We start from the raw sequence: 57,671 nt of genomic DNA, 5'->3' as shown, positions 1-57,671 counted from the left end.
TACAGTCATATCTTCAGTTAATTCTGGCCATTTCAAGCAGGGAAAAGAATAAACTGCTTCCTGATAAGGAAATAATAAAAGATGATTTTAATGAACTGAAATCATTTCAAAACTTAGTGGAAGAACATTTTATTTTAGAAAAAAGTCTGTCTTTTTATGCGGATTTGCTGCATGTAACCTCAAATACCTTAAGCAAGAAAATCAAATCTAAATTTAATAAAACTCCTTCTCAGATTATTCAGGAACGGGTAATTCTGGAAGCTAAAAAACAGATTCATCTTACCCGAAAATCGATTAAAGAAATCGCTGTGGAACTCAATTTTAATGATGAATTTCATTTCAGTAAATATTTCAAAAAATACGTAGGAATTTCACCAACACAGTTCAGAAAAGAAACAGGAATTTCTATCGTGGCAGATTTATACAAATAACTTCCACAATCATCTATTTTATTAGCTATTAGTTCGGCATAACTTTGTCAAAAAATAAATTATGCTGGAACTTTTAGCAAACTCACAGAAAAACTTCATCCACTTTTTAAGAATAAGTATTTTTATTGTAATGGCATGGATCGGAGGTCTCAAAGCTTTTCAATATGAAGCGGAAGGTATTATTCCTTTTGTAGCCAATTCTCCTTTTATGAGCTTTTTTCTTCAAAAAAACGCTTCTGATACCGATAATTACAAACTTCACAAAAATAAAGAAGGCGAAGTAGTTCCTGAAAATATTCAATGGCATAAAACCAACGGTACGTATATTTTTTCTTATGCTCTAGGAAGTGTAATCAGTATCATCGGAATTCTGGTACTTTTAGGAATTTTCTATCCTAAAGTTGGAGTTTTAAGCGGAATTTTAACAGCCGGAATGTCGGTAATCACACTTTCTTTTCTTATTACAACACCAGAAACCTGGGTTCCGGATTTGGGTGGAAATCAGCATGGTTTTCCTTATTTATCCGGCGCGGGAAGACTGGTTATAAAAGATATTATTATGTTGGGTGCAGGTTTGGTGATTGCTTCAGATTCTGCGAAAAGTATTTTGAAAAAAAGGTGATTATATTTTTTTTAGGTTTCGGCGGCACCTTCGGTGCCGCCGAAACCTAAAAAAGCTCCCAAGTTGGGAGCTTTCAATATCATTATTTTCAATTAATTGATATGTTCTACACTAAGGATTTCAATTTTTCTATCTCCCTCCTTAAAAGGCCAGTCAATAACTTCACCTTCTTTATTGCCTACAATTGCCAATGCAATATCAGATAATACAGAATATTTCCCTTTCTTCACTTTTGCCTTGTCATCAGAAACAATCGTGAATTTTTGCTCTTGAGGATGGGAAGAATCTTTTATTTTTACTTCACAGTTGATGGTTACAATATCTTTTGGTAAATCACGGCGCAATACCTGTTTTGCATTTCTCAGTTGCCCAAGAAGTACTTTCTCTTCTTCAGCCGTTGTTTTTTTTCTTCTTAAATGGTCTTTTATTAAATCATATACTCCTGTGGTTAAAATAATCTGTTCTGACATAATTTTATTTTTTAAAAATGAAATTTCCGAATGCCGAATATTTTGACTCAGACATAGCCATAATGCACAAAAATTTGTGATAAGGTATGCAGAATGCACATTCAGAAAAATGAATTGGGTTAAATACTTAACAATGCCCTGCCCTGAGTCTCGACAGGGATATTAAATAAACTCTTTAGAATTTTTTAAAAATTTGTCATCATGCAGATATGACAAAGACAACGAAAGTGTAATCGAGGAATACTTCACCGGAAAAAAGTACTTTGTTGTCATTTAATTGATATTGATACGAAGATACAACTTATAATTGATATTAAAAAGCAGCATCTTCGTTAGGTATTTTCACAATTTTCTTTATTATTTTTTTTGAAACTCGCCCAAAAGATTTTCTATTTGCTGAACGTATTTTCCATAAAAAATTCTGTACCAATATTTTCCCAGCAAGAAAAGACCAAAAAGACCAATAGCAAGTGTAGAAAGAATTGTAGTAGCTACCTTAAAATCACTCATCGGCTTGGGGTGTGGGATAAACTCGATCACGATAATCAGTTCACAGACTAAAAATGGTACAAATGACAGCATAAATGAAAGGTAATACTGCTTATTAAGGTCAAACTGGTACATTAAATCTTTCAAAGAATCGTAAGTACTCATCATTGGGCTGCTTATATTATTGTATAATTTAAAAAACTTACTGAAGAAAAATGACACTACAATTACCATTGAGAACAGCAAAACTGTCAAATAAAATTTAAACTTAAATGGAGCTTCCGGAACAGGAATCCAGACAACAGCAAAGCCAAAAAGTAATATTCCTACGGTAGACCAAAATTCCATTCGCATATTTTTTCTGATTTTTTCTAGCGGAAGATTGATTTTATTTTTCTGTTCAATACTGATTTCGGGTGTTTCATCAGAAACATCGTCATTCCATGCATTTTTTAGGTCATCTATATTCATTGTTTTTGATTTAAAAAGTTGATAATTATTTTGAGCTTAATATATCTTTCAGTTTATTTTTGGCGCGATTCATTTTTACTCTTACGTTTCCTTCAGAAATCCCCATTTGATCGGCAATTTGTTTTCCCGAAAAATCTTCTAGGTAGTAGAAAATAAATGCTTTGTCGATAGGATTTAGCTGATTGATGGCTTTATACATTTCTGCAAGCTTCTCTTCTTTTTCATGGTCGTATTCATCCTCAATAATTTTATAATTCGAAAAATCTTCATTGGCTATAAAACTTCTTTTCTTTTCAGATTTTAAGAAAATAATTGCGGTGTTGAGCGCAATTCTGTACAGCCAGGTTGAAAATTCACTTTCTCCTTTAAATTTTGGATATGCTTTCCAGACCTGATACGTAATCTCCTGAAAAAGATCATCGCGGTCATCTTTATCATCCATATACATTTTAGAAATCTTAAAAATGATCCCTTTATGCTTTTCGATTTTGGTAATAAATTCCTGTTGTGAGGTCATGGTTTCTTTACTCTCTGTAGAGTTAGTAGATCATTAAAATAATTGTTACAGTTTTTATGCAAAAAAAAATAATATTTGAAATTTAATCAAAAAATAAATACCACATTTTAAGCACGAAATCTTTCGTGGCGCAAAATTTGTGCTTTATGCTTTACATCACAAAAAAATATTAACATGCCTTACCTTACAAAACAAGACAGCAAAAATTTTGAACTTTACTACGAAGATTTCGGTTCAGGACAACCGATTATTTTAATTCACGGATGGCCTTTAAGCGGAAAATCATGGGAACTTCAGGTTCCTGTACTTTTAGACTTAGGATATCGTGTCATCACCTACGACAGAAAAGGTTTCGGAAAATCTTCTCCAACATTCGAGGGTTATGATTATGATAACTTGGCTTCAGATCTACATGAACTTATCACTCAATTAGAATTAAAAAACGTTATCCTCTTCGGGTTCTCAATGGGCGGCGGCGAAGTTGTACGCTATTTAACCAATTACGGTTCAGAAAATGTAGATAAAATAGCCTTGATCTCATCTATTATTCCTTTGGTAAAACAGAAAGAAGACAATCCACATGGAGTTTCCGAAGAAGAATTGTATGGAATTTTAACCAGCCTTAAAACTGACAGAGTTACTTTTCTCGAAAGTTTCCACAAAAACTTTTATAATTACGGATTGCTTTCTCAAAAAGTCAGTCAAAAACAGCTGGATTATGACTGGAGCATCGCATCTTGTGCCTCTCCAATCGCAACGATAAAATGTGCCGAAAGCTGGGCAAATACAGACTTCCGACCAGAACTAGTGAATGTAAATGTAAAAACCCTGATCGTACATGGTGATGACGACCAGATTGTACCAATAGAAACAGCAGGAAGACAGGCTGCAGAAGGAATTGCTGATAATGATTTTGTCATTATTGAAGGCGGACCACATGGCTTAAATGTTACACATGCAGAACTTTTAAACGAAACATTAACTAAGTTTCTAACTAACAACTAAGTTTTAAGTTTCAATATATTTGATCTTTAATGATCAAAAAACCGCAATAGAATGTATTGCGGTTTTTTTGTATCAAAGTTTTAAACTTAAATCCTTAAAAAATATAATCTGTACTCAAAAAATTAGAATCATGGTCTCTCACGATAGTATTCAACAATTCTTTATTTGAATCTGTGATTTTTGCAGCAACTAAAGAACGAATAGAAAATGAGCGAAGCGCATCAAAAACAGAAAGCGTACCTTCCGCACTGTCTTTTCGTCCGGTAAAAGGAAAAACATCTGGTCCGCGTTGAGCTTGGCAATTGATATTCACTCGACTCACTAGGTTTACAAAAGAGTCGATTAATTTCGAAACTTCCAGAGCATCTTCACTGAAAATACTCACCTGCATTCCGTGGTCTGCATTCACCTGATAATCGATGGGTTCTTCAATATCGTCAAAAGGAACCACCGGAATTACCGGACCAAACTGCTCCTCATGATATAATTTCATCTCATTATTCACAGGATAAACAACTGCTGGAAAAACAAAAGATTCTTCGGTAAATCCACCATTTTCATTGAGAACGTTTGCTCCTTTTGCTAAAGCATCATCAATGCATTCTTTTAAATAAGAAGGTTTATTGACTTCCGGAAGCGGAGTAATTTTCACTTCTTTTTCCCAAGGAAGTCCGGGCTTCATTTTAGAAACAGCTTCCGTTAATTTTTGTGTAAATTCTTCAGCAACATCTTTTTGGACAAAAATTAACTTCAAAGCGGTACATCTTTGTCCGTTAAAGGAAAGTGCACCTAATATACATTCGCTTACTGCAACATCAAGGTTTGCATTTTTTGTAACAATTGCTGCATTTTTTGCATCTAAACTTAAAATTGCTCTTAAACGGTTTACTTTCGGGTGTAATTTTTTCAAACCGTTGGCTACTTTGCTCGAACCGATAAAAGCTAAAACATTTACTTTTCCGCTTTCCATGATCGGAGTGATAATTTCTGAACCTTTTCCGTATAATGTATTGACCGTTCCTTTTGGAAAAGCTTCTTTAAATGCTTTTAATAAAGGATAATGTGCTAAAACACCATGCTTAGGAAGTTTAAACAAAATCGTATTCCCCATAATTAAAGCAGGAATCAAAGTGGTAAAAATCTCGTTTAAAGGGTAATTAAAAGGTCCCATACTTAGAACTACGCCAAGAGGTGCTCTTCTGATTTGGGCAATTGTTCCTTCGGCTTGTTGAAAACGTGAAGATTCTCTGTCTAAATCTTTTAATGCATCGATTGTCTGGTTGATATAATCAACCGTTCTATCGAATTCTTTGGTAGAATCGGGCAACGTTTTTCCGATTTCCCACATCAATAATTTGATAATTAAATCACGCTCTCTTATCATCAAATACACAAATTTCTGCATGCATTTTATTCTTCCTTCCACAGACATCGTCGGCCATTCTCCCAATCCGTTATCATAAGCTTTTACCGAAGCTTCCAAAACTTCCATCGCTTCTTTTGGGCTTATATTCGGAATGCTTCCTAATTTTTTTCGTTCTAAACCGTTCTCTGTTTTAATACAGACCGGCGAATAAATATCCGTGACATCTCCCTTCCATTCTATCAATTCTCCGTTAAGGAGATATTCTCGTTGGTGAATTTCGGGAACTTTATATTCTTCTGGAATTTCATTTTCTGATTTAAAAAGGTCACTGAATGACGCTTGATTATTTAAACTCATAAATTGTATATTTTTAATAATTTGGAAATTTGAATGAATAAAGTTAGCCGTAAAAATTCGTTTTAAAAAGAGACAATTAATAGATTTACTCTATTTGACGGTATTTTAATAAGAATTAATACTCAACAAAAAAACTCAGCTTTGTCGCTGAGTTTAATGTTATTTCCCTGTTGATTTTAACGCCCAGAAAACGAGTAATGGCTGCATAAATAGTCGGGCTAATCTTTTTCTATCGGTATTTAAGCCGAAACTGTTTCGATCGTTTTTATATTGCGCAATATTTCCCGGAAAAACGGCAGTAAAAAAAGTTCCTGCAATTTTACCCACAATAGATTCATATTTTTTGGGAGTGGCGATAATAGCTGTTCCTAAAGCAATCTCTGCAATTCCTGAATAAACAACGGTATCATCTTTTTCCAGCGGAACCCAATTGGGAACCTGCGCCTGAAATTCTTTTCTTGCAAATGTGAGGTGACCGATTCCTGCGGTAATCAACATGGCTCCGAGACCATATTTTGCGATGGTTTTGATGGTGTCTGATTTCATAATGTATATTTTGTGATACAATAATGAAGTCAAGAATGATTCCAATCTTATATTTATTTTTGTTAAAAAATCACAGCTTGAATTAATTTTTCTTTCTAAAACTTTTTTTCGTGGAAATAATGACCACTCCATTGCTTGCTTTACTTCCATAGATCGCTGTTGCCTCAGCTCCCTTGATTATTTTCATGCTCTTAATTTTCTTAGAATCAAAATCACGGATGCTTTTTGCTTCAACAATTTTATGATCAATCACCCATAAAGATTCGCCATTTGTGTAAATAGATGAAGGCATGCCTCTAGTTGATGGGATAACCATGTTTGGAGAATTAGGTGAAACACAACCCAATATTCCTTGAAGATTTGCAATAGCTGAATTTTTTATCGAATCATTTTCCTGAGCATTTACAGAAACAATTCCACCGGTTGTTAAGATAAAACCAATGGCAAACTTTGAAAAAAGTGAGTTGATTATTGAATACTGCATATTTCGGTTAAGCTGTGATTCGTAAAAGTTCCCACAGGTATTTTGAGATGAAGAATCAGAAAAATAGTCTAAAATTTCATCATCAGAATCATTCGTAAAATCTCTGACGGTTTTTGAACAGACAGCACAGAATCTCCCTTTTTCTTGTGGAGTCATACTTTCCCATTTTTCACGACAAGGCTTTGGTATCGTAATTTTCATAGTCTCTTTTTTATTAAAGATGCAGTATTGAATAAAAAGGTTGGAAAACAAAATTGAAGATTATCTTAATAATAGATTTAAAATTGACAATCATTATTCAATGTTTATTATAACTCCAATAAATACCTTATTTTCAATTGATTGCAAATATTAAAGTTCGATTATTTTTTATAATTTTAAAACTATGAAAAAACAGAATTTACTTAGAATGGACAATGTCGGAATCGTTGTAGAATCTCTCGATGAAACGATTTCTTTTTTTCTTGAACTTGGTCTGGAGCTTGAAGGAAGAGCAATGGTTGAAGGCGAATGGGCGGGTCGTGTAACAGGGCTTGGTAATCAATCGGTAGAAATTGCCATGATGGTTACCCCAGACGGAAACAGCAGACTGGAACTTTCGAGATTCATTAATCCGAAAGTAATCGAAGATCATCGCAACGCTCCGGTAAATGCCTTAGGTTATTTACGAGTTATGTTTGCCGTTGCAGACTTAGACGATACGCTCAACAGACTTTATAAACATGGCGCCCAACTTGTGGAAGAAGTCGTTGATTACCAAAATATTTATAAACTTTGTTACATTCGTGGTCCTGAAGGGATTCTTATCGGACTGGCAGAAAAAATTGATAACAAATGAACAATGAAATTTATTTAAACAAATTTGAAAATGCTGTAAAGGTAATTGACACAAAAGCACTTGAAAAAAGTGGATTGGAAATTCAAATAGGAATTTGGCTAAACTCAGTTGTTTTACGATTACAAAAAAAGCATTGGGCAAATAATCCTGATGAACAACCTCATTCAGGTTCTGCCATTTTTATGGGAATCTGGATAGATCAAGAAGCTTTTTCGAAAAAAATACTTAAGTACAATATTCATGCTCTGAAACTAAGGGAGCTCAATGGATATACCTTACAAAGCCGTGCTTTTGCAGATTCTTTTAGAGTGAAGTTTAAAGAATTTGAACAAAAGTGGGAAAATGTAAGCATTCAGTTTGGTCCACAGACTTTGATGGAAGGCTGGATACCGCTTAATGATGAAAGAATTCATGAAGATATTTTAAATCTTATCAACAGTTTTATAGAAATAGTACCTTTAATCGATGAAACGCTTTTAGAATTTCAGAAGAAAGCAAAGGAACTAAATCAAGATTAAAAGTATAAATCTGCAACAGCTGCCTTTTCATTATCATTCTTTTTTACGTTTTTTTTATCTTTGAAAAATATAGCACATTAAAAATACAATTTAAATGAAAGAAGAAAATATCAACAGACTTAATTCCTTATTCTCAAATTTAAAATCGGAAGAACAAAAACTCAAAGAAAGTCTGGAGAAACAAAAAAGCGAAGACGATTTATTTATTGAAGGCTTTAAAACGCTGTGCAAGAACTTCATCGATCCCAAAATGCAGGAATTCAGAAGAATGTTGAGACAAAACGGATTTGGCTGCAAGATTTCATTTAATGAAGAAATTAAAAATGGTTTAGGGATTAATTCACAAACCAATATCAAACTTCAGATCTCAAGAAACGTAGATTCTAATTTTTATGCCAACGATAAGTTTCCGCATATCATGTTTGTTGCTGATAAAAATTTAAAAAGAATTGTTGTACATCAGGATACAATTTTCCAAAACGGTATTGGAATCGCAGCTTTGAAAGAACAAAATTACACGCTGAAAACACTTGATGAAGAAAGTGTTGAAAAAGAAATTCTGGAATCTATTGAAAATATTTTAGTGAATAAATAAAAAAAATAAAACCTGTGCTACTGCAGGTTTTTGTTGTTAATCTCCATCACCACCAATACTATTAATGTGTTTACTATGAATATTTTCTTTCATTTTAATCAATAAAAATTATTTCTTTTGAAATTCCTGATTAGAAACCAACACAGAATCATTAAGGGTTGCTAAAAAAGCCAGCAAATCTTCTTTTTCCTGAGTATTAAAAATGATAGGTTTTTGCAATTCTTTCGCTAAAGTCGGGCTTTTGACCATTCCTTTTTCATAATGTTCCAAAACCTCATATAGCGTTTTAAATCTGCCGTCATGCATGTAAGGAAAAGTGTAAGTAAGATTTCTTAAACTTGGAATTTTAAACATCAATTTGTCTACAGGTTCAAAAGTTTTGTTCCACTTTCCATTGTCATTGAGTTCAGGATTAAAAGGAAGTCCGTTATTGCTAAATTCATAGGTTGAAAAAAGAGGTTCAGAATGACATGAGCTACAATTTTGTTTAAATAACTGATAGCCTTTATTTTCGGAAGAAGTAAACTTTGCTTTTCCCTGTTTTACTTTATCATATTTCGCATTAGCCGAAACAATCGTTAACTGAAACTGTGAAAGCGCTTTCATCAATCGTTCAGATGTCGCTAAACTGTCACCAAAACTTTTGTAGAAAAGCGTTTTGTATTCTTTTGACTGATTGAGTTTGCGAACAGCAACATTAATATCTTCACCCATTTCTTTTGGATGATTAATCGGAGCTAAAGCCTGCACATCGATATTTGCAACCGAGCCATCCCACATAAATGTTTTCTGCCAAGCCAAATTGAAAATCGCAGGAGAATTCCGGTCACCAATTCCGTCTTCAATCCCTTTGCTTAAATGATTTCCGGCATGCGAAAAAGCCTGATTCGACAAATGACACGAAGAACATGAGATCGTATGATCTCTCGATAAAATGGGATCGTAAAACAATTTTCTTCCCAAGTCGACAGTAGATCGTTTTAAAGGATTTTTCTTAAAATCATAAACTGGTTTCGGGAAATAATCAGGATAAATCAATTGAATATCCTGAAGACCGTAAAATGCCATCAGAATGAACAGGGAAAGAAAACCGAGCGGTTTAAATTTAGAATACACGAGAAGGTTTATTAAAATAATTAATCTTCATTTTGAAATGATTATTGAGTATTTCTTTAGGCTACAGTAATTATTTCCAAAACAATTCTACACATGAAAATATCTCGGGTCAGGATATTGAAATTCAAAATCCACCTCTGACATTAATTTTGACGGCGATATTGTTCTTCCTGTTGTCGTTCGATCTCCCGAATATGGCAGATCTTTCTGAGCATTAATCACCTCTTCTTTATTCGGATGAATCGGCGCAACAACATTATACACTTTAGATTGAGATTGATTGTCCAGCATTTTTTCTACCACCGAGCAAATATCTGCATAATGAATATGATTCACTAATAGATCTAAATTTGAAATATTGTAATTCTTCAAAAGTCTCTGATCTCCCATCAATCCAGCCAATCTTAAAATATTAGTCTGTGGAAATTTATCTAAAATAAAACTTTCACTTTCTACTTCTTGTGCAGGTTTATCGTCTTCTGTAAAATCTTTTTCAGTTTCAGGATAAACGCCCGTCGAACTTGTCAAAAACAATTGACCTTTAAAATTTCCAAGAAAATTCAGCAAGTTTTCACGTTTATCATTCATAGGAATTTGAGCACCTCTGATCCCCGAAAACGGAACACTGATGATAATAGCGTCCAGTTTTTTTACTGCATCCCATTCTTTCATCTCTGGATTCAATTCATTAGGAAAACTGACTAAAGTGGTGTGATATCCTTTAGATTGTAGATGTTCAATCTTTGATTCTGTAGTCGTGGTTGCAAAGATTTCATATTGGTTTGATAATCGTTCTGCAATGTGATTTCCGAGCCAGCCACAGCCGATGATGCCTATTTTTTTCATGTTTAGTTTTTGAGTATTATTTCAGTGATTCGTAATTGTTATCAGGATCTTGGAAGTTTTGAAGGATTTTAATAATCTTTAAAACATTATTTTCAATAGTATAGATGAGAGTATTGTGTTTTGTAATTAAAATCTTGTGATAATCTGTATTCTCATATTTTTGAAAAACCACATTTCCCGCAGAAATTATTTCGATGATTTCTGCGAATTTTGTTAGAAAATCATCATAAATTTTGTCATTCCATTTTTCAAGAAGATATTCTTCAATATTTCTTAAATCTGCAAGTGATTCATCAGAGAAGTTTATTTTCATTTCTGTATTTTTCTAAACGTAATCTTGTAGCTTCCATAACATCTTTGTAATCATGAACTCTCCCGTTTTTAAAATCTTTTTCAGAGCGTTTCAAAGACTCCAAAATTTCTTCTTTGGTTTCGTTGCGCCATTGTTTTAGCTCTATGGTTTTTGAAATTACTAAAAGTTCTTCCGGTGTGAATCTTTTTTCTTTTAGCTTTTTGAAAAAAGTAGGTTTCTTAATTCCTGATTTCTCAATAATATAAGACATTTTGAAAGGAGAATTTTTCAGAATCTCATCAATATTATTTTGAATCTCGATGTATTTTTCTATTTCTGCGATCATAATTTTATATTTTTAAGTATCATTTATTGATACAAATATAATCAATTATGAAATTATAAGAAGTATTTTAAAACTTTTAAATACTTCTTATTTTAAAAAAGGAATATTTTAATTTTCTTGTTATGAAAAATTTTTAATACAATTTTGCTTATTTTTGAAATCATAATTTGGATTAACCAAGACATTACTTAAAATGTTAGTAAAAGAAATATGAGAGCACTTTACATCAATATTTTATTTTTAATTTCAATCGCTATTTCAGCACAAAAAGGTAAAACCTATTATTCAATAAATGAAATTGAAAAAAGTCCTGATTTAGTATATGCTATAAATTTATCCAATCAAAATCTAAGTACATTTCCAGAGATAATTTTAAAATGTAAAAACTTAGAAATACTAGATTTAAAACAAAACAATATAAAGGAAATCCCTGAAAAAATTGGTAATCTTAAAAACATTTACGAACTGTGGTTAGTAGACAATCAAATTGAAAAACTACCTGAATCTATTTCTAAACTAACAAATCTAGAGAATCTTATTATTGCTTTTAATAAAATTGAGTATTTTCCAAAAAACTTTCACAAGCTTTCAAACCTACGAAAATTGGTTGCTAACAATAATAAATTAAAAGCATTACCCGAAAATATTTCGGAACTAAAATATTTAAAATTCCTGCATTTAGGTAGAAATGAAATAAATAAAATAACTGAGGATATTTTCAATATGGAAAGTCTTTTTTTATTAGATTTTAATCGAAATAAAATTGAAGTTTTACCAACATTACATAAAAACAACAAGGCTTTACAAGTGTTGTACTTAAGAGCCAATATGATCAATGAAATTCCTGAAAGTTTTCAAAATCTTAATGAACTTACTGAATTGTATATTATGGAAACGGAAATTAAAAACATTCCAAATGAAATAATTACAAACCCCAATTTAAGGTTAATAGGCTATTCTCCACAGCAACTAAATACGAAACAAATTGAAAATTATAAACTTTTAAATTCAAAATGTAAATTTGATGATACGATAGTTTATATAGAACCTGAGGATTAATAAACGGCACCTTTGACAGTTATTGATGGTATACTCACTCATACTGTTTATAAAATGGTTGGGCATTTCTACCCTCAAAAAAATAAAACAAAAACCTGCCTCACAGCAGGTTTTTCCATACTTTCTAAGGTTTTTTGAACATGAATATTTCTGCGTTATACTTCGCTGCCGCGAGCTTCAAGCTCGTGTCTTAAACTAAATTGAGTGAGTATGAGCAAGATGTTCGCACCAATGGGAGAGACATACTCCATTTAATTATGACCGGAGTTGTCTAGTGATTATATGTTGTGTTGTTAATTCGGATTGAACTGAATATTGAAATTCTTTAAATAATCCTCTATTGGTTCCAATCCCATTTCTTTTCTTCTTTCGTTCACAGTTTTAGGATTTTCTAATTTATACAATTTACCATTTTCTATTTGTGAACCATATATTTGGGGGGTTCCTTCGTCCATTAATATCCTATCTTTCATCAATGCGTATTGTTGTTTAGATAAGTCTCCATTTTTTACCGCTTTCTCTATTTGTGGAAAATACTTTTTTCTGATTTCTTCAGTACTATGTTGCAGTCCCAACCATATTGCATCCATTCGTTTTTGACCCACCTCCTTTAATGTTGGCATACCACACTTTTCAATAATGCTAATGACTAATTCTTGATTCCTATGATCTTCTTTAGCGTATTTGATGGGTTCATTTGCTTTTCTAATCCTTTGGTCACTTTCTAAAACTTCGCTCAAGATTTGAAGTTTTTTGCTACAATCGACTTCAATAATATCTACTGAACCTACATAAACAAATTTATCCCTATTCATATAAAGGAATATTGATATAATTAAAACAAGAGCGGTTAATATGCTAAATACTATTTTTTTTATTTTCATTTCTATTTTTTGTGTCATATCCCAAAATAGGTTGACCATTTTTTGTTAAAAATTAATTGCTCCCAAAAGTAGGAATTATTTTTAAGTGTCGGAATAAAGTATGGATAATTTTTTCCCGATCTCGCGGATTTGCAATCTGTGAGCAAGAATAAAGCACGGATTAAAGATCCGCGCTATCATAAAAAGAAAAACCTGCTGTGAGGCAGGTTTTTCTTTTTCAATACAATAACTTCTCGATACGCTTTTTTTAAAAGCTACTCGAAGTGACGGATTGCTTTATCATTTTCAAATTAACTCATTTTCAAATTCTAAAATTAAAAAAGACTCTCATCTACAAAATTCGGCAACGTCACCTTCAAATTCGGCTCAGCTTCCATAGCTCTTTTAATCGCAAAAACAGCACCTTCATTTCTTGCCCAGCTTCGTCTTGAAATTCCGTTGTTGACGTCCCAGAAAAGCATAGATTTTAATCTTCTGTCGGCATCATCGCTTCCATCCAATAACATTCCGAAACCACCGTTGATCACTTCACCCCAACCAACACCACCTCCATTGTGAATAGAAACCCAAGTCGCCCCACGGAAACTATCGCCAATCACATTGTGAATTGCCATGTCTGCCGTAAATCTCGAACCGTCATAAATATTGGAAGTCTCTCTGTACGGCGAATCTGTCCCCGAAACATCGTGATGATCTCTACCCAAAACTACCGCTCCGATCTCTCCATTTTTAATGGCTTTGTTGAAGGCTTCAGCGATCTTCATTCTTCCTTCCGCATCGGCATACAAAATTCTCGCCTGTGAACCAACCACCAATTTATTTTCCTGTGCCCCTTTGATCCACTGAATATTATCCTTCATTTGCTGTTGAATCTCTTCAGGAGAATTTTGAATCATTTCCTCTAAAACTTGGCAAGCAATTTCATCTGTTTTCTGTAAATCTTCAGGATTTCCGCTTGTACAAACCCAACGGAACGGTCCAAAACCATAATCGAAACACATCGGTCCCATAATATCCTGAACATAAGAAGGCCATTTAAACTCTCTTCCCAACGTCGGATTCTCAGACATTACATCGGCTCCAGCTCTTGAAGCTTCCAATAAAAATGCGTTTCCGTAATCGAAGAAATAGGTTCCTTTTTCGGTATGTTTATTGATGGCCGCAGCGTGTCTTCTCAAAGTTTCCTGAACTTTTTCTTTGAATAATTCAGGGTTTTCTGCCATCATCGTGTTTGATTCCTCAAAACTTTGTCCAACTGGGTAATAACCTCCCGCCCAAGGATTATGAAGTGAGGTCTGGTCTGAACCAATATCAATTCTTAAATTTTCCTGATCAAATTTTTCCCAAACCTCAACAATATTTCCAAGATAAGCCAGAGAAACCACTTCTTGATTTTCCTGCGCTTTTCTCACTCTTGCAACCAATTCATCAAGGTTTTCGTGGATTTCATTCACCCACCCCTGATCATGACGGATTTTGGTAATTTTCGGATTCACTTCTGCAATTACGGTAACACAACCCGCAATATTTCCTGCTTTTGGCTGCGCTCCACTCATTCCACCTAAACCAGAGGTAACGAAAAGTCCGCCTTTTGGTTCTTTATTTATTTTTCTGAAAGCATTCAAAACTGTGATCGTAGTTCCATGAACAATTCCTTGTGGCCCGATGTACATATAAGATCCTGCCGTCATTTGTCCGTACTGCGTCACACCCAATGCATTGAATTTTTCCCAATCATCAGGTTTAGAGTAATTCGGGATCATCATTCCGTTGGTCACCACCACTCTTGGTGCATCTTTATGAGAAGGAAATAATCCCATCGGATGTCCTGAATACATTGTTAAGGTCTGTTCGTCTGTCATTTCAGACAGATATTTCATTGTCAATAAATATTGCGCCCAATTGGAGAATACCGCACCATTTCCACCGTAAGTGATCAATTCGTGTGGATGTTGCGCCACCGCATAATCCAAATTATTTTGAATCATCAGCATAATCGCTTTTGCCTGCTCAGATTTTCCGGGATATTCTGCAATGTCTCTCGCTTTCATCTCGTAATCAGGACGAAAACGATACATATAAATCCTTCCGAACTCATCGAGTTCTTTTTTAAATTCTTGAATTAATTCTGCATGGAATTTTGGGTCGAAATAGCGTAAGGCATTCTTTAATGCTAATTTTTTCTCTTCATCCGTTAAGATCTCTTTACGTTTCGGAGCATGATTGATATTCGTTTCATATGGTTTTGGCTGAGGTAATTGATTAGGAATACCTTGCTGTATCTGTTCTTGGAAAGTCATTATATAGTTTATGGTTTTTTGATGATCGTTGATTGTTTTTTTGTGGTTTTAAAGATATTAAAAATGAAAATTATAAAACAAATTATCGATATAGGGATGAGTATGTAATATTGTGGATTGATAAACAATAAGATAAGATTGATTATGGAGAGTGTAAAATGTATCAATGACAAATATAAATTTGTTGATCTTCTAATTAAGGCAATAATAAAATAACCTAAAATATAAGTAAAATAAGTAATCACAAAAACTGAAAAATTATATAATGAATTCCCTAGGTATTTATCCCAAATATTCCATCCTATTTTTCTGTTAAAACCTATTGTATCTGTTGTATCTTTATTTATAAAAAACAACAGAATTATAAATATCAATATAGGCAGATTAAAAAGAATAAAAAGTTGCTTTTTAAAGAGGGTTTTCATAAAAGGTCGTTACTAATTTGTAAATTTATTATTTTAAACTTAAGTAGGATGTTTAAACTTTTTTTCTTTTGAATTATTGCAACTATATGCATAAAATAGATATAATTACAATCCAGCTTTTATAGTTTTAAATTTTGTGGTTTTAAAGATATTCAAATTAGAAAACTCGTGCAAATCAAATGAGAAAATATACTGTATGATGGAATTCCTTTTCAAACTTTACTCAGAGTTTGTCATTCTGTAGGAATCTAAGCGATATTTTTAAATTATTGTTGAGATTCCTACGGAATGACAAACAAAGTAATTATCTAATCAATATTTCTGCAGAAAGAAACTACCTCATTGAATTTCAATGAGGTAGTTATTCTTATTCAAAAGATTTTAATTATTATTCTTCACAAGTACCCAGCCCGTAAATGTTCTTCCATCCGGAAGTGTAATCACATACCAATAGCTCGAAGTTGGTATTGCTCTTCCCGCGATGGTTCCGTCCCAGACGATTTGGGTATTTGTATTTTGCTCAAAAATCAGATATTGATAACGGTCAAATACTTTTACATTGGTCATTTTGGCTCCGAAAACATGAAGGTTCCTGATGATCCATTTATCATTTTGCCCATCTCCGTTTGGTGTAATTGCATTTTTGATATCTAAAATAACACCATCCTGTTTTACAATACATTTACCTTCCACATATTTTACATAGAATGTTGTAATTCCTGTTGGTAAATTATAGAAAACATTTGTTGCCTGCCAATTAATTCCGTCAATTGAATAGAGGATTGGCTGCGAACCGGTAGCAATTATTGTATAAGTATTACCACTCGCAATCATATTCTGAATAACCGGAACATCATAATATTTTGCTTCAAAAGTCGCAGTGTAAGAACATCCGTTATCTGCAGTTACGGTAACTGAATAGGTTCCAACCAGATTCATATTAACAACCGTATCGGTAGTGGAAACAATTTGCCCCGTAGGATTTGTCCAGACGTAACTTATAATATTAAATCCTTCTACTTTTAAAGTATAGCTGAATGTTGCATCCGGACAGAAATATTGAGTTGGGATCTCAAAAATAGGAACCTTCTTAAGCGATATTTTAATGGTTGCTATTTCAGGGCATAATCCTGGAACACTTACTCTCACATACACAATATCTGACCCTAAATTTTGATTAAAAGGATAACTCGCGGGATTTGCAATGGCATTCGTTCCTGAATTTAAATCAGCTAAAGAAGCATAATAAGTAAAAGAAGCATTAGTCCCTGAGAAAATCTGTGATTCATACTGGGTAAGATTTACATTTTCTATTCCATCATTTAAGGTATCGCAGACATTATTGAGAAGGAATGGACCGGAATTTTGAAGCACGACTTTAGTTCCGATGATAAAATTAATCGTTGCGATATCATCACATCCAGGAATATTCATCACTTTTACCCAAATCTGCTGTGGAAAAGGGTTTTCCGTAAAGCTTTGTGGATTGACAATTGGGTTTGTCCCGTTTTGTGCATCACTTTGAGTAAGATAGAAGGTGAAAGTATTAATTGTATTCGGAATATCTACATAAAGATTGGTATAATTCATCAGATTGACTTCATAAACACCATCAAGATTATCATCACAAACTGTTATCGTTGAATTAATTGCTTTTGGAGGAAAGTATGTATTCAATTCAATAGGCGCTACAGAAAAGCAACCATTTGTTTTCGATTGAAATCTTGCCCAAACCTGAACCGTAGAAACTGTTGTTACAATACTGTTCCCAATCTGAGTAGAAGGAACTCCTGCATTGGCTTGTGCTAAAGTATTGTAATAAGTAATCGTCATATCAGAAAGCGGATACGTATTCTGAGAAGGTAAAAACATTTGAGAAACCGCATCATTCAGCTGGAAGGTCTCATTTAGATTAAAATCTTCATCACACGTATTTAAAACAGCATTCTTTAGCACAATTACTGGTAAAAAGGTCATCTGAATATTCAATTGTGATGCAGAAAAACATTCATTATTATTAAATTTTACTTTCACATAAACCGTTGCGCTTCCCTGAACCGGAAATTGTCCAGGATTGGTAATTGCTCCTGAAAAAGCATGAGTCGCAGAATTATATGAAGTATAATAGGTAAATGTAACATTGGAACCGCTATAAATTTGAGGTTGAGCCAACACAAGGTTATACAACTCTACTCCATCATTATTGTTATCACAAATATTAATAAGGTTAATATTCACAACATTACTTACAGCAGGAGTTGATACCAAACTAATGGTCACCGGATAGATCTGAGTACAATTGTAAGAATTGATCTTCACGAAAAGCTGTCTAGTACCTACAACATTTATACTCGTTACAGGATTGTTTCCGTTCTGAGCATCAGCTTGTGTTAGATAGAAAGTTGTGGTTGCGTTCTGATTTCCGATAATCGCTCCCGAAAACTGAGCTAAGGAAACAACTTCCGCATTATCATTATTAAAATCACACACCGTAAAATTAGAATCTACAATAACCGGATGAACCAAATGAACATTAATCGCTTTAATGGTATAACAGGTTTCACTTTGCTCAAACCGGACATAAAATGTTTTGCTTACAAAGTTTCCGTTTTCTGTAATCGTTTGCGTGGGTGAAATAGGATTTATTCCATCTAAAGCCGCTGAATAATTGTCATAAAATTCTGTAACAGGAACCGTTGACGGAGCAATAAGCATATTTGCAGAAAGGGTCTGAAGATTAACAGTAATATCATCAGTTCCGTTGAAGCAGATATATTCATTTTTATCATTAACCAGAATCTTAGTAAAGGTGATATTTAAGTTAACGGTAACTACAGCAAAGCAACCTCCCGGAATCTGAACTCTGATGTAAACCGTGTACTGCCCTTCTTTAATCGTTCCTATTACCGTTCCGGAATTATTATAGGCTTCCAAAAAAGTTTGATAAACCGTAAAAGTGACTCCTGGCTGTGTCGTAATTAAAGGTCCAATATTTAAAGCAAAATCAAAAGGTTCGTTATTATCTGCATTAATGTCACATATTGTGAACGAAAAATTAATAGGTGAATTGGCATTCACTCCCGGTTGGAAAGTGAAACTTACAGGTCCGAGAATATAAGTACATTCTGCATCCTGTAATCTTATCCAAAGTTTTGCATTCGTTGTAATATTTGCCGTGGTTACGGCATTCGTATTATTTTGAGCATTCGCCTGAGACAAAAAATATGAAAATCCAGATGTTCCTGCAGGAAAAAGCTGACTGTTTAAGAAACTTAAATCATAATTCTGTTCAATTCCATCGTTGTTAGTATCGCAAAGTAAAATACTATCCGTCAAAAGATTTTTGGTAAGGAAATTTAAGGTAAGAACCGACACTCTAAAACATCCGGGAACATTAGGATTCTGAATTCTGACGTACAAAACTTTATTAGCATTCAACGAGTAAGTTGTAGAAATACTATTCTGATTATTTTGCGCATCAGCTAAAGTCTGATAAAAAGTAAAATTAAAATTCGCCGGATTTTGTGAGGTTACATTAGGCTTAAAATCATTTAAATTAAGCTGAATGGGAGCGTTTCCACAAAAATCTTGAGTATAATTTCTTGAAATAGGATAAGAAGGATCAAAATCAAGAGTGAAATCATCAGTTAACGTTAAATTACTATTTCCACAAATATTAAAAACAACATTGGCGGTATAAACTTCATTCTGCGTAGGACACAAAGTAGCCTGAATTCCTGTTCCCACGGTTTGTCCTGCTGAATTGGTCCACGTTACGGTTGGCTGAATTGCACTTCCATTGGGAGTAAACTTCCATGATTCCTGCAAAGCCTGCCAATTTCCGGTATTTCTTGAAGCCGGAGAATATCCTACAGTTCCCGTATCATTTATAATTCCTATCAAAGCATTTTCAAACTTTCTGGTTGGGCAGGGTGTCAATTTTTTATCTACAAAAACTTCCACAATATTGGTGGTTTCATGTAAAACAATTTGTGATGAAGAGCGATCGGTACAACCGGCAACTCTTCCGTCATAATAACTGATGACAAACTTTCTGTAAGGTGCAGTTCCCACTGTAGAATAGTAAATTTCTGATGTGTCTGAAGCAGAAAAAACCATGTCGTGATATACCCCGAAAATAGAATTTTTAGGCAAACTCGGATCAGGATTTTGCCAAAGCACATTGGGATAATTGATATTTCCCTGCTGATTCAGATCAAACGTGACCATTCCGTTTGAACCAATGACGACAGATTCAAAATATTGATTAAAAAAACAAAATTTAAACGGTAAATCTACTTTTGTCGTAAATAAATCGTCAAAATTAGCATTCAGTGCCGTTCCCTGATTCAAAGGGATTGGTGGGTCATACGTTCCCTGCGTAAGCTGGTACGTTGTAGTTTGTTTCAGCTCCGGGTATTCTACATGAAGCGGAATACAGCCATTGGCGTCAAGATCATTGGTACATGTTACATGAAAATTTTCATTCCCAAAAGCGTCTTTTACTTTTACATTGATGGGAGCCTGAGAAAAGGCATAACAACTGATCAACAGTAGGTAAATCTGTAAATATTTTGTCATGGAAATTTGGTGTAAATAAATTATTAATTAATCAAAAATAATTTACTAATAAATATATTTTAAAAATATTAATTTTTAAATACAAAATACTTACCAATTTTTAATTATTTATGAATTATTAAAAATTAATTAATTAATTAATACTATAATAATAATAATCGGATATCATAGCATTATCTTCATTTCAAATTACCACACAAACCCCACAATATTCATTTTTAAATCTTAAGAATACTCTATCTCATAAAAAAAGTGGAAATCTTTTGAATTTCCACTTTTTTATTTTTAAGAATTTAATTTAATTAATCTCCATCTGAAAACATCGAATTGGCAAGTGATGTCACTATAGAAAGCGCAATGCTAAAAATAAACGCCCACCAAAAACCATCTACCATCATACTATCTATAAAATAATCTGCGATAAGAATAATAATAGCATTAATTACCAAAGCAAAAAAGCCCAAAGTAATAATTGTAAGCGGCAAACCAAAAAGACTTAAAACAGGTTTTACAATAAGATTTAAAAGTCCTAAAACAATTGCAAAAATGATTGCCGTTGAAAAACCGTCAAAATGCACACCCGGTAAAATTTTGGTGAGTAAAAAAGCTACAATAGCCGTAATCAATAGTCGAATGATTAAGTTCATAGTATTTAATTTTTATATTATCGGTCTTTATAAACAAAACTTATTCCAATCACATTCAATTAATGATGAATACTAAGTTTTCTTTGCTGTAAATCTATTTAATTTTCATCATTGTCACCAAAGAGGTTGCTACATGACTTTCTGAAGTACGGTTTTCGTCAACCGTATAAATTTCAGTTCTGATGACACTGATTTTAGAACCTCCTTTCACTACATAAGCTTTCGAAACCAGCGCATCTCCCATTGCAGGACGAAGATAATTAACCTTCAACTCTACTGTCACCACATAACAATCTTCTTCGTAATGACTTACCGCGGCATATCCTGAAGAAACATCCACCAAAGAAGCAATCATTGCCCCGTTGAACATTCCCGCAGTTCGGGTCATCATTTCCATTTTTGGGATTTTGATGGATACATAATCGGTTTCCACTTCCAATAATTCGGCTTTATAGAATTTCAACGTTTCAGAACGATTGAAACTGTCGGTCATGAGTTTTCTTTTTTCGGGAGTCATGTTGAGTGTTTGAGTGTTTGAGTGTTTGAGTGTTTGAGTGTTTGAGTGTTTGAGTGTTTGAGTGTTTGAGTGTTTGAGTGTTTATGCAAATTTCTGTAAAATTTATTTAATAATTTCCACAAAAATTCTTTTAACTTACCTTTGCAAAATGGAATTAGAATCTATTTACAAAAAACTGCAGATTCAGGATATGAATCAGATGCAGAAAACTACATATAAAACTACAGAAAACAATACCGATGTTGTTTTACTTTCACCTACAGGATCAGGGAAAACATTGGCCTTTTTGTTTCCTGTTCTTAGAAATCTTAAGAAAGAATCAACGGGAATTCAGACTTTAATTTTGGTTCCGGCAAGAGAATTAGCTCTTCAGATTGAGCAGGTTTTCAAATCGATGGGAACAGATTTTAAGGTCACTGTTTGCTACGGAGGTCACGATAAAAAGATTGAAATAAACAATCTCAAGGAAGCTCCTGCTGTATTGATCGGAACTCCAGGAAGAGTTGCTTATCATATGAGAAACAAAAATCTTGATGTAAAGACCATAAAAAATCTGGTTTTGGATGAGTTTGACAAAGCTTTAGAACTTGGTTTTCATGATGATATGGAATATATTATTGAGAATATGTACAATCTTTACCAGAGAATGCTGACTTCGGCAACATCGATGGATGAAATTCCAAAGTTTACAGGCTTGAAAGACGAAAAAGTAATTGATTTCTTAAAATTAGGAGAGAATAAACCTGATATTCAATTAAGAAAAGTAATGACAATTTCTGAGGAAAAATTAGATACTTTATTTCATTTGATTTGTAAAATTGGAAACAAAAGAACGCTTATTTTCTGTAATCACAGAGAAACTGTTGACCGTATTGCTGATCTGCTTTTAGATAAAGGCATCGCCAGAGAAACCTTCCACGGAGGTATGGAACAAGACGAAAGAGAACGTGCTTTGCTGAAATTCAGAAATGATACAGCCAGAGTTTTAATCACCACAGACTTGGCAGCAAGAGGTTTAGACGTTCCGGAAGTTGAATCGATCGTTCATTATCAATTACCGACCACAGAAGACGCTTTTATTCACAGAAACGGTCGTACCGCAAGAATGAATGCAAAAGGTTCTGCCTATTTGGTGATGACAGAAGATGAAAAGTTTCCGTTTATCAAAAAAGATACGCCGGAAGAATCTGTAAAAGAATATTCTAAAGTTCCTGCAAACCCGCCATTCCAGACGGTTTATATCAGCGCAGGAAAAAAAGACAAGGTCAACAAAGTGGATATCGTTGGATATTTATTGAAAAAAGGAAAATTACAGAAAGAAGATCTAGGTCTGATCGAAGTAAAAGATACAACATCTTATGTGGCTATTTCAAGAACTAAAGTAAGAGATTTACTGAAAAAACTGAGCACTGAAAAGCTGAAAGGCAAGAAAGTGAAAATGGAAGTTGCTTATTAATTTAAGATCGAGGTTGAGGTTTAGACTGAAAGAAATAGTTCTAAACCTCAACCTTAATTTATTTCAATCCTTTTGTTTTTGTCTGCAATGTGTAAACAGATTTTGAAGCGGTAATAAACAGAATATCGTTTTTCTCCCCTCCAAAAGTCACATTTCCCGTCCAGTCTTCAGGAATTTTAATGTGATGTACTTTTTCACCTTTAGCATTAAAAACAGTGACCCCATCTCCTATAATGTAAAGATTTCCATCTTTGTCAAGCGTCATTCCGTCTGAACCCATTTCACAGAAAAGTTTCTTTTCAGATAATTTTCCGTCTCCTAAAATATCGTAAACATACGTTTTTCCGGCATCAATATCTGAGACGTAGAGTTTTTTCAGCTTCACACTTCCAATGATTCCATTAGGCTGTACAAAAGTTTCCAATTTTGAGATTTTACCATCTTTACTTCTGTAATACAGATTTTTTTCAGGAATCTCTACTTTAAAATCTTGCCAGTAATCTCTTTTATACAAAGGGTCAGTGAAATAAATTCCACCATTACCATCTAACCAAAGGTCATTGGGACCATTTAATCTTTTCCCTTCAAAACCTTTAGATAAAACCTCAACCGACTTGTCTTTACCAATCTTCCAGATTTCACCTTCATTGTCTGAACAGGTAATCAAATTATCATTTTTATCGAAATAGGTTCCATTGGCCCGCCCTGTTTTATCTAAAAATAAGGATACTTTATTGGTTTTCCAGTCCCAGACATAAATTTTGTCATTGGGTTGATCTGTAAAATAAACGTTCCCGGCTTTGTCTGCTGCAGGTCCTTCGGTAAATGAAAATTGATTTGATATTAATTTTGGTTCAGTATTTTCCAACATAGCATTGTAATTTGGTGATTTGCAACTGGTAAATGCCAAAACCAAACCAACAAGACCTGCATTCAAAATATTTTTCATTTCTATAAATTTAAGGCTTACAATTTACGATTTGTAAAAAGTATTGCCAATTTTATATGAGTAATTATTTAGTTCAAATATAAACAACAAAATGTCCTTTTTGTCCTATTCTGTAAGTATTTAATATTATTTATTAAACCTTAAAATCAAGAGCTTTGTATCATCTTTTAATGAGGAAATTTAGACTGCATATTATTTCAGAAATGATTTACAAATCATCTAAAAAAGTCCTTTTAATTCAATAAAATTCAAAAGATGAGTATTCAGCAAGGTAATATAAAAATTCCGGGAAGTGATGGTGAGGCTTTCAGAGATTCTGTAGGAACAATGGACGATACAGGAAAACGAAAATGGGTTTTTCCCAGAAAACCAAAAGGTAAGTTTACCAATTACAGAGATTATACAAGTTATGTTTTATTAGCTTTATTTTTCGGAATTCCATTTTTAAAAATCAATAATAATCCATTTCTATTAATTAATCTTATTGATAGAAAATTCTTTATTTTAGGGCAGTCGTTTTACCTTCAGGATTTTTTTATTTTAGCGTTAGGAGCCGTGATTTCTGTCATTTTTGTAATGCTTTTTACCGTAGTTTTCGGAAGAATATTTTGTGGATGGTTGTGTCCGCAAACCATTTTCATGGAAATGGTTTTCCGAAAAATAGAATATTGGATTGAAGGCGACCGTAACAAACAAATGAAACTCGACAGGCAAAGTTGGGATTCCGAAAAAATAAGAAAAAGACTTTTAAAATGGTCTGTTTTCTTTATTATTTCATTGATTATCTCCCACTTTATGTTTATGTACATTGTCGGTTACGAAAATATTTTCAAAATCATTCAGGAAGGTCCGGTAGAACATCCTTTACATTTTACGGCAATGCTGTCTTTTTCACTGGTCTTTTATTTTGTTTTCACTTGGTTGCGCGAGCAAGTCTGTACCTTGATCTGTCCTTATGGAAGACTTCAAGGCGTGTTAATCGACAAGCAGACCATCAATGTATATTATGATACAAAAAGAGGAGAAAACCGTGCTAAATGGAGAAACGGGGAAGACAGAAAATCTTCAGGAAAAGGCGATTGTATTGATTGCGGACAATGTGTAGTCGTTTGCCCAACAGGAATTGATATCAGAAACGGTCAGCAATTAGAATGCGTCAACTGCACTGCTTGTATCGACGCTTGTGATGAGGTAATGGTAAAAGTAGGTTTACCAACCGGATTGGTACGTTATGCCACAGAAGCAGAAATTGAAACCGGAAAAAAACTTGGAATCACTTCAAGAATGATTATTACCACAATTTTTCTGGCGTTATTAATAGGATTTTTAGGATTTTTATTAAACGACAGAGGTTCTATGGAAGCAAAATTTATAAAACCAGCGGGGTCTACATTCTTTGTGAGAGACGGGAAAATCATCAATAATTTTACCTATACTTTTTTAAATAAAACCAATGAGAAAAAAGTAATTACGATAAAAATAACGCATCCCAATCATGCCGAAATTATCTCTTCAGGACCGAGTAAAATCGTTTTAAAAGGCGACCAGATTCTTAAAGGTTCAATTAGCATTGCATTCCCTGAAAATGAAATTAAATCGTCCAAACAAAATATAACATTTGTTGTGTTAGATGAAAAAAATGAAGTTTTAGATACTTTTGAAACAACCTTTGAAGGACCTTTTAAACTTGCATTGTAAAGCATTAGTTTTTATGATTTTTAATAAATTGCGAGGGTGTAATTCCCGTATTTTTACGAAACATCCTCGCAAAATAAGAATACTCTTCATACCCCAATCTGAAAGCAATCTCTACAAGACCTTCATCAAGATAAATAAGCATTCTTTTAGCTTCCAGAATCACTCTTTCAGTAATAATTTCAGAAGCCGTTTTTTGCATAACGGTTTGGGTAATTCTGTTAAGATGCTTTGCTGAAATATTGAGTTGTGAAGCATAAAAAGAAATCGATTTTTGAGAAGTAAAAGACTCTTCCAGCAAGTTTTCGAAATCCTGATAATGTTTAAAATAAGATACACTTGTGGCGGACGTTTTTTCATCACCTTTAGAAAACTCTCTTACCGACTGAATATAAATTTGAGAAATAAGAGAAAGAATAAAGCTCTGCTTCATTACATTCTGAGACTGATGTTCATTTTGAATAGCCTCAAAAAGGCGAATCATAGCTTCCAATTCTGTTGATTGAAGCTGAAGTTTCCTCGGAAAACTCGGAGAATTAAAAAATGGAAAATTTTTCAGCTTTTGATTAACGTAGTGCATCTCATAATAAGGCTGAGAAAAAAAGAAAATATAACCATCGGTATCCGGAGAAAGTTCCCAACTGTGCACCTGTCCCGGAGAAAGAAAAAACAGACTTCCTTCAGAAACATCATATTTTTGAAAATCTATTTCATGAATCCCGGTTCCTTTAGTAAAAATAACAGTGACATAAAAATCATGACGGTGCGGTTTCTCGATATGTTTATGGCTGGAAACCAAATGATTTCTTAACGTATTAAAGTAAAAATCCGGAGCATTTTTCTCTGACTGAAAAAGATTGATGTGCAATACCGAGATAGAATTCATCCTGATTTATTAAGTGTAAAAGAGAACAAAAATACACTTAACCTGAACATTTTACAACGTGTATTTGTAGTAAAGCTTAAAAAATATTTATCTTTGAATTTTCAGGATTTATAATGAAGACAAATTTACCCGACAAACTGTATTATTCGATAGGAGAAGTTGCGAAAGCATTCGATGTAAACGCTTCATTGATAAGATATTGGGAACAAGAATTCCCCATCATCAAACCTAAAAAAAACAAAAAAGGAAACCGTTACTTCACTCCCGAAGATATCAAAAACCTGAAAATCATTTATCATTTGGTAAAAGAAAAAGGATATACGCTTGACGGAGCAAGAATTGCCCTAACAACCAACTCAAAAATTTCTGAAACGGTAACATTAATCGACCGTTTAGAATTCGTAAAAGCAGAATTGCTTAAGCTCAAAGATTCTTTGGTAGAAAAAGATTCTGAATAAAAATGTAATTTCAAATGATTAAAGTAAAACACAGAAAGCATTTAAAAACTCTGGCTGGAGTCTCATTATTTCTTATAATTATCGGAGCTGTTTTTAATGTGAATACTTATTTAATGGCCGCTTTGATTGGAATCTTTGTCGTGTCACTTGTCCAAATTTTCATTCACAAAAAAAGCGATTCTTAAGTTTATTTTTTTTGTTTAAACATATTTATCAAACACACTTTACAATTCACTGTAAAACAATCATTTAATCAATATTTTTTTTTCATTTTTATTTGCTTATGAATTAAATTAATTCATAACTTTATTGTATGCTCATTTCGGTAAATCGAAATAAGCCAAAAACATAAACATATAACGATGAAAAAAAATTACTATCAGAAGATGGCATTTCTTGGAATGCTGTTGTTTACACTAGTTGGATTTCAAAAATACGCCAACAAATCTGATGAAACTTTTCCCGAGGTTACATTTATTTCCGAAAGTTTACCTGTAGAATCATTCTCAGAATTTGATCCAAACGATTTAGATGAAAATCAATGGCAAAAGCTCGGATTTTCCGAAAAACAAACCGCAACAATTTTAAAATACAAGAAAATTGTAGGCGGAAAATTTCTATCAAAAGAACAGTTCAAGAAATGTTATGCGATTTCAGAAGAAAAATATTCCCAACTCAATTCTTTTATCTTATTGCCTGAAACCAATTTGGAAGCAAAATCTGGAAATTCAAATTTTAAAAGTTATGAGAAGAAATCTTTAAACATCACCCGGAAATTTAATCCTGACCAACTTTCACAAACCGATTGGGAAAACATCGGATTTTCTGAGAAACAGGCTGTGGCAATTTTAAAATATAAGAATTATCTAGGAGGAAGTTTTGTGAGTAAAGAAAAATTCAAAGAATGCTTTATCATCAATGAAGAAAATTATGCGAAACTTGAACCTTACTTAATTCTTCCGGCAAAAACTCCTGCCAATTTTAATGCTTATGCCGGAAAATCCAATTCATTCAAATCTAAAACGCTGCAAACTTCTTTTGATCCGAATATATTGGATGTGCAAGGTTGGATGGCTTTAGGATTCTCAGAAAAGCAAGCGAATGTGATTGTTAATTATCGTGACAAAAACTTGAAAGGAAGTTTTAAAAATTTGGAGGATATTAAAAACTGCTTTGTCATTTCCGCAGAAAAGTTCGAAGAATTAAAACCTTTTATCAAATTAAACGTTTCTACAATAGCGAAAACCGTTGAGGATAAAAAGCCCGAATTCAAACAGGAGAAAACTGATTTTTCAAAAACAGATATGAATTCTATTACTTTTAAACAGCTTTTAGAATTTGGTTTGGATGAAAAAAGTGCAGGTTCAATGATCGGTTTTAGAAAAAAACTGGGCGGATTCATGACCAAAGAACAAATTTTGGAGACCTATAATATTGATAAAGAATTGGTTCAAAAACTATTAAGTATTGCTCTACTCGATAATTCAAAAGTTGAGCGACATACTTTGGTCAACGCACCCGAAGAATGGCTGAAAAATCATCCGTATTTCAAATATTCCGCAGACAAAATTATTTATTACAGAATCAGCAATCCCGATGATAAAAAGATTTGGAAGCTATTGAAAACCAAGCCTGAATATGAAGCGAGAATGAGGCTTTATCTGAAATAGTTGATAGTTGATAGTTGATAGTTGATAGTTGATAGTTGATAGTTGATAGTTGATAGTTGATAGTTGATAGTTGCAAAATTACTTTTTACTTGGCTCTTTTTACTTTTCACTTATACTAAAACTGTCACAAATTCAGGTGATAGAGAAACAACTCCTTCCGTTAAACTTTCGGGATGGGTTGTGAAACCTTTTAATTTTGAAGTTTTTCCTTTTAAAACTAAATCCATCAATTGTTTATCGGAAAGTTTTTTGCCAAAAATATCAAACGAAACTTTAAAGCCGCAGTTTTTAAAATCGGAACATCCGACTGCGGTTTTTCCTTTCATCAGGTTGTGTGATTTGCATTTCGGGCATTGTGTTTCTTCCCAAGACTGTAATTCTTTTTTTACAGCCGGTTCACGTTTTTTCTTTTCTTTGACTTCCTCCTTTTCTTCATGCAAGGTGAAAACTTTTGCTTTTCCATCAACCACTTTTTTGGTGAGTTCGGTCACCATTTGTATCAATTCATCTTTGAACTGATTGGCTTCATATTCTCCACTTTCAATTTTCCGCAATTTTAATTCCCACTCCCCTGTTAATTCCGGGCTTTTCAGTAATTCGTCTTCAATGGTATCAATTAACTGAATTCCGGTTTGGGTAGCAATCAGATTTTTTCTTTTCTTCTCAATATACTTTCGCTTGAAAAGTGTTTCGATAATATTTGCTCGCGTTGAAGGTCTTCCAATTCCATTATTTTTGAGCATTTCACGAAGTTCTTCGTCATCTACTTGCTTTCCGGCAGTTTCCATCGCTCGAAGCAAGGTTGCTTCGGTATAAGGTTTTGGTGGCGAAGTTTTTCCCTGATGAATCATCGGGTCATGAGGTCCCGTTTCCCCAACTTTAAATTCAGGAATAGTCTGTTCCTCTTCCTTATCTTTTTCCTTGTCGTTCGGTTCTTCTTTAGCGTCTTTAGCATACACTGCTCTCCAACCCGGTTCGAGAACCTGTCTTCCACTTGTTTTAAATGGAATTGTTCCAACCTGAGCTTCAACCAACGTATTTGAAATTTTACATTCCGGATAAAAAACGGCAATAAAACGCTTCGCAATCAAATCATAAATCATTTTCTCTTCTCTTGTTAAATTTGGAGAAGGCGGAATTTCTGTCGGAATAATTGCGTGGTGATCGGTCACTTTTGCATCATCAAACACCGCTTTCGATTTTGGAATCGGCTGTTCCAGCAAAGGTGAGATCAAATCTTTGTAAATAACCATACTTTGAAGAATCCCTCCAATTTTCGGGTATAAACTTTCTGATAGATACGTCGTATCAACACGCGGATAAGTGACGTGCTTTTTCTCGTAAAGACTCTGAATATATTTTAAAGTGCTGTCTGCAGAATACCCAAACTTTTTATTGGCTTCCACCTGAAGTCCGGTCAAATCAAATAGTCTTGGATTTTTTTCTTTTCCTTCTTTAATTTCAAATGAAAGAATTTCAAAAGGATTAATCTTTAAATACTCCAAACCTTTTTCGGCTCGGTCTAAAGTTTTCAAACGGTCAATTGCAGCGTTGAAAATTACGTCACGGTATTTGGTTTTCAGTTCCCAATATTCTTCGGTTGAGAATGCATCAATTTCTTTCTGACGCTGAACCAACATCGCCAAAGTCGGAGTCTGTACTCTTCCAATGGACAAAACCGCTTTATTTCCGCCAAATTTTTTGGTAAAAAGTCGCGTTGCATTGATACCCAACAACCAGTCTCCTATCGCTCTTGCATTTCCTGCGAGATAAAGATTTTTATAATCTTCGGCTGGTTTTAATTTTTCAAAACCTTCTTTAATTGCTTCTTCTGTCAATGATGAAATCCATAAACGTTGTACAGGTTTGTCGCATTTTGCTTTCTGCAAAACCCATCTTTGAATAAGTTCTCCCTCTTGACCGGCATCCCCGCAATTGATGACCTCATCACATTCGGCTACCAATCTTTCGATTACTTTAAACTGATTTTCAACACCTTTATTCGGAATTAATTTGATTCCGAAACTTTGGGGAATAATCGGTAGCAAAAATAAATTCCAGGATTTGTATTGCGGACCGTAGTCGTGAGGTTCTTTTAGGGTACAAAGATGTCCGAAAGTCCATGTTACACAATAGCCGTTTCCTTCCATATAGCCTTGTTTAGGCATAGTTGCGCCCAATACTTTGGCAATATCTCTGGCAACGCTGGGTTTTTCGGCAATACAAAGTTTCATGAATAGTCGGGATTATTGGGAGGGTTGCAAAAGTCGGGATTTTTTTTGGAATTTACTAATTTGTTTGTAACTGATGACCCATAACAAAAAACAAAATTTCAATCAAAACTCAAAACCTTACTTACTATTCAAATGTCTATTAATTGCTGTAAAAACAACATGTTTTCTTTTGCGTATTTGATTCATAAAATGATCCTCTTCAAATATTGTACAACAGCGCTTTACATAAGAATAGTAATTTGATTCCTTTTTTACACTTGAAGAATAATGTGAAAACTCATAAAAACCTCTTTCATTTTTTACTAACGAATACCGTTTTCTTGTTTGCTTTTTGAGTTCTGAACCTTCTGAATCATTAATTTTCAAAGGCTTATTATAAAGTTTTTTGATTTGATTGATATAAACAGCCTTTTTAGCTTCTGGATTTTTGTCTAATAAAGTTTTAGCTCTTTTACATCGTCTTTTTGTTATGGAAATAATTTTTCTATAATAACGCGATAAGTTAGCTGACTTTATAACGGTTTTATATCCTCTAAATTCAAAACCTAAATATAACAAAGGAGTTTCTTTTTCTTCTTTTGTTATTTTATGTACTTTAAAACATGTTAATCTTTTATTATCATGTTTTGGAGAATATTGAATATTCTTGAATAAAAATTTTTCAGTTTTATTTTTACTTATTTCAACCTTACTTTCTTCTACCAAATCGTAAATATACTTTTCAATAGATTCAGATTGATTAGGTCTACAGATAACAACAATATCATCAGAATACCTTTTGTAATAAACTCCCAGTTCCTGAACAAGGTTATTAACTATTTTTAAATCAAAATCATATAAATATACATTAGCAAGAAGAGCACTAATAGGAAGACCTTGAGGAATTCCTATATTTTTTTTATCTTTTGAAAAAAACGGATTACTATATACTCTAAGTTTTCCTTCTTTTATTGTTTTTCTAAGTTCTTCATTACTTTCAAAAAAACATTTAAATCCTTTTTCTTTTCTAATTTTTGCAAGTTTTGACTCATCAAAACCTAATTTTCTTCCTCCTTTATTTTTTTTCTGAATTCTTAAATCATCAAGAAGAACATATCTAAATTTTGTACAGGCTTTAAAAACATTGTAGTGATCTTTAGGTAATTCATCCACACCTAAAAGCCATTTCCATTTTTGTTTTAAAAATTGATGGTTTAGACTGGGAAAAAAACTTTTTAAATCAAAAGTTAAAACACAAACATCTTGATCAACTCCTCTTTTTTTAATTTCATCAAAAGCTTCTTTTGCAAAATGAATTGTGCTCTTACCTTTTTCATTTTCATCTGAAATAGGAATTTTACGATAAGCATTTACAGATGAGTCTAATAATGGATTTTCATTTAGCTTTTTCTCATACAAATCATTGAGAATTTCCTTGTAATATCCATAAACAAGAGCGTCCATATGACTTGCATAATGTAAAGGACGAAGCTTATGTGTTTTCTCAGGTACATTTGTATCTTTATGAATTTGACAATGTCTTCGACCATCTCCATGCTTATGCTTTTCTGGATCACCTTTCTTATATTTTCGATCTTTTAAAATGGTATGTATAAGAGGATAAAATGCATAATGGGCTACATAATTTTCATTTTTAATATTTTGATAATATTTTCCCCAGTCTTCTCCTATTTTAAGAGAAGGAGAAAGATGTAAATATCCTTTTTCTTTTATCCAATCTGGTCTTTCAATCATAAAAAATGCTTGCAATAAGTTAATATCGTTTAATGATTACATACACTTTCGTCAGATAAGAACCCATTTACTGAGTCATTAAAATTTCCGTAATTAATAGAAATAGCATTAGAGCTTATTCAGCTAATAGTGAAGAACTGTACAAATAATATTAAACCCCATCAAGAAGATGAAAGATAAATTAATAAAATATGTTAGGTATTTGGGACCTATACTTATTATCACTAAATTTACAGCTACTATCCTATTGTGCCACTTCAACCTTATAAATTGGGAAGAAGTATTGCAATCTCTCAACCTTATAACCCATTTGCTATAAGTGAATCTTTTAAGCATACATAATTTTAAAAGACCTATTATCTTTATCTAGATGTAATCACACTCCTTTTTGCAAGCATTCAAAAATACATAAATATTATTATATTTGTCTTCTAACCGTGAAATTAAATTAAGCAATGGAAGATTTTTCTATTGGTGATTGTGTATCTCTTAAAAATCACCCCTATTTCGTAAACAATGATTCATTTAAAATATCTGCAAATGCAGATATGACTCCTCCTGTAATGATAATTGCAGAAATCTTAAACAAAACACAACATGATTCTGTAACTGGTAAAATTCCAGAAAAACAAGTTAGATGCTTTTACTATTCACATAAAGATGGAAAATATCATGATAAATGGATTAAAGTTGGACAATTAAAAAAACTAACTCCAATTTCTACACATTTAAATGTTGAAGAATTTATGAATCTTGAAATATATGATATTGAGCATTTAAGTAAATATATAGGTAAATTAGTTTGCTTTAAGAATGTAGATTTTGAACTTACTAAGAAAAAAGTTTTTATTGATAGCTCTGATGGTCATCGTACAAGTAAGGAAAATAATCATCTTGACTTTTTACCTCCTGTGATGACAATTATTGAAATTGTAAAAAATAAAGATGAAAAAAAATTTTCATCCTTTGATGGTAAGCCTGAAAAAGAATTTTCTAAATATTTGTTTAAATGTAAATGGTACAATCCCCAAACAACCTCTTTTTCAGAGGATTTATTTTCAATCAGTCTATTAGGTTTAGTTAAAAATCAAGAAAAACTAGTTAATTTGATAAATGTCTTCAAAGAAGAAAATGATAATTTTTATTTATATACTTTAGAAAAAGAAGTGAAAATTAAAAATATTTCAAAAGATGAAAGCACTATTGTTATAAAAAGGTCTTTGATTAAAATAAATAATTTAACGTATAATCACTATTATTATACTTTCGAATATTTTGATTATTTATTTCAGAAGAGATCAATTTCTAAAATAAGCAATTTTAAAGATGATAAAAATTTAATTCATGAAAAAGATAAAGTTTTTACAAACAAACTTCCGAGAATAATTGAAAATAAATATCAGATTATTACCTCTAAAGATTTTATGAAAAATCAATATTATGCAATCAGTTATATTGATAAACAAAATAAATTAACACATAGGTGCATTAAAGTAATTAGTACCATGAATGTTCAAAGCTTAGAAAATGATACAATTACAGACTCTATAGTTGAAGCATATTGCTTCCTTCGCAATGGAAATGTAAGACATTTTAATATCGCTAGAATACTGAGTTATCAAATAATTGAAAAGGGAATAGATTTATTTGAATAAATAAGTTTATTGAGTTTATTAGAATTTCTGTCCAATTTTAGAGCTAAAGCCAGACAGAAATTCTAATAAGCCAAATCTTCACTAGTCTATATTTCCAAAATATTGAATTGCTCCAACATCTGATACATGCATGGTTTCTTCATTCAGAACATATTCTGCATTCTGAGAATTTTCCAGAAAAGAATGACTGTACAAAGCATAAGAAGGTTGTTCGGCAAAACCATTTTTAAGCATTTGATGCGCTTCTACGATAGGTTTACCATATAATTTCCTGAAGCTTCCAATGTTGTATTGTGAAAATTTCCCGTAGTGAACAATGAATTTTAATGACAATTCGATGGTGGTATTCAACATTTCGCTTAATTCCTGAATTTTCATATTGAAAGCATTTCTCATATTTCTCAACATTCCGGAAATCTTTTTGTACGAAGGTTGGTTGTCGTAGCGATAAAATAAAATCGCATCGCCCTCAATTTCTGAAATATCAAAATACTGATTGTTTACATCAATCAAAATAGAAAGTAGTTGTTTTACAATATATTCGCCGGTATAAAGTTTTGTATTGAACACAAATTCAGTAAATCCACTGAAATCGGGAATCAAAATAATTCCGCTGTTGATGTTTGTATTCTCCATAATTTTTTGGGTTTAAAAACCTGCTACATCCATAGACGAAGCAGGTTTCGTTTTACTTTATTGCCATCCACCACCAACAGAGCGATAGAGCATTGTGATCGCATTCAATCGCTGAGCTTTTAACGAAGCTAAATCGAGCTCTGCCTGTAATTTGTTGGTCTGAGCCAAAATCACTTCAATATAAGTCGCTGAATTATATTTAAATAAAACATCCGCTTTATGAACTGCCTCAGTGGATTTTCTCACCAAGCCCTCCGCAATTTTCTGTTGTTCTTCCAGTTTTTGAATTTGAACCAATGCATCAGAAACTTCGCCAACCGCTTTTAAAACCGATTGTTTAAAATTAATTTCAGCCTGCTCAGAAACGATTTTCGATTGTTCGAACTGGGTTTTCAATTGTTTTCCATTTAAAACAGGTTGTGCTAAAGTTCCCAATACAGAACCGAAAAGTGAACCCGGAATATTAAACCAGTTACTTGCTTTAAAAGCATTCAAACCACCTTGAGCCGTGATGTTGAAAGACGGATACATATTCGCTTTTGCAACATTGATTGCGGAAACACTTTTTCTCACATCATATTCTGCACTTTTGATATCGGGTCTGTAACTCAGCAATTCAGACGGAATTCCTGTTGCGATATTATCAGGAGGCTGCACATTATTCAGACTTGCGCTTCTCTCGATTTTATCGGGCATTGAACCTATAAGAATGCTCAACGCATTTTCCTGAGTTGCAATCGAACTTTCAATGGCTGGAATTGATTTTAAGATCTGGTCTTTCACGATTTCCTGTTGCTGAACCGCCAAAGCTGTTGTCAAACCAACTTCCTGTTGTTTCTCTAAAAACTTCAGAGTATTGTCAGAATAAATCAGGTTTGATTTTGTAATTTCAAGCTGCATATCGAGCATTAGCAAATTATAATATCCCTGAACAACCGTCGCTACCAATTGTGTTTTTACCGCTTTTGCAGCTTCCTGAGTTTTGAGATAATCTGATAAAGCCTGCTCTTTTCTACCTTTTATTTTACCCCAAATATCCGCTTCCCAGGAAATATTGATGGAAGTCGTGTAATCCTGCATATAACGGCTTCCCATAAATTGTCCCGCCATCATTCCGTTCATACTGTTGTCAGAAGGTCGGTTCACGCTAGCGTTGGCAATCGTTGCGCTCACGGTTGGAACATTTGCCCATTTACTTTGGCTGTAAGCTAAAGATGCAAATTCGATTTGTTTCAAAGCAACCTGCAAATCATTATTCTGAGTCATTGCTTTATCAATTAAGCTCACCAAAACTGGGTCTTTGAAGAAATCTTTATAACTGATTTTAGCAATATTTTCGTTGTTATCGGTTGCGATCCTATCATTTCTGAAAGCTTCAGGCATTTGGATTTCGGGTTGTTCATATTTCTGAACTTTACAGGCGATTGCTGTTCCCGAGATTAATGCGATATATGCTATATTTTTAATTGAATTCATTTTAAAAAAATCATTTGAATTAATATTCCCAATCGGCGTCTGTGATTACTTTTCCATTGATTTTCTCATGTAGAGCCTGGAAAACCACAAACAAAACCGGAACTACGAAAACCCCTAAAATGGTTCCGAATAACATCCCCGAAATCGCTGCATATCCGATGGAAAGATTCCCCATTGCTGACGGACCTACTACGAAAATCAAAGGAATTAAACCTGCAATAAATGCCAAAGAAGTCATCAGGATCGGGCGGAAACGGGCTTTTGCGCCTTCCACAGCTGAAGCAATTAAACTTTTACCAGCTCTACGTCTCTGGATGGCAAATTCTACGATAAGAATCCCGTTTTTGGCTAATAGTCCAATCAACATTACCATTGCGATTTGAACATAAATATTATTGGATAATTCTGCAAAAGTAATTCCCACAAACACGCCTGATAAACCAACCGGAATGGCAATCAATACAGCAAAAGGAAGGATATAGCTTTCATACTGTGCCGATAAAAGGAAGAATACGAATACGATACACAACCCGAAAATCATTACCGATTGCGAGCTAGAATTGGCTTCTTCACGGCTCATACCTTTGTAATCGTAGGTGTAACCCGGAGGAAGAACCTGTTTTCCGACTTCTTCAATTGCTGCCATTGCCTGACCTGAAGAATATCCCGGAGCTGCCATTACCGTAAGATTTGATGAATTAAATAAGTTGAAACGGTCAACCACTTCCGCTCCTGTAACTTGTTTTAAAGTCACCAAAGTATTCACAGGAACCATTTCGCCGGAACTGTTTTTAACGAAAATTCCGTTTAATGATGCTTTGTCTTGTCTCGTTTCCGGAGTAGATTGTACCAAAACTCTGTAATATTTCCCGAATCTGTTAAAATCCGAAGACTGAATACTTCCGTAATAACCTTGCATCACACTCAAAACATCAGAAACATTAACGCCTAATTGTGCGGCTTTCACTTCGTCAACCACAACTTCAAACTGAGGATAAGAAACATCGAAAGTTGTGTAAGCTAAAGCAACTTCCGGTCTTTGCATCAGCGCTCCCATCATTCCGTAAGAGATATTTCCAAGGTTTTGAAGTTCACCGTTAGTTCTATCCTGAAGAACGAGTTCCATTCCGCTGGTGTTACCAAATCCGTCAACGGTTGGCGTATTAATTACCAAGAAATTGGCTCTTTTATCTTGAGAAAGTGTTCCCTGAACCTGCCCGATAATCTCGTTGATATTATTGACCTTTCCTCTCTCTTCAGCTTTTTTTAATTTAACAAAAATAGAAGCTGCTGAAGACGACATCGAACCACTGAAAAGATTCAGTCCGTCCACAGAAATCACTTTGTCAACGGCAGGATTTTTCATTAAAATATCTTCGGTATCAGAAACCACTTTTGAAGTTCTGTCTTTTGAAGCGCCTGGAGCCAAATTTGCTGTAACGATAATGAAACTCTGGTCTTCATCAGGAATAAATCCTTTTGGAGTAGTCATCGACATCCAAACAAACAATCCCCCGAAAACCAAAACAATGATTCCTGCAATCCATTTTCTTTTTAATAAGAATAAAACTGCTTTTCCGTATCGGAAAGTCAATTTGTTGAAACTTGCATTAAATCCAGCGAAGAAACGCTCTTTGAAATTCATTTTTTCATGAGAATCTGCGTGATGCTGTTTTAAAAACAAAGCACACAAAGCCGGACTCAATGTCAATGCATTAATCGCAGAAATTACAATCGCAATCGCTAAAGTCAAAGCAAACTGCTGATAAAATAACCCTGTAGAACCGCTCATGAACGCCACAGGAACGAAAACCGCAGACATAATCAAAGTAATCGAAACAATCGCTCCCGTGATTTCGCTCATCGCAGACATTGTTGCTGCTCTTGCGTTGAGTTTCTTGTGTTCCATCTTGGCGTGAACAGCTTCCACAACGACAATTGCATCATCCACCACAATTCCGATTGCCAATACCAAAGCGAAAAGCGTTAAGATATTAATCGAAAATCCGAAAATATTCATAAAGAAAAATGTTCCCACAATAGAAACCGGAACCGCAATCGCAGGAATCAAAGTCGAACGGAAATCTTGTAAGAAGATATAAACCACTATGAACACAAGGATAAACGCTTCAATCAACGTGTGAATTACCTGGTCAATAGATTGGTCAAGCGCATCTTTTGTTGCATACGGAATTTCGTAAGCCATTCCGTCTGGGAAGGATTTTTCAAGTTCTTTCATTCTTTCCTGAAGTGCAATCTGAACTTCATTCGCATTAGAACCCGCCATCTGGAAAATCGCCATCGTTACAGATGGTTTCTTATTATATTTCGAAGCGACATTATAGCTATATGCACCAAATTCTACTTTCGCAACGTCTTTTAATTTTAAAACAGAACCGTCGCTCAAAGCTTTAATCGTAATGTTTTCGTATTGTTGAGGCTCGGTAAATTTTCCTTTATAACGAAGAACATATTCCATCACTTCTTTAGTTCTCTCCCCGAATCTTCCCGGCGCAGCTTCCAAGTTCTGCGACTGAATCGCTCTTGAAACTTCAGCCGGGGTTAGATTATATGAAGTCAGTTTATTCGGGTCAAGCCAAACCCTCATCGAGTAATCTTTGTTTCCATAAACCATTGCGTCACCAACTCCTTTTACTCTTTTAAGTTCCGGAACTATGTTGATTTTAGCATAATTTTCAAGGAAAAGGTCGTCCATTGTACCATTTTTACTGGTCAATGAAACCATTGCAATCATGCTGTTCTGTCTTTTAACTGTCGTGATTCCAGCCTGAACAACCTCAGAAGGAAGCTGATTAGTAACCTGTGCAACTCTGTTCTGAACGTTAATCGCCGCTTGGTCTGGGTCGGTTCCCAATTTAAAAATTACAGTAATCGATAATGAACCATCATTACTCGCTGTAGAAGTAATGTAATCCATATTTTCTACCCCATTGATGGCGTTTTCCAAAGGTGGCGCAACTGACCTTGCGATGGTTTCGGCATTGGCTCCGGGATACGCTGCAGTTACCATTACCGTTGGTGGTGCGATGTCCGGAAATTTTGTGATCGGCAGACTCGTCATACCGACAATCCCCAAAATCACAAGCAATACGGAGATAACCGTCGCCAGTACGGGTCTTTTTATAATTGTCTTTAACATAATTTTTGTCTTACGATTTTTGCTTTTGAGAATTTTGCTTTTGAGCTACGACAGGTGTTCCGGGCTGTAATCTGTCGAAACCTGTCACGATGTATTGGTCGCCTGCTTTCAGACCTTTAGAAACGATGAAATTATCACCCGCTTTTCCACTGATCTCGAGAGGAAGCATCACTGCTTTTCCATCTTTGATAGTGAATACAAAAGTCTTATCCTGAATTGCACGTGTGGAAGCGATCGGTAACAAAACAACGTTTGAATAATCCTGCTTCATCAAAATTTTTCCGGTATTTCCACTTCTCAAAACATTGTTTGGATTATTGAATTTTGCTCTTAAAGTAATCGCTCCGGTTGTTTTATTAAACTGACCTTCAACGGCATCTATTTTTCCGACTTCAGAAAATTTTTCTCCGCCTGAAAGTAATAGAGAAACTGTTGGCGTGTTCTTTAAAACCTCATCAATATTGCCTCCCTGATTTTGTTTCTGGAAATTATTAAAATCATTTTCGCTTAAACTGAAATAAGTGTAGACTTGATGAATATCTGACAACAAAGTAATCGCTGCCTGATTAGATGGCGTCAAAAGACTTCCCAAACGGTAATTGAATCTCCCTATATATCCGCTAACCGGAGCTTTGATGGTTGAGAAATTAAGATTAATTTTTGCTGATTCAATGGTTGCAGTTGCCTGACTTACTGAACCTCTCGCTGCGTTGTAATTAGCTTCAGCTTCTCTTACCTGAATGTCTGAGACCATTTTGTTTTTCAACAATTCTTTTTTTCTTTCCAAATCGATCTTAGAATTGGCAAGACCTGCCTGAGCTGAGATCAAAATTGCCTGAGCCGACTTCAACTGCTCACGGAAAATCTGGTCTTCAATTTTGAATAAAGGTTGTCCCGCTCTTACATAATCGCCTTCATCTACAAAAATTTTACTTAAATATCCTGTAACCTGGGGTCTGATTTCCACATTGGAAACACCTTCTACAGAAGCAGCATATTCATTTTCAACGGAAGCATTTCCCTGTTTTACGGTTTCTACCGGAAGTTGCGGGGCCTGTTGCTGATAAGCCTGCCCATGATTATCTTTTTTACACCCGACCAAGACCAATAAAGCCACGCCAAGCATAGATGATTTCTGAATAGAGAATCTTTGCATAACAATTTTCAATTAAATTTTCGGTGCAAAATTCGTCCAAAAAAAAGCGAAGGGAGATATTCAAAAAACGACTTAATTTGTCAAAAAGACATCTACAATTTATTTTCTTAAAACAAAATTTTTAAGAATAAAATTTTAGTAATAGTTATCTTTAATATGAGTAATAGATAAAACAGAGCACTCATAATCAGACACTAAGTTAATGAAAGAAATGTTATTAATTTTCCGAAAAGACATCTTAAAAATTAAACCTTAATATAAATCACTTCCTTTATATTCTAACGGAGATTTTCCAACGTGTTTTTTAAAAAATTTACTGAAAGAAGCCTGGTCAGAAAATTTCAATTGTGAAGCAACTTCATTGACATTGGAATTAGAATTTCGAAGCAACATTCTCGCCTCGACAGCTAAAACCTGATGAATAATATCTCTAGGAGATCTACACATCGTTTTATTGATGACTTTTGTTAAATATTTTCGGCTGATAAAAAGCTGATCGGCATAAAATTGCACATTATGCTGTTCTTTGAAATGTTCGCGGACAAGAATGAAAAAACTCGTCGTAATATCATCTTCGCGATAAGTAACGGGTTTTGGCCTATCGATCTTTTTAAAATAATTATCGATCTCGTAAATGACCAGAGAAAAGTGATGCCAAATCATTTCATTGAAATAATAATTCTCTTTTTCTGTGTCGTTTAAAACCTTTAATTCATCCAGATGAAAGTTTAATCTTCGGTATACATCCTGTTCGTTTCGAATAACGTGGATAGGATCTGAAGAAAGACTTTTCAGAACATCGTTTGATTTATAATTAAACCCGGCTTCTGAAATAAAATTGTGGGAAAAGAAAATATATTTTGCCTTATAATCATCAGAAACTTTCTCAATACAAACAGTTTCTGAAATGGGAGAAAAGATAATATCTCCTTTTTCCGCTTCGTAACTGGTATTTTCTAATCTAAACCCAATATTTCCCTTTTGAATCAAAAAAATAGCAAAATAATCTGAGCGGAAAGGCTTATTAAGTTCTACTTCATGATTTACAGTCTCGATTTCCATGACCACAAATTCTTTTATTCGTAAATCGAATTCTACCTCCTGAAGAAGCTCCTCAAACGTGAAAAGCGAGATAAAATCTTTTGATCCAGAATTTGATTTTCGTTGCATGTAGAAGAAATTTCAGCAAAATTAACGATTAAAATTTTCTATTTTTCATAAGTTTAATTGAAATCCTGAATCATAGTTTTTAAGCTTATTTAAAAACACAGGAATATCTTTCACCAATTGATGACTGTGAAAAACACCTTTTGGAAGATTTTCATCAAGAACTAGAACTGCAATTTCTGCAGCGACGGATGCGGTAATTCTACCTTCGTTATTACCTTTAACAATTACACTTTTTGAATTTCCGTTTTGGTCTTTGGCAATTACTTTTACTCCGAAAACATCTGTTCCCATCGGGAAATTTTTAAAACTTTGAATGGCAAAATCCTGAACTTTTTTATTTCTGAAAAGTCTGGTAATCCTTAATTTTCTGAGAAATGCTGTAAGCTCTGTAAACCATTCTACATCAAAAGCCATTCTGGTCTGCACTTTCGTAACATCCAAAGTATTGAGCAAAACATGTTGATCTGAAAAATTAAAAAGATAAAAGTTTCTGTTTCCTGAAAGATTGGTTTTCAGAGGCTGGGTAAAACTCTTTAGGGTTTTCTCCTCATCATGTATTTTCAGTGTATAATTGGAATCTACATTATCAAATGTCCATCGATAGGCATGATCACCATGTTTTTCACCTAAACCTAAAAGAACAAATATATCAATTGATTCTACATTTTGCATTTGGGAAACGACATATTGTGCTAAAAGATTGGTAATTCCGGGAGCTAAGCCTACACTTAAAACTACCGTTGAATTATTTTGCTCTGCTAAACAATGCAGCTTTTCAATTTCCTGTAAATTCTGGTAATCAGCCGAAATATCGATATACGAAATTCCTTTTGAAATACAATACTCAACAAAATCAGTATTCTGTTGATCTAGACACATAATGACCAACTCTACTTCATTTAAAACTGAAAAATCTTTCAAATTATTGACATCCAATTGCTGTGGAATAACTTTATTTTGAAACTCCTCAGCTTTTGCCTGGGCTTTCGAAAAACTTCGCCCTGCAATAATGATCTGATGCGGATACACTTTCATTAAACGTTCTGCAATAGAACTTCCCACTGCACCGTAACCACCGACAATTAATATTTTCCTTTTCATAACCCTGAATATTTTTACAAATTTCCTGGATTAATGAAAAATGCTGTTACAGAATTAAGGATGGATGTTGTGGAATTAAGGAAAGTTTAAATTAAACTTCGATAATTAATTCTTTATCATAGCCATTATATTTTTCAGTAATATAACCGTGCGGATTGCAGATAATTTCTGTTTCTCCTATTTTATATCTCGAAGGAGTATGAATATGACCGTGAACCCAGTAAAGAGGTTGATATTCTGAAATAAAATCTTCAAGATTCGAAGCATAAGCCGAAGTCACCGGATCTTTCTTAAAATGCTCAGGAACCGATTGTAAACTTGGAGCGTGATGCGTAACCACAATGTTTTTTAATCCTTGTGAATTTTCCAGACTTTCTTTGAGCCATTGTCTTGAAAACTGATGAATCTTAAAAGTATCAATACTTCGCATTTTTGAGTAGGAAGGATCTCTTCTGATCTGTTTATAATCATTCATCTGAGTCTGACACAGACTTCCATAAGCCATGGGACTTCCGAATAACGAAAAATCTGTCCACAAAGTGGCACCGTGAAATCTTATATTTTCAATATCCACAAAAGAATCTTCCAATACATTCACATTGGAGTTTTTTGAGGCTTCTTTTATTTTATTTAAAGTTTTCGGGTAAGAACCTTTGTAGTATTCATGATTTCCTAAAACGTAAATCACGGGTTTATCAGAAATTTTAGTTTTAATCCACTCAATTCCTTTTGTGCCTAAATTAATATCTCCTGCCAATACCACAACATCTGCATTATCAAAAGATAAATCAGACAATCCGAATTCCTGATGCAAATCGCTGATGATTTGAATTTTCATGGGTCTAAAATAAGATTATTCTGAGAACAAAAATATTTTTTCAATTTAATCAAATTAATAAACAAAAATAAAACACTGATTTACAATTAATTAAACACATATTTAAAATTAATATTCAAAAAGTCTATTGTTTTAGTGGACTAATAAAAATATATGTTTTATATTTGCATCCGTATTCAAGTTAGGAAATGGAAATGAAATCAAAATTCACCTACAATTTTATGTCGAAGATGAGCATCAATCACGTGATGATGTATTGCTGTATGCCTTTTTGTGGGAATTTTAGTGGCTGACCTTACTTTTATTATAACATATTTTTAAAGGCTTTACCACGTTGTAGAGCCTTTTTTTATTAAAAATTACAGAGAAAAAAATGATAGAAATAAATAATATTTCAAAAACATTTCATCAGAAAAAACAAGCTTTTAAAGCTTTACATAATATCAATTTAACTATTGAAAAAGGTGATATTGTCGGAATTATCGGCTTTTCGGGAGCCGGAAAAAGCACTTTGATCCGAACCGTTAATTTGTTGGAAAGACCGGATGAAGGACAAATTATTATTAACGGGAAAGATTTTACAAAATTAAATTCCAAACAATTAGCCCATGAAAGAAAAAAAATAGGAATGATTTTTCAGCACTTTAATCTTCTTTCATCACGAACAGTTTTTGAAAACATCGCACTTCCACTTGAATTGGACAATTTAAGTAAAAATAAAATCAGAGAAAAAGTGAATGAGCTTTTACAAATCGTAGGGCTTGAAGATAAAGCTCATGATTATCCTAAAAGTCTTTCGGGTGGTCAAAAACAAAGGGTTGCCATTGCAAGAGCCTTAGCGAATGATCCCTATCTCCTACTTTGTGATGAAGCGACAAGCGCACTGGATCCTGCAACGACCCAATCTATTTTACAGTTGCTTAGAGACATCAACCATCGTCTGGGAATAACAATTTTATTGATCACCCACGAAATGGAAGTCATTAAAGCAATCTGCAACCACGTTGCCGTCATCGATAAAGGACAATTAGTATCAAAAGGAACTTTGAGTGAAATTATTTCCAACAAAGAAAATCCTATCATCAAACAATTTTTAAATTCAGGTGTTATGACTATACCGCAAGAACTCAATAAAAAACTACAGAAAGAACCACAAGACGGTTTGTTCCCGTTAGTTGAAATCGAACTGAACGAAAGTATCAGCGTAGAAAAATTACTTTCTGTCATCTACGATCAATATAAAATTCCATATAAACTTCTGAAAGCTGATGTAGAATATTTGGGAGATTCCAATTTCGGAAAACTGCTGTTGCAATTACAGGGAGAAGCTGATGAAAACCAGAAAGCAATCTATTATTTTAATCAGAATAACATTCAAAATACAGTAAAAGGATATGCTTAGTGATACGGTAATTTCGCTTCTGGGAAAAGGAATTTGGGAGACAGTTTACATGACGTTTGTTTCAGGATTTTTTGGTTTTGTTTTGGGTCTTCCTGTTGGAATTCTGCTTTTTGTAACCCGAAAAGGACAATTGTTAGAAAACTCAATCTACAATAGAATCCTGTCAATTTTAGTAAATATTTTCAGATCGATTCCTTTCATTATTTTGATTGTCTGGATGATTCCTTTCACGAGATCTTTGGTAGGAACTTCTATCGGAATGAATGCTGCATTAGTTCCTTTAAGCATTGGAGCAGCACCATTTATTGCAAGATTGGTTGAAAACAGTCTATTAGAAATTCCGAATGGATTGATTGAAACCGCAAGAGCGTTAGGAGCAACTCCGTTTCAAATCATTAAAAAAGTTTTGTTGCCCGAAGCTTTGCCATCATTGATCAATAATGCAACGATTACTTTAATAACTCTTGTGGGATATTCTGCAATGGGTGGAGCTGTCGGAGCTGGTGGATTAGGACAGATCGGTTATCAATACGGATATATCGGTTATGACGCACTGATTATGAATCTTGTTCTTGGCTTGTTGGTCACTTTGGTCTTTATCATCCAGTTTTCAGGTGACAGATTGGCGAAGAGATTTGATCATCGCTAGTTGAGTGGGAATGTTTTTAGAGTTTTAGAGTTGAAAATATAAATATTTTTCGAATCTGTTATTCTGAATGAAGCAAAGCGTAATGAAGAATCTTAAAACATTTAATCATCTGTCTATAAGATTAAAAAATATCTAACACCCAACTTAAAAAATAAAAATAATTTACAATGAAAAAAATAAAAATTTTAGGATTAGCAGCAGGTTTGTTGTTATTCGGAGCGTGTAACACTCCAAAAAAAGATGATCCAAACTTCATCAAAGTAGGAATTACTTCCGGACCGGAACAGCAGATTGCAGAAACAGCTAAGAAAGTTGCTAAAGAAAAATATAATCTGGAAGTAGAGCTTGTTTCTTTCAACGATTATGTGGTTCCTAATGAAGCTTTGAATAATGGCGACATTGATGCGAATGCCTTTCAGCATGTTCCTTATCTGAACGAACAGTCGAAACAGCGTGGTTATAAATTAGCAGTGATTGGAAAGACTTTTGTTTATCCGATTGTAGCCTATTCAAAAAAAATAAAAAATATTAACGAACTTCAAAATGGAAGTACGATTGTTATTCCAAATGATCCAACCAACGGCGGCCGTTCTCTCCTACTTTTACAAAAAAACGGTTTATTAAAATTAAAAGACGGTATTGGACTATTACCGAAAGTAACCGACATTGCTGAAAATCCGAAACAGTTGAAAATTCTTGAAATAGAAGCTCCGCAATTGCCAAGAGTCTTGGATGATAAAGAAGTCATCATTGCCATTATCAACAATAATTTTGCAGCTCAAGCCGGATTGGATGCCGATAAAAACGGTATTTTCAAAGAAGATAAAGATTCTCCTTACATGAATGTTGTGGTTTCAAGAGAAGACAATAAAAATACAGATAAAGTAAAAAATTTCCTCAAAGCTTATCAATCTAAAGAAGTAGAAGATAAAGCCAAAGAAATCTTCAAAGGCGGTGCCGTGAAAGGTTGGGAATGATAAACAATTTGTTGATAGTTGATAGTTGATAGTTGATAGTTGATAGTTGATAGTTGATAGTTGATAGTTGATAGCAAAATTAAAAAATCCTCTAATCATAAAGAAAAATTCTATTATTATATGCGATGCCGCTTCGGAAATCTTTGCCTCCGGAGCGGTATTTTTATTTTGAAGAATCCTGAAATTTAAATGAAATTAACTGTATAAATCATAGAATGAATTAAATATTCTAATGGTTCAAATTTAAAAACAAATTCAAAATCTTTTGATTACTCAAATTATTCTACCGATTTTATATAGTATAGTTAAAAATAACCATTTCTCAAAAAACACATTTTCTCAATTTGAGATAATAAATATTTTTCCTATTTTTGTGAACAATCAATAAAAAGTTTTTTATGTTGAAGAAAACTGTACTTCTAAGTTTATTTACGATAATATCTGCCTCTGCAATGGCTCAAACCAATACGACTTCTGTTTATTTAGACGAATCTAAACCTGTTGAACAGCGTATTCAGGACGCACTTTCCAGAATGACACTGGAAGAAAAAATAGCAATGCTTCACGCACAATCAAAATTCAGTTCTCCCGGTGTTCCAAGATTGGGAATTCCTGAATTTTGGACAACCGACGGCCCTCACGGAGTTCGCCCCGAAGTAATGTGGGATGAATGGGATCAGGCTGGCTGGACAAATGACTCTATCATCGCCTACCCTGCATTAACCGCCTTATCAGCAACATGGAACAAGAAAATGTCTTGGAACTATGGTAAAGCATTGGGTGAAGAAGCAAGATACAGAAAAAAAGACATCCTTTTGGGACCTGGAGTAAACATTTACAGAACTCCTTTAAACGGAAGAAACTTCGAATACATGGGTGAAGACCCATACTTAACTTCTAAAATGGTCGTTCCCTATATTCAGGGAGTTCAATCAAACGGAGTAGCAACTTCCGTAAAACACTTTGCATTAAACAATCAGGAAATGTTCCGTCATACAAGCAATGTGATTGTTGATGACAGAACGTTATATGAAATTTACCTCCCACCTTTCAAAGCAGCAGTAACTGAAGGAGATTCTTGGACGATTATGGGTGCTTACGATATGTACAAAAATCAGTATGCAAGCCAGAACCAGTATCTTTTAAATGATATTCTTAAAGGAGAATGGAAATATAAAGGGGTTGTTGTTTCAGATTGGGGTGCAGTAAATAATACCGAACAAGCCATTCATAACGGGCTGGATGTAGAATTTGGAAGCTGGACCAACGGTCTTTCTGCAGGAACCAGGAATGCATACGACAATTATTATTTAGCAAAACCTTATTTAGACCTTATTAAATCAGGAAAAGTAGGAACTGCAGAGCTTGACGATAAAGTGACGAGACTTTTACGTTTAGCTTATAAAACTACGATGAACACCAAAAAACCTTTTGGAAACATCGCTTCTGAAGAACATAAAGCGGTAGCAAAAGAAATCGGTGAAGAAGGAATTGTTTTGTTGAAAAACCAAAATAACGTACTTCCAATCGATATCAATAAGGCAAAGAAAATTGCGGTAATTGGTGAGAATGCCATCAAAGTAATGACAGTTGGTGGAGGTTCTTCTTCATTAAAAGTAAAATACGAAACCCTACCTTTAGACGGTATTAAAGCTAAGTTCGGTAAAAATTCAGATGTACAATATGCAAGAGGCTATGTAGGAGATATCGGTGGCGAATACAACGGCGTGAAATCTGGTCAGGATTTGAAAGACACACGTTCACCGGAAGAATTACTGAACGAAGCTGTTGAGCTGGCAAAAAAATCTGATTATGTTATTTTCGTAGGCGGATTAAACAAAGCTGATTTCCAAGATAGCGAAGGAAACGACAGAAAAAGTTACGGACTTCCATACAACCAAGATAATGTGATCTCGGCTTTAGCAAAAGCTAACAAGAACTTTACCGTTGTTTTGATCACAGGAAATGCAGTAGCAATGCCTTGGATCAAAGATGTACCTTCTGTAGTTCAGGGTTGGTATTTGGGTTCTGAAGCAGGAAATTCTATCGCTTCTATTTTGGCAGGTGATGCCAATCCTTCAGGAAAATTACCGTTTACATTCCCTGTAAAACTGGAAGATAATTCAGCTCACACAATGGGTGAATATCCTGGAAATAAAGAAGAATTGGCTGCAGGAAAAGGTAAAGACCAGAAAAACCCGATCAACATTACATACAACGAAGGAATATTTGTAGGTTATCGTTGGCACGACACCAAAAAAATCAAGCCTTTGTTCAGCTTTGGTCATGGTTTAAGTTATACCACTTTCGAGTTTGGGAAAGCTAAAGCCGACAAAACAAGCATGAATCAGGATGATAAAATCACCTTTACAGTTACTGTAAAAAATACAGGTAAAAAAGCCGGTGCAGAAGTAGCTCAATTATACATTACTGATGTAAAATCATCAGTTGAGCGCCCTGCAAAAGAGCTGAAAGGTTTTGAAAAAGTATTTTTAAATCCTGGTGAGCAGAAAGAAGTAACTTTCACGATTGATAAAACTGCTTTAAGTTATTTTGATGCTCAAAAGCACGACTGGGTTGCAGAACCTGGAGATTTTGAAGCGCAAATCGGAAATTCTTCTGATGCAATTAAAACTAAGGTGAAGTTTACTTTGAAGTAATCTTACTTATATATTTCTAAAACAAATGCCCGAATTTTTTCGGGCATTTTTATTTTTAAAATTTATCTCGCTGAATCTATTATTTACGAGTGTAAATAATTTCTGAATTCAAAACAGTATACGTTAAAGTAGTTTTTGTGACTTTATACTCGCTGCATTGAAACTCATCACGATCATAATCATTCGTACAAAGCTTTCCGTTTTCAGTTTTCCATTTCGTATTTGTTGTCCTCTTGGATATTTTAAAAACATTTTAAAGAACAACGAAAATTTTAGCCCCGATTGTAACGACATCCTTTTGTGCAGCAAAGCGGAACAAAAGATATAGTGGAAAGCGGGAAAAAGCTTCTAATATTAATTTAAATTTTAGCTAATACTTCGAGTCTTGATTTTTTGATTCGTTTTGCATCAAACTAAAACCTAACGAATTGGTTCGACGACTGTAAGGAGTCTAATGGACAAATTAATTAAAGATTCTGATCTTCATGCTTCCCTTCATTAATTTCCTCAACCATTTTAGCATTAAAAGCCGGAAGATCTTCCGGCGTACGACTTGTAACCAGACCATTGTCTACAACCACTTCACTGTCTTCCCAAACTGCTCCTGCATTTTTAAGATCAATACTGATGGAATTGACCGAAGTTAAATTTCTGCCTTCAACAGCACCTGCGTTGATCAGAATTTGTGGACCGTGACAGATGGCAGCAACTGGTTTATGTTGTTTGAAAAAATCCTGAACGAAAGACAAAGCTTTTTCATTTGTTCTTAGCTGATCCGGATTGATAACTCCGCCCGGAAGTACCAATGCATCATATTCTGAGGCGGAAACTTCATCTAAAGTCTTATCTACATTGTATTCCTTACCCCAGTCTTTTTCTGCCCAAGCTTTGATGGTTCCTGACTTTGGACTGACGATATGAGCCGTCCAACCCTGTTGTTCCAAATGTTCTTTTGGAGATTTTAATTCGCTTTCTTCAAATCCATGCGTTGCTAAAATTGCAATTTTCTTTGACATAATATTTTATTTTTGGTGTTATATACTAATGACCAAGAAAATATAATGCCGTGAAAGGGTGATGTGGTATTTAAAAAATGTTAAAGTATCAACACATTTTAATATTCAATATTTTAAATTTAAAAAATAAAATAATAAAAATCTGTATTAAAATAATAATTCCAAATTTCCACAGAAAACTTTTTTTTGACACTTTATGTCTGAAAATCATTATGGCTAAAATAGCACCAACCGTTCCTCCCAAAAACGTCAGGATCAGCAAAGAAAACTCTGAGAATCTTCTTTTGTGATGGGTTGCCTTCCATTTATCCAAACCGAAAACGGTGAAAGCGATGAGATTCATTATCAAAAATACATACAACATAATGGCAAATCTAAAACAAAAATAAATATCAAACAGTTTACCTTCTGATCTTAACAAGATAAAAAGTTTCTACATTTGTTGTCCTTAAAAGTAGATCAATGACAATAGAGGATTTAGTAGGCAACTATTCTGTTCAGGGAAGCAATCAGGAAACAGATGAAGGTATTTCTTATCATGGAATATTAACTTTAGCTTTGGATGAAAATCAACGCATTATTGCAGAATGGATGATTGGCGACCACAAGCAAAATGGAACTGGATTTTTTAAAAATGATATTTTAGTTATCAATTTTAATTACCAAGGTGAAGATGATAAAATCTATAAAGGAGTTGCCGTTTATAGTTGTCTTAGCGAAAATTTACTGGATGGTTTTTGGTCTGAGAAACATGGTAATCCGCTGTATTTGGGTAGTGAATATTGTGTAAGAATCAATACTTCTGAGTTTTTAAACTAGTCGATTTGAAACAGAATAACATAAAAAATGATCGGAATTTCTTCCGACCATCATTACTATTCCTGAAATATTTTTTACTTTTTATTAAGAAGAGAAATATATTCTCCGTATCCTTTTTCTTTCATTTCTGCTTTTGGAACAAACTTCAATGATGCAGAATTAATACAATATCTCAAACCGCCTTTGTCTTTTGGTCCGTCATCAAAAACGTGTCCCAAATGAGCATCTCCGGTTTTACTTCTCACCTCAGTTCTTGCCATTCCAATTGAATTATCGGTTTTTTCGTCGATAACATTTTTAGAAATAGGTTTCGAGAAACTTGGCCATCCACAACCTGATTCAAATTTATCAGTTGAGATAAATAATGGTTCTCCTGTGGTAATATCTACATAAATTCCTTCACGGAATTCTTTGTCGTATTCATTAGAGTAAGGTCTTTCCGTAGCATTTTCCTGCGTTACTTTATATTGTTCTGCAGTTAGCTTTTTCTTTAAAACTTCTTTATCCTGTTTTTGATATTTAGCTTTTGGAAGCGGATTTGCATTTTTTGCCATTTCAAATAATCCTGGCTCGATATGACAATAACCTCCCGGATTTTTATCTAAATAATCCTGATGATAAGTTTCAGCACTGTAGAAGTTTTTCAAAGGAATTGTTTCTACAACCACAAGTTTGTTATAATTTTTCGAAAGTTTCTGAACTTCCTCTTTAATAATGGCTTCAGTTTCTTTGTCTGTAGAATAAATTCCTGTTCTGTACTGATCACCTCTGTCATTTCCCTGCTTGTTTAAACTCGTAGGATCTATCGTTTTAAAATATAAGTCAATCAAAAGTTTAAGGTCAACCTGCTCCGGATCGTATTTTACTTTCACGGTTTCGGCAAAACCTGTTGTATGACTTACAACTTCTTCATAAGTAGGATTTTTCTTATTTCCGTTGGCATATCCAACTTCAGTTCCTACCACTCCTCTGATTTGTTGAAAAAAATGTTCCGTTCCCCAAAAACATCCGCCTGCAAAATAAACTTCTTTTACATTTTTAGCATTCATAATGGTCTCATTCTCTTTTTTAATTGATGAAGATTGTTGTTTTGCATCTCCGCAACTTGTCGCAAAGACTGCAATTCCCAGAACCATTCCGAGAAATGTGAATATATTTTTCATTTTTGTTTTATTATGTATGTTCATTTTTTCCATTTAAAAGCATTAAACCAAATCCTAAAAGCATCAGATCTTTAAGAATGAAAAAATCTGTAACCGGAACGCCGTCAACAATATGCCAAACATTCGGTGTTGTAAAGAGATAACTCAGTGTCACCAAAAAAGTAACCACCATTCCGATACCTGCAAACTTTTTAAGAGATGCAAATTTCACGCTAAAGATCAATAACAAGGCAATGATAATTTCTATCACTCCGATTATATTAGAAACCGCTTGGGCGCTCATAATATCATATACGAAAAACGTGAGAAAATGGTTTTCTACTAAAGGTTTTATGGCTACTGCTTCGGTAGGTGTGAATTTGAAAGCCCCAATCCAAAGTAAAATAATTGCTGCCCCGAAAAGCGAAATGTAATAACCGATTTTGTACGTTGGTAAACCTTTGTGTTGCGATGTCTGTTGCATTGTTCTTAGATTTTGAATTAATTTATTATTTTCAAAACTATAGTCGCAACGAGTACACAATCCTGACAGGTTTTTTTCTTAAAAATCTAATTTTCTAAATACTTTATCTTTAAATTCCTGAATATCTGTATCATTCAAATCGTTTTTTTCTTCCCCGAACCATTTCTTTTTTAAAATAGAATCTAAAATTTTCAGTTTTTCTTCATACGCTTTGCACCACTTGCAAATCATTACATGCACAGAGAGCTGCCAGTTTTCTTTTGGCGAAATATTCTTTGCATTGCGTTTTTCCATCAGTAAAGTTGCTTTACTGCATGATAAAAAGAAAAGATGAATTATTTTTTTTAACATTTTTTTATTCCTTATGATTTTGAAAACCAATTAATTTCCAGACATTCCCGCAACTGCATTCTGGTGCGTTGTAAAATCTTCCAAAGATTAGTCGTAGAGATATCCAATTCCTGACTCACTTCAGGTGCTTTTTTTTCTTCGAGGTAATACATTTTCATCGGGATCTTCCATCGGGAAGGTAAATCTTCGATGCAATCTTCTAAACTTTTATTAAAATCCTGATTGTCTAGAAGTTCAGCTTCCGGGTTAGAAACATTCCAATCATTTAAAACCGTGTCATTTTTCCAGGAGCCTGTTTCGTCAAAGAAATGGTCGAGTTTAATCTGTGGTTCCGATTTGTATTTTTTACGATAAAAATCAGCGACTTTATTGTTGAGAATCGTGTTGAGCCAGGTCTTAGGCGTGCTTTTTCCTTCAAAAGAATCGTAGGACGAAAAAGCAGCAATGAAAACTTCCTGAACAATATCTTCCGCTTCAATGGTATCCGAAAGCAGAAAAACTGCTCTTCTCAGCAAGGATTCAGAATATTGTTCTATCCAGTTTTTTAAAGCTTCGTTTTTCGTCATTTTTTTGATTGTATCTTTTCAGATATTGACGAAGGTAATAAGTTAAACGCAGAAGTGCAAAGTTTTTGGTTGAATTATATAAACCTATTAGATTTAATTAAATATTTTTTTTAAAAATTTGGAAACCTAAATTTGATTGTTATGAATTGTAGCTATTTAAAATTTAGAATATTGTGTTTTTCAATAGCATCGGGTTTTAGCCCGATGACGAAAATTAACAGCAAATTGGCTTTAGCCGAAATTGATACTAAAGTTTTGGCTAAAGCCAATTTGATTATTCTTTTTTAAACGGGCTAAAGCCCGATGCTATTGATATTTATAAATCCTTTTCAAATTATTATTGTTTTGAAAATGCCTGCAAACCAAACAGGTTTTTGAAACCCGTTAGGTTTTATTTATGACAAAGCGTTGTCAATAGCCCCGATTGAACGACCTGTTTGAGCTCTTTTTGAGAGTTTTAGCGGTGGCAATGCAGATGCTGAAACTCTCAAAAAAGCGAGTAGTGAAAGCGGGAAAAGCTTCGCATAAAAAAATAAAATGTCTTTTTGATATAATCTAAATAGCATCTAAATGTTATTGTCTAATAAGCAATATTTTACTTAGTAATTATGACATTTTGTGACATAAAATCGATTGAAAATCTTAAATTTGCATCTTATCAAAAATTTGTAAAAAGCAAAGCAATATATAATTATGACATCACAAGAGATCCGTCAGAAATTTTTAGATTATTTTAAAAGCAAAGACCACCTTATCGTTCCTTCTGCACCGATTGTGCTGAAAGATGACCCTACTTTAATGTTTTCCAACTCTGGAATGACGCAGTTCAAAGATTTTTTCTTAGGCTACAAAACGCCGACTGCACCAAGAATTGCCGACACACAAAAGTGTTTGAGAGTTTCCGGGAAGCATAATGATTTGGATGATGTTGGTCGTGATACATATCACCACACGATGTTTGAAATGTTGGGGAACTGGTCTTTTGGCGATTATTTCAAAAAAGATGCTATTGCTTTTGCCTGGGAATTGCTGACTGAAGTTTACGGAATTCCGAAAGAGAATCTGTACGTAACAATTTTTGAAGGAGATGCTTCTGAGAATCTCGACAGAGACCAGGAGGCTTATGATTACTGGAAATCTGTAATTTCTGAAGACCGAATTATCAACGGAAACAAAAAAGATAACTTCTGGGAAATGGGTGCAAGCGGACCTTGTGGACCTTGTTCTGAAATTCATATTGACCTAAGAACTCCTGAAGAAAAAGCTAAAGTTTCTGGCCTTGAATTGGTGAACAACGACCATCCTCAAGTGGTAGAAGTTTGGAATCTTGTATTCATGGAATTCAATAGAAAAGCTGACGGTTCTCTGGAAAAATTACCTGCTCAACACGTTGATACGGGAATGGGCTTTGAACGTCTTTGTATGGCGCTTCAAGGGAAATCTTCCAATTATGACACTGATGTTTTCACTCCTTTGATTGCTAAAGTGGAAGAACTTTCAGGCAAAAAATACACAGGAATTTTAGAAGACGAAAAAGATATTGCCATCCGTGTTGTGGTTGACCACATCAGAGCGGTTTCGTTTGCGATTGCAGACGGACAATTGCCATCAAACGGAGGTGCAGGTTACGTCATCAGAAGAATTTTAAGAAGAGGAATTTCTTATTCTTACCGATTCCTGGATATGAAAGAAGCTTTCCTTTACAAATTGGTTGCTGTTCTTCAGGAACAAATGGGAACATTCTTCCCTGAATTGGAGAAACAAGGAAAATTGGTTTCAGAAGTGATTAAAAGTGAAGAAGAATCTTTCTTAAGAACGATTGAAACAGGATTAATCCGAGTTGAAAAATTAATTCAGCAAACGATTTCGGAAGGTAAAAAAGTGTTACCAACTCAGGAAGTTTTCGAATTATACGATACTTATGGTTTCCCGGATGATTTAACAAGAATTATCGCTGAAGAAAAAGGGTTAACGATTGATGAAGAAGGTTTTGAATTGGCATTAAGCGAACAAAAGCAACGTTCAAAAGCAGACTCAGCTCAGAAAGTTTACGACTGGGTAACTTTGGAAGAAAGAGAAGAAAACTTCGTTGGTTACGACCAAATTGAAGCTGAAACCTACATTACAAGATACAGAAAAGTAGAAAATAAAGACGGTGAATTTTATCAGGTTGTCCTAAGCAACTCCCCTTTCTATCCGGAAGGTGGTGGACAAATCGGTGATAAAGGCGTTCTTGAAAATGCAACTGAAAGTTTCGAAGTTCTTGAAACTAAAAAGGAAAACGGATTGATTATTTCTTTAATCAATGGACTTCCGAAAGATGCAGGTGCTGTTTTCTATGCTAAAGTGAATGCCAACGAAAGAAAAAATTCTCAGGCGAATCACTCTGCAACACACTTGCTACACGAAGCTTTGAGAGAAGTTTTGGGAACTCACGTTGAACAAAAAGGTTCTTACGTTGGTCCGGATTATCTCCGTTTCGATTTCTCGCATTTCAATAAAATGACAGATGAGGAATTGGCTTTGATCGAAGAAAAAGTCAATGCTAAGATCAAAGAAAATATTGCTCTTCAGGAATTCAGAAATATCCCGATTCAGGAAGCGATTGACAAAGGTGCAATGGCTTTATTCGGTGAAAAATATGGCGACAGTGTGAGAATGATTCAGTTTGGAAGTTCGAAAGAACTTTGCGGTGGAACTCACGTGAAAAACACCAGCGAAATCGGTCATTTCAAAATCAATTCTGAAAGTTCTGCAGCTGCGGGAATCAGAAGGATTGAAGCAATTTCAGGAGATAAATCTGAGGAATATTTCAAAGGTTTAGAAAAGCAAATTACAGAGCTTTCTCAATTGCTGAAATCTAAAGATGTCGTACGTTCTATCGAGAAATTAATCGAAGAAAATGCATCATTGAAATCTGAAGTAGAAGCTTTCAAGAAAGAAAAAGCAAAAGGCGAGATCGGCGACTGGAAAGGTGCTTATGAGCAAAAAGGCGATAAATTACTTTTAGTGAAGAAAACTTCTCTGGACGCAGGTTCTGTAAAAGATATCGTCTTCCAGTTAAAGAAAGAAATCCCAACTTCTATAACGATTATTTTGTCCGACGCAGACGGAAAACCAATGATTACCGTTGGCGTTTCTGATGACTTAGCAGGAATTTATCAGGCTGGAGCACTTATTAAAGAATTAGCTAAAGAAATCCAAGGTGGTGGTGGTGGAAACCCAGGTTTCGCTACAGCCGGAGGAAAAAATCTTGATGGTTTGGAAAATGCTTATCAAAAGGCTTTGAATATTTAAACTACTAATAAATATTACCGTTTTTGCGGTTTCTATACAAATAATCCCTTTCAGTTTTTGAAAGGGATTTTTTATGTTTTACAAAGCCAATCGTACGTCGTCACTTCGAGTAGATTTTTGCAAAAAATCATATCGAGAAGTTTTTGATGAGAGGACAAAATTTGTGCTTCGGTTCACTTGTTCTCGATACATTTTTCTGCGCTGCGCTACGAAAAACACTCCTTTAGATTTATACTAGGAAAAATAATATATTTATGTAAGAAGAGAAAAGTGTTTAAGTAAACTAAGATACACTCCGAGTAAAACTCATAG

The 57,671-nt window shown here is 33.9% G+C and carries 50 protein-coding genes (1 of these 50 running past the window's edge); 18 read left to right on the top strand and 32 right to left on the bottom strand.

The genetic code is table 11. The annotated features are described in order from the left end of the window. Positions 1 to 431, top strand: partial view of a helix-turn-helix domain-containing protein gene (locus B5X64_RS16450; protein ID WP_079466279.1) — the 3' portion only. The gene continues 403 nt to the left of window position 1, outside the view; 431 of the gene's 834 nt are visible here — the last part of the coding sequence; its start codon lies off the left edge, out of view; the stop codon is at positions 429 to 431. A 61-nt stretch (positions 432 to 492) separates the two neighbouring features. Next, positions 493 to 1,053 carry a DUF417 family protein gene (locus tag B5X64_RS16445; RefSeq protein ID WP_079466278.1) on the top strand — a complete coding sequence of 187 codons (561 nt, stop codon included), beginning with the start codon at positions 493 to 495 and terminating at the stop codon, positions 1,051 to 1,053. Positions 1,054 to 1,145: 92 nt separating this feature from the next. Here the strand turns inward: B5X64_RS16445 and B5X64_RS16440 are convergent, their stop codons facing one another. From B5X64_RS16440 to B5X64_RS16430, 3 genes are all read right to left on the bottom strand, one after another. Further along, entirely contained in the window at positions 1,146 to 1,523 is a 378-nt protein-coding gene (locus B5X64_RS16440; protein ID WP_079466277.1) for a GreA/GreB family elongation factor, read from the bottom strand. Positions 1,524 to 1,880: 357 nt separating this feature from the next. Beyond that, positions 1,881 to 2,483 carry a hypothetical protein gene (locus B5X64_RS16435; protein ID WP_079466276.1) on the bottom strand — a complete coding sequence of 201 codons (603 nt, stop codon included), beginning with the start codon at positions 2,481 to 2,483 and terminating at the stop codon, positions 1,881 to 1,883. 25 nt (positions 2,484 to 2,508) lie between these two features. Next, positions 2,509 to 3,000, bottom strand: a complete 492-nt coding sequence (locus tag B5X64_RS16430; protein WP_079466275.1) for an RNA polymerase sigma factor — start codon at positions 2,998 to 3,000, stop codon at positions 2,509 to 2,511. 174 nt (positions 3,001 to 3,174) lie between these two features. Between B5X64_RS16430 and B5X64_RS16425 the strand changes: the two genes are divergently transcribed. After that, positions 3,175 to 4,005 (top strand): alpha/beta fold hydrolase, encoded by an 831-nt coding sequence (locus B5X64_RS16425; RefSeq protein WP_079466274.1) that lies wholly within the window; start codon positions 3,175 to 3,177, stop codon positions 4,003 to 4,005. Between the two features lie 94 nt (positions 4,006 to 4,099). Here B5X64_RS16425 and B5X64_RS16420 read toward each other — a convergent pair whose 3' ends face one another. The 3 genes from B5X64_RS16420 to B5X64_RS16410 form a co-directional block, all read right to left on the bottom strand. After that, on the bottom strand, positions 4,100 to 5,728 hold the full coding sequence (locus tag B5X64_RS16420) for an NADP-dependent glyceraldehyde-3-phosphate dehydrogenase (RefSeq protein WP_079466273.1): 1,629 nt from the start codon (positions 5,726 to 5,728) through the stop codon (positions 4,100 to 4,102). Positions 5,729 to 5,887: 159 nt separating this feature from the next. Continuing rightward, positions 5,888 to 6,274 (bottom strand): DoxX family protein, encoded by a 387-nt coding sequence (locus B5X64_RS16415; RefSeq protein WP_079466272.1) that lies wholly within the window; start codon positions 6,272 to 6,274, stop codon positions 5,888 to 5,890. A gap of 82 nt (positions 6,275 to 6,356) precedes the next feature. Next, positions 6,357 to 6,959 (bottom strand): HMG-box domain-containing protein, encoded by a 603-nt coding sequence (locus tag B5X64_RS16410; protein WP_079466271.1) that lies wholly within the window; start codon positions 6,957 to 6,959, stop codon positions 6,357 to 6,359. A 184-nt stretch (positions 6,960 to 7,143) separates the two neighbouring features. On the opposite strand from B5X64_RS16410, the gene B5X64_RS16405 reads away from it, so the two are divergent. From B5X64_RS16405 to B5X64_RS16395, 3 genes are all read left to right on the top strand, one after another. Then, the gene (locus B5X64_RS16405; protein WP_079466270.1) at positions 7,144 to 7,596 is read left to right on the top strand and encodes a VOC family protein; all 453 of its coding nucleotides are present in this window, start codon (positions 7,144 to 7,146) and stop codon (positions 7,594 to 7,596) included. Continuing rightward, a complete protein-coding gene (locus B5X64_RS16400) occupies positions 7,593 to 8,114 on the top strand; it encodes a hypothetical protein (protein ID WP_079466269.1) in 522 nt (173 codons plus the stop codon). Before B5X64_RS16405 ends, B5X64_RS16400 begins: the two co-directional genes overlap by 4 nt. Before the next feature lie 94 nt (positions 8,115 to 8,208). Next, positions 8,209 to 8,709: a hypothetical protein gene (locus B5X64_RS16395; RefSeq protein WP_079466268.1), complete on the top strand. Its 501-nt coding sequence runs from the start codon at positions 8,209 to 8,211 to the stop codon at positions 8,707 to 8,709. A 108-nt stretch (positions 8,710 to 8,817) separates the two neighbouring features. Here B5X64_RS16395 and B5X64_RS16390 read toward each other — a convergent pair whose 3' ends face one another. From B5X64_RS16390 to B5X64_RS16375, 4 genes are all read right to left on the bottom strand, one after another. Continuing rightward, entirely contained in the window at positions 8,818 to 9,825 is a 1,008-nt protein-coding gene (locus B5X64_RS16390) for a cytochrome-c peroxidase (protein ID WP_123920905.1), read from the bottom strand. An 87-nt stretch (positions 9,826 to 9,912) separates the two neighbouring features. Next, on the bottom strand, positions 9,913 to 10,671 hold the full coding sequence (locus tag B5X64_RS16385; RefSeq protein WP_079466266.1) for an NAD(P)-binding domain-containing protein: 759 nt from the start codon (positions 10,669 to 10,671) through the stop codon (positions 9,913 to 9,915). Between the two features lie 16 nt (positions 10,672 to 10,687). Next, a complete protein-coding gene (locus tag B5X64_RS16380) occupies positions 10,688 to 10,984 on the bottom strand; it encodes a type II toxin-antitoxin system RelE/ParE family toxin (RefSeq protein ID WP_079466265.1) in 297 nt (98 codons plus the stop codon). Then, on the bottom strand, positions 10,965 to 11,309 hold the full coding sequence (locus B5X64_RS16375; protein WP_079466264.1) for a hypothetical protein: 345 nt from the start codon (positions 11,307 to 11,309) through the stop codon (positions 10,965 to 10,967). The genes B5X64_RS16380 and B5X64_RS16375 overlap by 20 nt, the downstream gene beginning before the upstream one ends. Before the next feature lie 210 nt (positions 11,310 to 11,519). Here B5X64_RS16375 and B5X64_RS16370 point away from each other — a divergent pair, with 210 nt between their 5' ends. Further along, positions 11,520 to 12,368, top strand: coding sequence for a leucine-rich repeat domain-containing protein (locus B5X64_RS16370; protein ID WP_079466263.1), 849 nt, complete (start codon positions 11,520 to 11,522; stop codon positions 12,366 to 12,368). Positions 12,369 to 12,661: 293 nt separating this feature from the next. On the opposite strand, the gene B5X64_RS16365 is transcribed toward B5X64_RS16370, so the two are convergent. The 5 genes from B5X64_RS16365 to B5X64_RS16345 form a co-directional block, all read right to left on the bottom strand. After that, positions 12,662 to 13,291, bottom strand: a complete 630-nt coding sequence (locus B5X64_RS16365) for a DUF6624 domain-containing protein (RefSeq protein WP_079466262.1) — start codon at positions 13,289 to 13,291, stop codon at positions 12,662 to 12,664. Positions 13,292 to 13,566: 275 nt separating this feature from the next. Continuing rightward, positions 13,567 to 15,552, bottom strand: coding sequence for a urocanate hydratase (locus B5X64_RS16360; RefSeq protein ID WP_079466261.1), 1,986 nt, complete (start codon positions 15,550 to 15,552; stop codon positions 13,567 to 13,569). A gap of 806 nt (positions 15,553 to 16,358) precedes the next feature. Continuing rightward, on the bottom strand, positions 16,359 to 20,558 hold the full coding sequence (locus B5X64_RS16355; RefSeq protein ID WP_079466260.1) for a T9SS type B sorting domain-containing protein: 4,200 nt from the start codon (positions 20,556 to 20,558) through the stop codon (positions 16,359 to 16,361). A 302-nt stretch (positions 20,559 to 20,860) separates the two neighbouring features. Further along, positions 20,861 to 21,205, bottom strand: coding sequence for a phage holin family protein (locus tag B5X64_RS16350; protein ID WP_066677675.1), 345 nt, complete (start codon positions 21,203 to 21,205; stop codon positions 20,861 to 20,863). Between the two features lie 94 nt (positions 21,206 to 21,299). Next, positions 21,300 to 21,722 carry a PaaI family thioesterase gene (locus B5X64_RS16345; RefSeq protein WP_079466259.1) on the bottom strand — a complete coding sequence of 141 codons (423 nt, stop codon included), beginning with the start codon at positions 21,720 to 21,722 and terminating at the stop codon, positions 21,300 to 21,302. A gap of 148 nt (positions 21,723 to 21,870) precedes the next feature. Between B5X64_RS16345 and B5X64_RS16340 the strand changes: the two genes are divergently transcribed. Continuing rightward, on the top strand, positions 21,871 to 23,178 hold the full coding sequence (locus B5X64_RS16340) for a DEAD/DEAH box helicase (protein WP_079466258.1): 1,308 nt from the start codon (positions 21,871 to 21,873) through the stop codon (positions 23,176 to 23,178). A 58-nt stretch (positions 23,179 to 23,236) separates the two neighbouring features. On the opposite strand, the gene B5X64_RS16335 is transcribed toward B5X64_RS16340, so the two are convergent. Beyond that, entirely contained in the window at positions 23,237 to 24,127 is an 891-nt protein-coding gene (locus B5X64_RS16335) for an SMP-30/gluconolactonase/LRE family protein (RefSeq protein ID WP_079466257.1), read from the bottom strand. A 255-nt stretch (positions 24,128 to 24,382) separates the two neighbouring features. Here B5X64_RS16335 and ccoG point away from each other — a divergent pair, with 255 nt between their 5' ends. Further along, entirely contained in the window at positions 24,383 to 25,825 is a 1,443-nt protein-coding gene (gene ccoG / locus B5X64_RS16330) for a cytochrome c oxidase accessory protein CcoG (protein ID WP_079466256.1), read from the top strand. A 4-nt stretch (positions 25,826 to 25,829) separates the two neighbouring features. On the opposite strand, the gene B5X64_RS16325 is transcribed toward ccoG, so the two are convergent. Beyond that, the gene (locus B5X64_RS16325) at positions 25,830 to 26,708 is read right to left on the bottom strand and encodes an AraC family transcriptional regulator (protein WP_079466255.1); all 879 of its coding nucleotides are present in this window, start codon (positions 26,706 to 26,708) and stop codon (positions 25,830 to 25,832) included. Between the two features lie 113 nt (positions 26,709 to 26,821). Between B5X64_RS16325 and B5X64_RS16320 the strand changes: the two genes are divergently transcribed. After that, positions 26,822 to 27,166, top strand: coding sequence for a MerR family transcriptional regulator (locus tag B5X64_RS16320; protein ID WP_034757421.1), 345 nt, complete (start codon positions 26,822 to 26,824; stop codon positions 27,164 to 27,166). Between the two features lie 362 nt (positions 27,167 to 27,528). Beyond that, positions 27,529 to 28,836, top strand: a complete 1,308-nt coding sequence (locus B5X64_RS16315) for a ComEA family DNA-binding protein (RefSeq protein WP_079466254.1) — start codon at positions 27,529 to 27,531, stop codon at positions 28,834 to 28,836. A 110-nt stretch (positions 28,837 to 28,946) separates the two neighbouring features. Here the strand turns inward: B5X64_RS16315 and B5X64_RS16310 are convergent, their stop codons facing one another. Next, positions 28,947 to 31,070: a type IA DNA topoisomerase gene (locus tag B5X64_RS16310; RefSeq protein ID WP_079466253.1), complete on the bottom strand. Its 2,124-nt coding sequence runs from the start codon at positions 31,068 to 31,070 to the stop codon at positions 28,947 to 28,949. A 117-nt stretch (positions 31,071 to 31,187) separates the two neighbouring features. Beyond that, positions 31,188 to 32,804 carry a reverse transcriptase domain-containing protein gene (locus tag B5X64_RS16305; protein WP_228418966.1) on the bottom strand — a complete coding sequence of 539 codons (1,617 nt, stop codon included), beginning with the start codon at positions 32,802 to 32,804 and terminating at the stop codon, positions 31,188 to 31,190. A gap of 455 nt (positions 32,805 to 33,259) precedes the next feature. Here B5X64_RS16305 and B5X64_RS16300 point away from each other — a divergent pair, with 455 nt between their 5' ends. Beyond that, the gene (locus B5X64_RS16300; RefSeq protein ID WP_079466252.1) at positions 33,260 to 34,459 is read left to right on the top strand and encodes a hypothetical protein; all 1,200 of its coding nucleotides are present in this window, start codon (positions 33,260 to 33,262) and stop codon (positions 34,457 to 34,459) included. Positions 34,460 to 34,540: 81 nt separating this feature from the next. Here the strand turns inward: B5X64_RS16300 and B5X64_RS16295 are convergent, their stop codons facing one another. From B5X64_RS16295 to B5X64_RS16265, 7 genes are all read right to left on the bottom strand, one after another. Continuing rightward, positions 34,541 to 35,095, bottom strand: a complete 555-nt coding sequence (locus B5X64_RS16295; RefSeq protein ID WP_079466251.1) for a DUF2652 domain-containing protein — start codon at positions 35,093 to 35,095, stop codon at positions 34,541 to 34,543. Between the two features lie 57 nt (positions 35,096 to 35,152). Further along, a complete protein-coding gene (locus B5X64_RS16290; protein WP_079466250.1) occupies positions 35,153 to 36,571 on the bottom strand; it encodes an efflux transporter outer membrane subunit in 1,419 nt (472 codons plus the stop codon). Between the two features lie 19 nt (positions 36,572 to 36,590). Next, positions 36,591 to 39,731 (bottom strand): efflux RND transporter permease subunit, encoded by a 3,141-nt coding sequence (locus B5X64_RS16285; RefSeq protein ID WP_079466249.1) that lies wholly within the window; start codon positions 39,729 to 39,731, stop codon positions 36,591 to 36,593. Positions 39,732 to 39,741: 10 nt separating this feature from the next. Continuing rightward, positions 39,742 to 40,887 carry an efflux RND transporter periplasmic adaptor subunit gene (locus tag B5X64_RS16280; RefSeq protein WP_079466248.1) on the bottom strand — a complete coding sequence of 382 codons (1,146 nt, stop codon included), beginning with the start codon at positions 40,885 to 40,887 and terminating at the stop codon, positions 39,742 to 39,744. Between the two features lie 252 nt (positions 40,888 to 41,139). Continuing rightward, the gene (locus B5X64_RS16275) at positions 41,140 to 42,057 is read right to left on the bottom strand and encodes a helix-turn-helix domain-containing protein (protein ID WP_079466247.1); all 918 of its coding nucleotides are present in this window, start codon (positions 42,055 to 42,057) and stop codon (positions 41,140 to 41,142) included. A 45-nt stretch (positions 42,058 to 42,102) separates the two neighbouring features. Further along, entirely contained in the window at positions 42,103 to 43,158 is a 1,056-nt protein-coding gene (locus tag B5X64_RS16270; protein ID WP_079466246.1) for a saccharopine dehydrogenase family protein, read from the bottom strand. Between the two features lie 91 nt (positions 43,159 to 43,249). After that, positions 43,250 to 43,996 (bottom strand): metallophosphoesterase, encoded by a 747-nt coding sequence (locus B5X64_RS16265; RefSeq protein WP_079466245.1) that lies wholly within the window; start codon positions 43,994 to 43,996, stop codon positions 43,250 to 43,252. Positions 43,997 to 44,369: 373 nt separating this feature from the next. On the opposite strand from B5X64_RS16265, the gene B5X64_RS16260 reads away from it, so the two are divergent. The 4 genes from B5X64_RS16260 to B5X64_RS16245 all read left to right on the top strand — a co-directional run bounded on the left by B5X64_RS16260 (position 44,370) and on the right by B5X64_RS16245 (position 49,684). Continuing rightward, the gene (locus B5X64_RS16260; RefSeq protein ID WP_079466244.1) at positions 44,370 to 45,398 is read left to right on the top strand and encodes a methionine ABC transporter ATP-binding protein; all 1,029 of its coding nucleotides are present in this window, start codon (positions 44,370 to 44,372) and stop codon (positions 45,396 to 45,398) included. Then, entirely contained in the window at positions 45,391 to 46,047 is a 657-nt protein-coding gene (gene metI / locus B5X64_RS16255) for a methionine ABC transporter permease MetI (RefSeq protein ID WP_079466243.1), read from the top strand. Before B5X64_RS16260 ends, metI begins: the two co-directional genes overlap by 8 nt. 167 nt (positions 46,048 to 46,214) lie before the next feature. Then, positions 46,215 to 47,024, top strand: a complete 810-nt coding sequence (gene metQ, locus B5X64_RS16250) for a methionine ABC transporter substrate-binding lipoprotein MetQ (protein WP_079466242.1) — start codon at positions 46,215 to 46,217, stop codon at positions 47,022 to 47,024. Between the two features lie 398 nt (positions 47,025 to 47,422). After that, positions 47,423 to 49,684 (top strand): glycoside hydrolase family 3 C-terminal domain-containing protein, encoded by a 2,262-nt coding sequence (locus tag B5X64_RS16245; RefSeq protein ID WP_079466241.1) that lies wholly within the window; start codon positions 47,423 to 47,425, stop codon positions 49,682 to 49,684. A gap of 467 nt (positions 49,685 to 50,151) precedes the next feature. Here the strand turns inward: B5X64_RS16245 and B5X64_RS16240 are convergent, their stop codons facing one another. Together B5X64_RS16240 and B5X64_RS23375 are read right to left on the bottom strand one after the other, a co-directional pair. After that, complete coding sequence (locus B5X64_RS16240; protein WP_079466240.1) at positions 50,152 to 50,700, bottom strand: type 1 glutamine amidotransferase domain-containing protein; 549 nt, start codon at positions 50,698 to 50,700, stop codon at positions 50,152 to 50,154. 88 nt (positions 50,701 to 50,788) lie between these two features. Next, a complete protein-coding gene (locus tag B5X64_RS23375; RefSeq protein WP_164463437.1) occupies positions 50,789 to 51,043 on the bottom strand; it encodes a DUF1294 domain-containing protein in 255 nt (84 codons plus the stop codon). 119 nt (positions 51,044 to 51,162) lie between these two features. Here B5X64_RS23375 and B5X64_RS16230 point away from each other — a divergent pair, with 119 nt between their 5' ends. Continuing rightward, positions 51,163 to 51,519 carry a hypothetical protein gene (locus B5X64_RS16230; RefSeq protein ID WP_079466238.1) on the top strand — a complete coding sequence of 119 codons (357 nt, stop codon included), beginning with the start codon at positions 51,163 to 51,165 and terminating at the stop codon, positions 51,517 to 51,519. A gap of 74 nt (positions 51,520 to 51,593) precedes the next feature. Here B5X64_RS16230 and msrB read toward each other — a convergent pair whose 3' ends face one another. The 4 genes from msrB to B5X64_RS16210 all read right to left on the bottom strand — a co-directional run bounded on the left by msrB (position 51,594) and on the right by B5X64_RS16210 (position 54,062). Continuing rightward, positions 51,594 to 52,682: a peptide-methionine (R)-S-oxide reductase MsrB gene (gene msrB, locus B5X64_RS16225; protein ID WP_079466315.1), complete on the bottom strand. Its 1,089-nt coding sequence runs from the start codon at positions 52,680 to 52,682 to the stop codon at positions 51,594 to 51,596. A gap of 10 nt (positions 52,683 to 52,692) precedes the next feature. Further along, entirely contained in the window at positions 52,693 to 53,145 is a 453-nt protein-coding gene (locus B5X64_RS16220) for a DUF417 family protein (RefSeq protein WP_079466237.1), read from the bottom strand. Positions 53,146 to 53,223: 78 nt separating this feature from the next. Then, positions 53,224 to 53,496 carry a hypothetical protein gene (locus B5X64_RS16215; RefSeq protein ID WP_079466236.1) on the bottom strand — a complete coding sequence of 91 codons (273 nt, stop codon included), beginning with the start codon at positions 53,494 to 53,496 and terminating at the stop codon, positions 53,224 to 53,226. A gap of 11 nt (positions 53,497 to 53,507) precedes the next feature. Beyond that, on the bottom strand, positions 53,508 to 54,062 hold the full coding sequence (locus tag B5X64_RS16210) for a sigma-70 family RNA polymerase sigma factor (protein WP_172459119.1): 555 nt from the start codon (positions 54,060 to 54,062) through the stop codon (positions 53,508 to 53,510). 693 nt (positions 54,063 to 54,755) lie between these two features. On the opposite strand from B5X64_RS16210, the gene alaS reads away from it, so the two are divergent. Then, positions 54,756 to 57,359, top strand: a complete 2,604-nt coding sequence (gene alaS / locus B5X64_RS16205; protein WP_079466234.1) for an alanine--tRNA ligase — start codon at positions 54,756 to 54,758, stop codon at positions 57,357 to 57,359. Positions 57,360 to 57,671: the final 312 nt, after the last annotated feature.

The sequence above is a fragment of the Chryseobacterium balustinum genome, assembly GCF_900168205.1.
In the GTDB taxonomy this organism is placed as follows: domain Bacteria; phylum Bacteroidota; class Bacteroidia; order Flavobacteriales; family Weeksellaceae; genus Chryseobacterium; species Chryseobacterium balustinum.
This window is presented reverse-complemented; position numbering and strand designations above follow the sequence as displayed.

Coding starts and splice junctions, on each gene's coding strand:
- B5X64_RS16445 (WP_079466278.1), top strand. CDS start 493: ATGCTGGAACTTTTAGCAAACTCACAGAAAAACTTCATCCACTTTTTA.
- B5X64_RS16440 (WP_079466277.1), bottom strand. CDS start 1,523: ATGTCAGAACAGATTATTTTAACCACAGGAGTATATGATTTAATAAAA.
- B5X64_RS16435 (WP_079466276.1), bottom strand. CDS start 2,483: ATGAATATAGATGACCTAAAAAATGCATGGAATGACGATGTTTCTGAT.
- B5X64_RS16430 (WP_079466275.1), bottom strand. CDS start 3,000: ATGACCTCACAACAGGAATTTATTACCAAAATCGAAAAGCATAAAGGG.
- B5X64_RS16425 (WP_079466274.1), top strand. CDS start 3,175: ATGCCTTACCTTACAAAACAAGACAGCAAAAATTTTGAACTTTACTAC.
- B5X64_RS16420 (WP_079466273.1), bottom strand. CDS start 5,728: ATGAGTTTAAATAATCAAGCGTCATTCAGTGACCTTTTTAAATCAGAA.
- B5X64_RS16415 (WP_079466272.1), bottom strand. CDS start 6,274: ATGAAATCAGACACCATCAAAACCATCGCAAAATATGGTCTCGGAGCC.
- B5X64_RS16410 (WP_079466271.1), bottom strand. CDS start 6,959: ATGAAAATTACGATACCAAAGCCTTGTCGTGAAAAATGGGAAAGTATG.
- B5X64_RS16405 (WP_079466270.1), top strand. CDS start 7,144: ATGAAAAAACAGAATTTACTTAGAATGGACAATGTCGGAATCGTTGTA.
- B5X64_RS16400 (WP_079466269.1), top strand. CDS start 7,593: ATGAACAATGAAATTTATTTAAACAAATTTGAAAATGCTGTAAAGGTA.
- B5X64_RS16395 (WP_079466268.1), top strand. CDS start 8,209: ATGAAAGAAGAAAATATCAACAGACTTAATTCCTTATTCTCAAATTTA.
- B5X64_RS16385 (WP_079466266.1), bottom strand. CDS start 10,671: ATGAAAAAAATAGGCATCATCGGCTGTGGCTGGCTCGGAAATCACATT.
- B5X64_RS16380 (WP_079466265.1), bottom strand. CDS start 10,984: ATGAAAATAAACTTCTCTGATGAATCACTTGCAGATTTAAGAAATATT.
- B5X64_RS16375 (WP_079466264.1), bottom strand. CDS start 11,309: ATGATCGCAGAAATAGAAAAATACATCGAGATTCAAAATAATATTGAT.
- B5X64_RS16370 (WP_079466263.1), top strand. CDS start 11,520: ATGAGAGCACTTTACATCAATATTTTATTTTTAATTTCAATCGCTATT.
- B5X64_RS16365 (WP_079466262.1), bottom strand. CDS start 13,291: ATGGTCAACCTATTTTGGGATATGACACAAAAAATAGAAATGAAAATA.
- B5X64_RS16360 (WP_079466261.1), bottom strand. CDS start 15,552: ATGACTTTCCAAGAACAGATACAGCAAGGTATTCCTAATCAATTACCT.
- B5X64_RS16355 (WP_079466260.1), bottom strand. CDS start 20,558: ATGACAAAATATTTACAGATTTACCTACTGTTGATCAGTTGTTATGCC.
- B5X64_RS16350 (WP_066677675.1), bottom strand. CDS start 21,205: ATGAACTTAATCATTCGACTATTGATTACGGCTATTGTAGCTTTTTTA.
- B5X64_RS16345 (WP_079466259.1), bottom strand. CDS start 21,722: ATGACTCCCGAAAAAAGAAAACTCATGACCGACAGTTTCAATCGTTCT.
- B5X64_RS16340 (WP_079466258.1), top strand. CDS start 21,871: ATGGAATTAGAATCTATTTACAAAAAACTGCAGATTCAGGATATGAAT.
- B5X64_RS16335 (WP_079466257.1), bottom strand. CDS start 24,127: ATGAAAAATATTTTGAATGCAGGTCTTGTTGGTTTGGTTTTGGCATTT.
- ccoG (WP_079466256.1), top strand. CDS start 24,383: ATGAGTATTCAGCAAGGTAATATAAAAATTCCGGGAAGTGATGGTGAG.
- B5X64_RS16325 (WP_079466255.1), bottom strand. CDS start 26,708: ATGAATTCTATCTCGGTATTGCACATCAATCTTTTTCAGTCAGAGAAA.
- B5X64_RS16320 (WP_034757421.1), top strand. CDS start 26,822: ATGAAGACAAATTTACCCGACAAACTGTATTATTCGATAGGAGAAGTT.
- B5X64_RS16315 (WP_079466254.1), top strand. CDS start 27,529: ATGAAAAAAAATTACTATCAGAAGATGGCATTTCTTGGAATGCTGTTG.
- B5X64_RS16310 (WP_079466253.1), bottom strand. CDS start 31,070: ATGAAACTTTGTATTGCCGAAAAACCCAGCGTTGCCAGAGATATTGCC.
- B5X64_RS16305 (WP_228418966.1), bottom strand. CDS start 32,804: ATGATTGAAAGACCAGATTGGATAAAAGAAAAAGGATATTTACATCTT.
- B5X64_RS16300 (WP_079466252.1), top strand. CDS start 33,260: ATGGAAGATTTTTCTATTGGTGATTGTGTATCTCTTAAAAATCACCCC.
- B5X64_RS16295 (WP_079466251.1), bottom strand. CDS start 35,095: ATGGAGAATACAAACATCAACAGCGGAATTATTTTGATTCCCGATTTC.
- B5X64_RS16290 (WP_079466250.1), bottom strand. CDS start 36,571: ATGAATTCAATTAAAAATATAGCATATATCGCATTAATCTCGGGAACA.
- B5X64_RS16285 (WP_079466249.1), bottom strand. CDS start 39,731: ATGTTAAAGACAATTATAAAAAGACCCGTACTGGCGACGGTTATCTCC.
- B5X64_RS16280 (WP_079466248.1), bottom strand. CDS start 40,887: ATGCAAAGATTCTCTATTCAGAAATCATCTATGCTTGGCGTGGCTTTA.
- B5X64_RS16275 (WP_079466247.1), bottom strand. CDS start 42,057: ATGCAACGAAAATCAAATTCTGGATCAAAAGATTTTATCTCGCTTTTC.
- B5X64_RS16270 (WP_079466246.1), bottom strand. CDS start 43,158: ATGAAAAGGAAAATATTAATTGTCGGTGGTTACGGTGCAGTGGGAAGT.
- B5X64_RS16265 (WP_079466245.1), bottom strand. CDS start 43,996: ATGAAAATTCAAATCATCAGCGATTTGCATCAGGAATTCGGATTGTCT.
- B5X64_RS16260 (WP_079466244.1), top strand. CDS start 44,370: ATGATAGAAATAAATAATATTTCAAAAACATTTCATCAGAAAAAACAA.
- metI (WP_079466243.1), top strand. CDS start 45,391: ATGCTTAGTGATACGGTAATTTCGCTTCTGGGAAAAGGAATTTGGGAG.
- metQ (WP_079466242.1), top strand. CDS start 46,215: ATGAAAAAAATAAAAATTTTAGGATTAGCAGCAGGTTTGTTGTTATTC.
- B5X64_RS16245 (WP_079466241.1), top strand. CDS start 47,423: ATGTTGAAGAAAACTGTACTTCTAAGTTTATTTACGATAATATCTGCC.
- B5X64_RS16240 (WP_079466240.1), bottom strand. CDS start 50,700: ATGTCAAAGAAAATTGCAATTTTAGCAACGCATGGATTTGAAGAAAGC.
- B5X64_RS23375 (WP_164463437.1), bottom strand. CDS start 51,043: ATGAATCTCATCGCTTTCACCGTTTTCGGTTTGGATAAATGGAAGGCA.
- B5X64_RS16230 (WP_079466238.1), top strand. CDS start 51,163: ATGACAATAGAGGATTTAGTAGGCAACTATTCTGTTCAGGGAAGCAAT.
- msrB (WP_079466315.1), bottom strand. CDS start 52,682: ATGAAAAATATATTCACATTTCTCGGAATGGTTCTGGGAATTGCAGTC.
- B5X64_RS16220 (WP_079466237.1), bottom strand. CDS start 53,145: ATGCAACAGACATCGCAACACAAAGGTTTACCAACGTACAAAATCGGT.
- B5X64_RS16215 (WP_079466236.1), bottom strand. CDS start 53,496: ATGTTAAAAAAAATAATTCATCTTTTCTTTTTATCATGCAGTAAAGCA.
- B5X64_RS16210 (WP_172459119.1), bottom strand. CDS start 54,062: ATGACGAAAAACGAAGCTTTAAAAAACTGGATAGAACAATATTCTGAA.
- alaS (WP_079466234.1), top strand. CDS start 54,756: ATGACATCACAAGAGATCCGTCAGAAATTTTTAGATTATTTTAAAAGC.